This window comes from Streptomyces sp. CB02980, from assembly GCF_014451325.2.
Taxonomy (GTDB): Bacteria; Actinomycetota; Actinomycetes; order Streptomycetales; family Streptomycetaceae; genus Streptomyces.
The window spans coordinates 430,785-487,855 of the sequence record NZ_JACSCH020000004.1 but is presented as its reverse complement, the minus strand read 5'-3'; the positions used below and the strand labels follow the sequence as shown (position 1 = coordinate 487,855).

At 69.9% G+C, this 57,071-nt stretch carries 54 protein-coding genes, 1 tRNA gene and 1 pseudogene; 23 read left to right on the top strand and 33 right to left on the bottom strand.

Going from position 1 to position 57,071, the window contains the following annotated elements; all coding sequences use genetic code 11:
• From E0F75_RS12445 to E0F75_RS12420, 6 genes and pseudogenes are all read left to right on the top strand, one after another.
• Window positions 1-1,277, top strand: a pseudogene (locus E0F75_RS12445) (hypothetical protein); the annotation flags it as partial.
• Window positions 1,278-1,391: 114 nt separating this feature from the next.
• Window positions 1,392-2,327: a cellulose-binding protein gene (locus E0F75_RS12440; protein ID WP_187622557.1), complete on the top strand. Its 936-nt coding sequence runs from the start codon at window positions 1,392-1,394 to the stop codon at window positions 2,325-2,327.
• Between the two features lie 149 nt (window positions 2,328-2,476).
• On the top strand, window positions 2,477-3,445 hold the full coding sequence (locus tag E0F75_RS12435; RefSeq protein WP_187622556.1) for an ABC transporter ATP-binding protein: 969 nt from the start codon (window positions 2,477-2,479) through the stop codon (window positions 3,443-3,445).
• Between the two features lie 3 nt (window positions 3,446-3,448).
• On the top strand, window positions 3,449-4,228 hold the full coding sequence (locus tag E0F75_RS12430) for an ABC transporter permease (protein ID WP_187622555.1): 780 nt from the start codon (window positions 3,449-3,451) through the stop codon (window positions 4,226-4,228).
• Between the two features lie 254 nt (window positions 4,229-4,482).
• A complete protein-coding gene (locus E0F75_RS12425; protein ID WP_187622554.1) occupies window positions 4,483-5,637 on the top strand; it encodes an ABC transporter ATP-binding protein in 1,155 nt (384 codons plus the stop codon).
• Complete coding sequence (locus E0F75_RS12420) at window positions 5,634-6,473, top strand: ABC transporter permease (protein WP_187622553.1); 840 nt, start codon at window positions 5,634-5,636, stop codon at window positions 6,471-6,473. The genes E0F75_RS12425 and E0F75_RS12420 overlap by 4 nt, the downstream gene beginning before the upstream one ends.
• Before the next feature lie 34 nt (window positions 6,474-6,507).
• On the opposite strand, the gene E0F75_RS12415 is transcribed toward E0F75_RS12420, so the two are convergent.
• Window positions 6,508-6,837 carry an ATP/GTP-binding protein gene (locus tag E0F75_RS12415; protein ID WP_187622552.1) on the bottom strand — a complete coding sequence of 110 codons (330 nt, stop codon included), beginning with the start codon at window positions 6,835-6,837 and terminating at the stop codon, window positions 6,508-6,510.
• Between the two features lie 200 nt (window positions 6,838-7,037).
• Between E0F75_RS12415 and E0F75_RS12410 the strand changes: the two genes are divergently transcribed.
• On the top strand, window positions 7,038-8,072 hold the full coding sequence (locus tag E0F75_RS12410) for an LLM class flavin-dependent oxidoreductase (protein WP_187622551.1): 1,035 nt from the start codon (window positions 7,038-7,040) through the stop codon (window positions 8,070-8,072).
• Between the two features lie 155 nt (window positions 8,073-8,227).
• Here the strand turns inward: E0F75_RS12410 and E0F75_RS12405 are convergent, their stop codons facing one another.
• Window positions 8,228-8,620 carry an SCO5389 family protein gene (locus E0F75_RS12405; protein WP_015036224.1) on the bottom strand — a complete coding sequence of 131 codons (393 nt, stop codon included), beginning with the start codon at window positions 8,618-8,620 and terminating at the stop codon, window positions 8,228-8,230.
• Between the two features lie 250 nt (window positions 8,621-8,870).
• On the opposite strand from E0F75_RS12405, the gene nucS reads away from it, so the two are divergent.
• A complete protein-coding gene (nucS, locus tag E0F75_RS12400) occupies window positions 8,871-9,542 on the top strand; it encodes an endonuclease NucS (RefSeq protein ID WP_187622550.1) in 672 nt (223 codons plus the stop codon).
• A gap of 105 nt (window positions 9,543-9,647) precedes the next feature.
• On the opposite strand, the gene E0F75_RS12395 is transcribed toward nucS, so the two are convergent.
• The 4 genes from E0F75_RS12395 to E0F75_RS12380 all read right to left on the bottom strand — a co-directional run bounded on the left by E0F75_RS12395 (window position 9,648) and on the right by E0F75_RS12380 (window position 14,795).
• On the bottom strand, window positions 9,648-12,332 hold the full coding sequence (locus E0F75_RS12395; RefSeq protein WP_187622549.1) for an ATP-binding protein: 2,685 nt from the start codon (window positions 12,330-12,332) through the stop codon (window positions 9,648-9,650).
• 296 nt (window positions 12,333-12,628) lie between these two features.
• Complete coding sequence (locus E0F75_RS12390; protein ID WP_015036221.1) at window positions 12,629-12,952, bottom strand: STAS domain-containing protein; 324 nt, start codon at window positions 12,950-12,952, stop codon at window positions 12,629-12,631.
• A 126-nt stretch (window positions 12,953-13,078) separates the two neighbouring features.
• Window positions 13,079-13,927, bottom strand: coding sequence for a 3-hydroxyacyl-CoA dehydrogenase family protein (locus tag E0F75_RS12385; RefSeq protein ID WP_187622548.1), 849 nt, complete (start codon window positions 13,925-13,927; stop codon window positions 13,079-13,081).
• 229 nt (window positions 13,928-14,156) lie between these two features.
• Window positions 14,157-14,795: a TetR/AcrR family transcriptional regulator gene (locus E0F75_RS12380; protein WP_187622547.1), complete on the bottom strand. Its 639-nt coding sequence runs from the start codon at window positions 14,793-14,795 to the stop codon at window positions 14,157-14,159.
• 106 nt (window positions 14,796-14,901) lie between these two features.
• On the opposite strand from E0F75_RS12380, the gene E0F75_RS12375 reads away from it, so the two are divergent.
• Genes E0F75_RS12375 through E0F75_RS12365 form a run of 3 tightly spaced genes read left to right on the top strand, consistent with a single transcriptional unit; the run spans window position 14,902 to window position 17,046 of the window.
• Window positions 14,902-15,675: an ABC transporter ATP-binding protein gene (locus E0F75_RS12375; protein WP_187622546.1), complete on the top strand. Its 774-nt coding sequence runs from the start codon at window positions 14,902-14,904 to the stop codon at window positions 15,673-15,675.
• Window positions 15,676-15,710: 35 nt separating this feature from the next.
• Complete coding sequence (locus E0F75_RS12370) at window positions 15,711-16,460, top strand: ABC transporter permease (protein WP_187622545.1); 750 nt, start codon at window positions 15,711-15,713, stop codon at window positions 16,458-16,460.
• Between the two features lie 13 nt (window positions 16,461-16,473).
• Window positions 16,474-17,046: a cob(I)yrinic acid a,c-diamide adenosyltransferase gene (locus E0F75_RS12365; protein WP_187622544.1), complete on the top strand. Its 573-nt coding sequence runs from the start codon at window positions 16,474-16,476 to the stop codon at window positions 17,044-17,046.
• On the opposite strand, the gene E0F75_RS12360 is transcribed toward E0F75_RS12365, so the two are convergent.
• Entirely contained in the window at window positions 16,966-17,589 is a 624-nt protein-coding gene (locus E0F75_RS12360; RefSeq protein ID WP_187622543.1) for a hypothetical protein, read from the bottom strand. The genes E0F75_RS12365 and E0F75_RS12360 overlap by 81 nt on opposite strands.
• A 152-nt stretch (window positions 17,590-17,741) precedes the next feature.
• Here E0F75_RS12360 and E0F75_RS12355 point away from each other — a divergent pair, with 152 nt between their 5' ends.
• The 3 genes from E0F75_RS12355 (at window position 17,742) to E0F75_RS12345 (ending at window position 21,568) form a co-directional block, all read left to right on the top strand.
• On the top strand, window positions 17,742-18,938 hold the full coding sequence (locus E0F75_RS12355) for a histidine kinase (protein ID WP_229312651.1): 1,197 nt from the start codon (window positions 17,742-17,744) through the stop codon (window positions 18,936-18,938).
• Window positions 18,935-19,588 carry a response regulator transcription factor gene (locus tag E0F75_RS12350; protein ID WP_187622542.1) on the top strand — a complete coding sequence of 218 codons (654 nt, stop codon included), beginning with the start codon at window positions 18,935-18,937 and terminating at the stop codon, window positions 19,586-19,588. The genes E0F75_RS12355 and E0F75_RS12350 overlap by 4 nt, the downstream gene beginning before the upstream one ends.
• Window positions 19,589-19,720: 132 nt before the next feature.
• Window positions 19,721-21,568, top strand: coding sequence for a glycosyl hydrolase family 18 protein (locus tag E0F75_RS12345; RefSeq protein WP_374115394.1), 1,848 nt, complete (start codon window positions 19,721-19,723; stop codon window positions 21,566-21,568).
• Window positions 21,569-21,631: 63 nt separating this feature from the next.
• Here the strand turns inward: E0F75_RS12345 and E0F75_RS12340 are convergent, their stop codons facing one another.
• The 25 genes from E0F75_RS12340 to E0F75_RS12220 form a co-directional block, all read right to left on the bottom strand.
• On the bottom strand, window positions 21,632-22,078 hold the full coding sequence (locus tag E0F75_RS12340) for a DUF2550 domain-containing protein (protein ID WP_073913206.1): 447 nt from the start codon (window positions 22,076-22,078) through the stop codon (window positions 21,632-21,634).
• 142 nt (window positions 22,079-22,220) lie between these two features.
• Entirely contained in the window at window positions 22,221-22,595 is a 375-nt protein-coding gene (locus E0F75_RS12335; protein WP_024761909.1) for a F0F1 ATP synthase subunit epsilon, read from the bottom strand.
• 113 nt (window positions 22,596-22,708) lie between these two features.
• Window positions 22,709-24,151 (bottom strand): F0F1 ATP synthase subunit beta, encoded by a 1,443-nt coding sequence (atpD, locus tag E0F75_RS12330; RefSeq protein ID WP_187622541.1) that lies wholly within the window; start codon window positions 24,149-24,151, stop codon window positions 22,709-22,711.
• Window positions 24,151-25,068 (bottom strand): F0F1 ATP synthase subunit gamma, encoded by a 918-nt coding sequence (locus tag E0F75_RS12325; protein WP_187622540.1) that lies wholly within the window; start codon window positions 25,066-25,068, stop codon window positions 24,151-24,153. Before E0F75_RS12325 ends, atpD begins: the two co-directional genes overlap by 1 nt.
• 20 nt (window positions 25,069-25,088) lie before the next feature.
• A complete protein-coding gene (atpA, locus tag E0F75_RS12320; protein ID WP_187622539.1) occupies window positions 25,089-26,687 on the bottom strand; it encodes a F0F1 ATP synthase subunit alpha in 1,599 nt (532 codons plus the stop codon).
• A 149-nt stretch (window positions 26,688-26,836) separates the two neighbouring features.
• Entirely contained in the window at window positions 26,837-27,652 is an 816-nt protein-coding gene (locus tag E0F75_RS12315) for a F0F1 ATP synthase subunit delta (RefSeq protein ID WP_187622538.1), read from the bottom strand.
• On the bottom strand, window positions 27,649-28,194 hold the full coding sequence (locus E0F75_RS12310; RefSeq protein ID WP_187622537.1) for a F0F1 ATP synthase subunit B: 546 nt from the start codon (window positions 28,192-28,194) through the stop codon (window positions 27,649-27,651). Before E0F75_RS12310 ends, E0F75_RS12315 begins: the two co-directional genes overlap by 4 nt.
• 40 nt (window positions 28,195-28,234) lie before the next feature.
• On the bottom strand, window positions 28,235-28,501 hold the full coding sequence (atpE, locus tag E0F75_RS12305; protein WP_055599282.1) for an ATP synthase F0 subunit C: 267 nt from the start codon (window positions 28,499-28,501) through the stop codon (window positions 28,235-28,237).
• Between the two features lie 94 nt (window positions 28,502-28,595).
• The gene (gene atpB, locus E0F75_RS12300; RefSeq protein WP_055599283.1) at window positions 28,596-29,405 is read right to left on the bottom strand and encodes a F0F1 ATP synthase subunit A; all 810 of its coding nucleotides are present in this window, start codon (window positions 29,403-29,405) and stop codon (window positions 28,596-28,598) included.
• Window positions 29,406-29,627: 222 nt separating this feature from the next.
• Window positions 29,628-30,041 (bottom strand): hypothetical protein, encoded by a 414-nt coding sequence (locus E0F75_RS12295; protein ID WP_187622536.1) that lies wholly within the window; start codon window positions 30,039-30,041, stop codon window positions 29,628-29,630.
• A gap of 262 nt (window positions 30,042-30,303) precedes the next feature.
• Window positions 30,304-31,617 carry an MraY family glycosyltransferase gene (locus E0F75_RS12290; protein WP_187622535.1) on the bottom strand — a complete coding sequence of 438 codons (1,314 nt, stop codon included), beginning with the start codon at window positions 31,615-31,617 and terminating at the stop codon, window positions 30,304-30,306.
• 118 nt (window positions 31,618-31,735) lie between these two features.
• A complete protein-coding gene (glyA, locus tag E0F75_RS12285; protein ID WP_187622534.1) occupies window positions 31,736-32,983 on the bottom strand; it encodes a serine hydroxymethyltransferase in 1,248 nt (415 codons plus the stop codon).
• Between the two features lie 84 nt (window positions 32,984-33,067).
• Window positions 33,068-33,715, bottom strand: a complete 648-nt coding sequence (locus E0F75_RS12280) for a protein-tyrosine-phosphatase (RefSeq protein WP_187622533.1) — start codon at window positions 33,713-33,715, stop codon at window positions 33,068-33,070.
• A complete protein-coding gene (locus tag E0F75_RS12275; protein WP_030321077.1) occupies window positions 33,712-34,359 on the bottom strand; it encodes an L-threonylcarbamoyladenylate synthase in 648 nt (215 codons plus the stop codon). Before E0F75_RS12275 ends, E0F75_RS12280 begins: the two co-directional genes overlap by 4 nt.
• 49 nt (window positions 34,360-34,408) lie before the next feature.
• Window positions 34,409-35,254, bottom strand: a complete 846-nt coding sequence (gene prmC / locus E0F75_RS12270; RefSeq protein WP_015036198.1) for a peptide chain release factor N(5)-glutamine methyltransferase — start codon at window positions 35,252-35,254, stop codon at window positions 34,409-34,411.
• Window positions 35,255-35,300: 46 nt separating this feature from the next.
• Complete coding sequence (prfA, locus tag E0F75_RS12265) at window positions 35,301-36,377, bottom strand: peptide chain release factor 1 (RefSeq protein ID WP_187622532.1); 1,077 nt, start codon at window positions 36,375-36,377, stop codon at window positions 35,301-35,303.
• Window positions 36,378-36,473: 96 nt separating this feature from the next.
• A complete protein-coding gene (gene rpmE / locus E0F75_RS12260; protein WP_055599288.1) occupies window positions 36,474-36,692 on the bottom strand; it encodes a 50S ribosomal protein L31 in 219 nt (72 codons plus the stop codon).
• Between the two features lie 179 nt (window positions 36,693-36,871).
• Window positions 36,872-37,969, bottom strand: coding sequence for an LCP family protein (locus E0F75_RS12255; RefSeq protein ID WP_187622531.1), 1,098 nt, complete (start codon window positions 37,967-37,969; stop codon window positions 36,872-36,874).
• Window positions 37,970-38,184: 215 nt separating this feature from the next.
• Complete coding sequence (rho, locus tag E0F75_RS12250; RefSeq protein ID WP_308189573.1) at window positions 38,185-40,245, bottom strand: transcription termination factor Rho; 2,061 nt, start codon at window positions 40,243-40,245, stop codon at window positions 38,185-38,187.
• Window positions 40,246-40,664: 419 nt separating this feature from the next.
• On the bottom strand, window positions 40,665-41,582 hold the full coding sequence (gene thrB / locus E0F75_RS12245; RefSeq protein WP_030321061.1) for a homoserine kinase: 918 nt from the start codon (window positions 41,580-41,582) through the stop codon (window positions 40,665-40,667).
• A gap of 309 nt (window positions 41,583-41,891) precedes the next feature.
• Window positions 41,892-42,962: a threonine synthase gene (gene thrC, locus E0F75_RS12240; RefSeq protein WP_187622529.1), complete on the bottom strand. Its 1,071-nt coding sequence runs from the start codon at window positions 42,960-42,962 to the stop codon at window positions 41,892-41,894.
• Window positions 42,963-42,968: 6 nt separating this feature from the next.
• Window positions 42,969-44,267 (bottom strand): homoserine dehydrogenase, encoded by a 1,299-nt coding sequence (locus E0F75_RS12235; protein WP_187622586.1) that lies wholly within the window; start codon window positions 44,265-44,267, stop codon window positions 42,969-42,971.
• A gap of 146 nt (window positions 44,268-44,413) precedes the next feature.
• A complete protein-coding gene (gene lysA, locus E0F75_RS12230; RefSeq protein WP_187622528.1) occupies window positions 44,414-45,805 on the bottom strand; it encodes a diaminopimelate decarboxylase in 1,392 nt (463 codons plus the stop codon).
• Window positions 45,806-45,817: 12 nt separating this feature from the next.
• On the bottom strand, window positions 45,818-46,936 hold the full coding sequence (gene nrtL / locus E0F75_RS12225) for an ArgS-related anticodon-binding protein NrtL (RefSeq protein WP_187622527.1): 1,119 nt from the start codon (window positions 46,934-46,936) through the stop codon (window positions 45,818-45,820).
• Between the two features lie 101 nt (window positions 46,937-47,037).
• Complete coding sequence (locus E0F75_RS12220; RefSeq protein ID WP_187622526.1) at window positions 47,038-47,520, bottom strand: response regulator; 483 nt, start codon at window positions 47,518-47,520, stop codon at window positions 47,038-47,040.
• Window positions 47,521-47,680: 160 nt separating this feature from the next.
• Between E0F75_RS12220 and E0F75_RS12215 the strand changes: the two genes are divergently transcribed.
• The 8 genes from E0F75_RS12215 to E0F75_RS12180 all read left to right on the top strand — a co-directional run bounded on the left by E0F75_RS12215 (window position 47,681) and on the right by E0F75_RS12180 (window position 54,911).
• Window positions 47,681-47,752 (top strand) — tRNA-Arg (locus tag E0F75_RS12215).
• 232 nt (window positions 47,753-47,984) lie between these two features.
• Window positions 47,985-48,386, top strand: coding sequence for a hypothetical protein (locus E0F75_RS12210; protein WP_229312650.1), 402 nt, complete (start codon window positions 47,985-47,987; stop codon window positions 48,384-48,386).
• A gap of 171 nt (window positions 48,387-48,557) precedes the next feature.
• Entirely contained in the window at window positions 48,558-49,064 is a 507-nt protein-coding gene (locus E0F75_RS12205; RefSeq protein ID WP_374115398.1) for an HAD family hydrolase, read from the top strand.
• A 135-nt stretch (window positions 49,065-49,199) separates the two neighbouring features.
• Window positions 49,200-49,679 (top strand): hypothetical protein, encoded by a 480-nt coding sequence (locus tag E0F75_RS12200; RefSeq protein WP_194480577.1) that lies wholly within the window; start codon window positions 49,200-49,202, stop codon window positions 49,677-49,679.
• A gap of 677 nt (window positions 49,680-50,356) precedes the next feature.
• Entirely contained in the window at window positions 50,357-51,367 is a 1,011-nt protein-coding gene (locus E0F75_RS12195) for a hypothetical protein (RefSeq protein ID WP_187622524.1), read from the top strand.
• Window positions 51,348-51,869 (top strand): hypothetical protein, encoded by a 522-nt coding sequence (locus E0F75_RS12190; RefSeq protein ID WP_187622523.1) that lies wholly within the window; start codon window positions 51,348-51,350, stop codon window positions 51,867-51,869. The genes E0F75_RS12195 and E0F75_RS12190 overlap by 20 nt, the downstream gene beginning before the upstream one ends.
• 347 nt (window positions 51,870-52,216) lie before the next feature.
• Entirely contained in the window at window positions 52,217-53,056 is an 840-nt protein-coding gene (locus tag E0F75_RS12185; RefSeq protein ID WP_187622522.1) for a hypothetical protein, read from the top strand.
• A 163-nt stretch (window positions 53,057-53,219) separates the two neighbouring features.
• Window positions 53,220-54,911, top strand: a complete 1,692-nt coding sequence (locus E0F75_RS12180) for an AAA family ATPase (RefSeq protein WP_229312648.1) — start codon at window positions 53,220-53,222, stop codon at window positions 54,909-54,911.
• A gap of 57 nt (window positions 54,912-54,968) precedes the next feature.
• Here the strand turns inward: E0F75_RS12180 and E0F75_RS12175 are convergent, their stop codons facing one another.
• Window positions 54,969-56,075, bottom strand: a complete 1,107-nt coding sequence (locus tag E0F75_RS12175; RefSeq protein WP_187622521.1) for a Ku protein — start codon at window positions 56,073-56,075, stop codon at window positions 54,969-54,971.
• Between the two features lie 73 nt (window positions 56,076-56,148).
• On the opposite strand from E0F75_RS12175, the gene ligD reads away from it, so the two are divergent.
• Entirely contained in the window at window positions 56,149-57,045 is an 897-nt protein-coding gene (gene ligD / locus E0F75_RS12170; RefSeq protein WP_187622520.1) for a non-homologous end-joining DNA ligase, read from the top strand.
• Window positions 57,046-57,071 lie beyond the last annotated feature (26 nt).

Below are 57,071 nucleotides of genomic sequence, written 5' to 3'. Positions count from 1 at the left end.
CCGCCGAGGCGGTCGAGCTCATGGAGACCACCGAACAGGACGCCCGACGCCTCCGCACCGAGGCCGAACAGGTCAAGATCGACGGGGAGGCGCACGCGCAGGCCCTGCGGAACGCCGCCCTGGCCGACGGCGAGCAGCTCCTCGACGAGGCCCGCAAGGCCGCCGACAAGCGCCGCAGCGACGCCGCCGAACAGGCCGACGCACTCCTCGCGGAAGCGACCTCGGAGGCCGAGCGGCTCACCCGCGAGACGGCCGCCGAGGCCGAACGGCTCACCCGCGAGGCCGGCGAACTCGCCGATTCCGTCACGGCGGAGGCGCGCGCCGCGGCCGAGGCGACCGTGGGCTCCGCCCAGCAGGACGCCGAGCGGATCCGTACCGAGTCGGAGCGGCTCAAGGCCGACGCCGAGGCGGCGGCCGAGCAGATGCGCTCGGAGGCCCGCGAGGAGGCCGACCGGACGCTCGACGAGGCGCGGGAGGCCGGCGCCCGGAAGCGTTCGGACGCGGCCGAGCAGGCGGACCAGCTCATCGGCAAGGCCCAGGAGGAGGCGCTGCGCGCCACCACCGAGGCCGAGGCGCAGGCCGACCTGATGGTCGGCGCGGCCCGCAAGGAGGCCGAGCGGATCGTCGCCGAGGCGACCGTCGAGGGCAACTCGCTGGTGGAGAAGGCCCGTACGGACGCGGACGAACTCCTGGTCGGGGCACGCGGCGACGCGACGGCCATAAGGGAGCGGACCGATGAGCTGCGGGGCCGGATCGAGGGCGAGATCGAGGAACTGCACGAGCGGGCGCGCCGTGAGAGCGCCGAGCAGATGAAGACGGCGGGCGAGCGGGTCGACAACCTGATGAAGGCGGCGACGGAACAGCGGGCCGAGGCCGACGAGAAGGCCAAGGAGCTCATCTCCGAGGCGAGTTCGGAGGCGAGCAAGGTCCGTATCGCCGCGGTCCGCAAGGCCGAGGCTCTCCTCAAGGAGGCCGAGCAGAAGAAGGCCTCGCTCGCCGCGGAGGCCGAGGGCATCAAGGCCGAGGCCGAACGGACGCTGGCGGAGGCTCGGTCCGAGGCGGAGAAGACGATCGAGGAAGGTCAGCGCGAACTGGAGGTGCTCGTGCGGCGCCGCAAGGACATCAATGCCGAGATCTCCCGTGTCCAGGACGTGCTGGAGGCGTTGGAGTCTTTCGAGACTCCGTCCGCTGGTACGAAGTCCGCCGGGGCAGTGGGTGCCAAGGCGGGCGCTTCAGCAGGGTCCACTCGTTCGAGTGGCAAGTCCCAGGACAGCTAGCCACTCAAAAGGCTGGACATTCTCCAGATCAAACGGGCATACGCTCGATGACACGCCGCTTCGGCCCCTAGGATTCCCTCTAACACCTCACCGGTCTCATTCGACAGGAAACCCATGAGCGACACATCCTCCCCCTTCGGCTTCGAGCTCGTGCGGCGCGGTTACGACCGCGGTCAGGTGGACGACCGCATTACCAAGCTCGTGTCCGACCGCGACAGTGCGCTGTCCCGCATCACCTCCCTGGAGAAGCGCATCGAGGAGCTCCACCTCGAGACGCAGAACGCCCAGGCGCAGGTCACCGACGCCGAGCCGTCGTACGCGGGGCTCGGCGCCCGGGTCGAGAAGATCCTCCGGCTCGCCGAGGAGGAGGCGAAGGACCTGCGTGAGGAGGCCCGTCGCGCCGCCGAGCAGCACCGCGAGCTGGCCGAGTCGGCCGCCCAGCAGGTGCGCAACGACGCGGAGTCCTTCGCGGCCGAGCGCAAGTCGAAGGCCGAGGACGAGGGCGTCCGCATCGTCGAGAAGGCGCAGGGCGAGGCCAACACGATGCGCGCCGAGGCGCAGAAGGACGCGCAGTCGAAGCGCGAGGAGGCGGACGCCCTCTTCGAGGAGACCCGCGCCAAGGCCGCCCAGGCCGCCGCGGACTTCGAGACCAACCTGGCCAAGCGCCGCGAGCAGTCGGAGCGCGACCTGGCCTCGCGTCAGGCCAAGGCCGAGAAGCGTCTGGCCGAGATCGAGCACCGCGCCGAGCAGCTCCGCCTGGAGGCCGAGAAGCTGCGTACGGACGCGGAGCGCCGGGCCCGTCAGACGGTGGAGACCGCGCAGCGCCAGGCCGAGGACATCGTGGCCGACGCGAACGCCAAGGCCGACCGGATCCGCAGCGAATCGGAGCGCGAGCTCGCGGCGCTGACGAACCGCCGGGACTCGATCAACGCCCAGCTGACCAACGTCCGCGAGATGCTGGCGACGCTGACCGGTGCCGCGGTGGCGGCGGCCGGCTCGCCGATCGACGACGAGCGCCCGGCCGGTGTCCCGGCCCAGCAGTCCCGCTGACGCCCGTCCCGCGGACGGCCGCCCCCCGTACGGCCGTCCGGGTCGTGACCGTCGACCTGACGCACAGCCGGTAACGAGTTCGTAGCGTTCCCCAGAACCCCCTGTCATTCCGGTGGCGGGGGGTTTTGCGCACCCGTAGGTTGGGACGCATGATCGAGCTTGAGGGCCTGACCAAGCGATACGGGGCGAAGACCGCGGTCGACCATCTCTCCTTCCAGGTGCGTCCTGGGGTGATCACGGGCTTCCTCGGGCCCAACGGGGCGGGCAAGTCCACGACGATGCGGATGATGCTGGACCTGGACAACCCGACGAGCGGGACGGTCCGGATCGACGGCAAGCACTACCGGGAGCTCGAGGAGCCGCTGAAGTACATCGGCGCGCTGCTCGACGCCAAGGCCATGAACGGCGGCCGCTCCGCGTACAACAACCTGCTGTGTCTCGCGCAGTCGAACCGCATCCCGGAACGCCGGGTGAGCGAGGTGCTGGACCTGGTGGGTCTGACGCCGGTCGCGCGGAAGAAGTCGAAAGGTTTCTCCCTCGGTATGGGGCAGCGGCTCGGCATCGCGTCGGCGCTGCTCGGCGATCCCGAGATCCTGATGTTCGACGAACCCGTCAATGGTCTGGACCCCGAGGGAATTCACTGGATCCGCAATCTGATGAAGGCGTTGGCGGCCGAGGGTCGGACGATCTTCGTTTCCAGCCATCTGATGAGTGAAATGGCCCTGACAGCCGATCATCTGATCGTGATCGGACAGGGAAAGCTGCTGGCCGACACATCGATGGCGGATTTCATCCAGGAGAATTCCCGGAGTTATGCGCGGCTGCGCTCTCCGCAGCAGGAGCGGCTCCGGGACCTGTTGCACGCGCATGGGTTCATCGCGGTCGAGGCGGGCAACGGCACCCTCGAGGTGGACGGGGCGACGACCGAGAAGCTGGGTGAACTCGCGGCCGAGAACGGGCTCGTGCTGCACGAGCTGAGCTCCCAGCGCGCCTCGCTGGAAGAGGCCTTCATGCAGATGACGGCAGGTGCGGTGGAGTACCACGCGCACGGCACCGATGTACACGGTGGCGCCCCGGCGCCCGGCCCCCAGTGGGGCACGACCTCCCAGGGAGCCTGAACGATGGCAGCGGTATCCGCGGTCCTGCAGTCCGAGTGGACCAAGATCCGGACGGTGTCGTCGACCGTCTGGACGCTGGCGAGCGCCCTGATCGTCACGGTGGCGATCGGCGCGGCGCTGTCCGCCGTGTTCAACTCCACCTTCGACGACCTCAGCGAGGTCGAGCGGGCCACCTTCGACCCGACCCTGGTCAGCTTCTTCGGGATGACCCTGGGGCAGCTGGCGATGGTGGTCTTCGGTGTCCTCGTGGTGGGGACCGAGTACTCCTCGGGCATGATCCGCACCTCCCTGGCGGCCGTGCCGCAGCGCGCGACCTTCCTCTTCTCGAAGGTCGCGGTGGCGGGCGGGCTCGCGTTCGCCGTGGGTCTCGCGACGAGCTTCCTCTCCTTCTTCCTGGGGCAGGCACTGCTCGGCGAGCACCGGGCCTCGATCGGTGACGACAACGTGCTGCGGGCGGTGATCGGCGGCGGGCTCTACATGGGCCTGATCGCGCTGTTCTCCATGGGCGTGGCGGCGATGCTGCGCTCGTCGATGCTCTCGCTCGGCATCCTGATGCCGTTCTTCTTCCTGGTCTCGCAGATCCTCGCGGCCGTGCCGAAGGCCAAGGAGGTGGCCCGCTACTTCCCCGACCAGGCCGGATCGAAGATCATGCAGGTCGTCCCGGACGCCATGAACACGGAGGAGGCTCCGTACGGCCCGTGGGCCGGTCTGGGGATCATGGTGCTCTGGGTGGTGGCCGCGCTGGCCGGCGGCTATCTGGTGATGAAGAAGCGGGACGCCTGAGGGCTCGCCGGATCTCCCGGGGCCCCGACGCCCGATCCCGCCGGATCTCGTCGGAGCCCCGGCGCCCGACCCCGCGCGATCTCGCGGAGCCCCTAGGGAGAACCCTGACGTTCCCCCTGAGACTGGCCGGAGGCCGTCTCCACTTCGCCGGAACCGTCAATGGCTGGATAAGCTCCTAGCTCATACGGGGGGCTCCGGCCGACGGCCGCCACGCCCCGACCATGGTGCGACCGACCTGTCGATGGGGCTGGAGAATGATCGAGGCAGTCGGCCTGACGAAGCGCTACGGCGCCAAGACGGCCGTGTACAACCTTTCCTTCCAGGTGAGGCCCGGTGTCGTCACCGGGTTCCTGGGGCCCAACGGGTCCGGCAAGTCGACCACGATGCGCATGATCCTGGGCCTCGACCAGCCGTCCGCGGGCCATGTCACGATCGGCGGCCACCCGTTCCGGCAGCTGCCGAACGCGCCCCGTCAGGTCGGCGCGCTCCTCGACGCGAAGGCCGTGCACGGCGGGCGGAGCGCGCGCAGCCATCTGCTGTCGCTCGCGCAGCTCGCCGGCATCCCGGCGCAGCGCGTCGACGAGGTCCTCGGGGTCGTCGGCCTGCAGGACGTGGCCAAGCGGCGTTCCAACGGCTTCTCGCTCGGCATGGGCCAGCGGCTGGGCATCGCGGCGGCGCTCCTGGGCGACCCTCAGGTGCTGCTCTTCGACGAGCCGGTCAACGGCCTGGACCCGGAGGGCATCCTCTGGGTCCGCAACCTGATGAAGAAGCTGGCCTCCGAGGGCCGGACGGTCTTCGTCTCCAGCCACCTCATGAGCGAGATGGCCCTCACCGCCGACCATCTGATCGTGATCGGCCGCGGGCAGCTGCTCGCGGACATGAGCGTCACGGACTTCATCTCGGCGAACTCCGCCGACTTCGCCCGGGTAAGGACCCCGGGGACCGATCCGGGTCAGCGGGAGAAGCTGACGGCGGCCCTCATGGAGTCCGGCGGCCAGGTGATGTCGGAGCCGGACGGGGCGCTGCGGGTGACGGGCCTGCCGCTGCCCCGGATCAGCGACCTCGCGCACGACGCGGACGTACGGCTCTGGGAGCTGTCCCCGCACCAGGCCTCCCTCGAGGAGGCGTACATGCGTCTGACGCAGGGCGCCGTGGACTACCGCTCCACCGACGACCGGCTCGCGCACCTCCAGCCGCCGCAGCAGCCCGGCCACCCGGGGTACGGCATGCCGCCGCAGCCGGTGGTGCAGGACGTGCCGCAGCAGGGCTGGTACGCCCCGCCGCCGCCCGGACAGAACCCGTACGCGGGGGCTCCCGGCCAGCCGCCCGTGCCGGGGCCGTACGCCCCTCCGGCCGCTCCGCAGCAGGCCGCCCCCCAGCCGAGCGACACCACCAAGGACGCCCGATGACCGCCCCCGCCCAGCACCACGCTCCGGCGCCGCACTCCTACGTCTCCCCCATTCCGGTCCGCAGGGCGCACCTCGGTGACGCGCTGGCCTCCGAGTGGACGAAGATCCGCTCGGTGCGTTCGACGCTGTGGACGCTCGGGGTCATGGTCCTGCTGATGGTGGCCATCGGCCTGGGGGTGGCGGCGATCGCCGCCAACGCCGGCGAGCAGGGGATGGGCGACGAGTCGGCGCTCGGCTTCGGTTTCTTCGGGATGCTGCCGGCCTCGATCTGCGTGATCACGCTCGGCGTGCTGACGATCGCCTCCGAGTACGGCACCGGGATGATCCGTACGACCCTGACGGCCTGCCCGAGCCGGGCCCGGGTGCTGACGGCGAAGGCGATCGTGTTCTTCCTGCTCGTCTTCACGGTGACCACCGTGGTCGCGGCGCTCGTGGGCGCGGTGCAGGTCGCCATCGTGGACGTGGCGGACACGCCGACGACGAGCGAGTGGCTGCGGGCGACGGTCGGCGCGGGCGCCTACCTGGCCATGCTGGGGCTGCTGTCGCTGGCGCTCGGCACGCTGATCCGGCACTCGGCCGGTGCGATCACGGTGATGATCGGTCTGCTGCTGCTGCCGCTGGTGGCGGCGCTGTTCATGTTCTCCGAGGCGCTGAAGTCCGTGCAGGAGTGGCTCCTGACGTACGCGATCCCCTCGCAGATGATCTCGCTGTACGCGGCGCAGCCGCCCTTCGGGGACAAGGGCCCGGCGGGCTGGGAGCCGCTGCTGATCATGACCGGGGTCGCCGGGGTCGCGCTCGCCGGCGCGTTCGCGCTGCTGAACAACCGGGACGTGTGACCGCCCCCTCAGTACCGCGGCTCAGTACTTCGGCTCAGTACTTCGGCGCGTTCCGGGACCGCTGCACCCTGCTGGTGCGGCGGTCCTTCGCGTTCCAGCAGGCCTTGTGCCAGTGCCGCCGGTCGTCCACTCCCCCGTACTCCGGCCAGGCGACCACGTGCGGGGCGCCGGGCGGGATCTCCTGGTCGCAGCCCGGGCAGCGGTAGCGCTTGCCGGGCGCGCTCGACCCGGCGACGAGGCGGACGTACCACTCCTCGCCCTGCCAGGTCTCGGTGCGCTGCACGCCGCCGTACCGGTCGCCGTGGTCGCCCTCCTGCTGCTCGGGCTTCTCGCCGCCTCGGGAACGGTTGTGGCGCGGGGACACGGGCACACCTCACGGGGGTCTGGGAACACGGACCGTTCCCTCAAGCCTACGGGCCGCGATGCGGTGCCCCGGGCCCCGTCCGCGACGGCTTAGCCGAAAATCGCAAGAACTTCATGAACGGCCGTTGCCTTTGGCACGTGTCACACGTTGGTGCCGGTGCGAGGGGAGTTACGCGTCGGCCGCAGAGGAGGCACAAGGCGATGCGCGTGGGTACGTTCGTTCTGGCAGCGCAGTTCCCGGGCCAGGGACAGGGTGAGGCCCTGCACCGGGCGGTGCGGACCGCCGAGGTCGCCGAGGAGGCGGGCCTCGACTCGGTCTGGCTGGCCGAGCACCACTTCGTGCCGTACGGGGTCTGCCCCTCGGCCGTGACACTGGCCGCGCTGCTGCTGGGCCGCACACGGCGGCTGCGGGTGGGCACGGCGGTGAGCGTGCTGCCCAACGTCCACCCGGTCGCCCTGGGCGAGCAGGCGGCGCTGCTGCACCTCACCTCGGGCGGGAGGTTCACCCTCGGGGTGGGCCGGGGCGGGCCCTGGGTCGATCTGGAGGTCTTCGGCGCCGGTCTCGACGCGTACGAGAACGGCTTCCCCGAATCGCTCGACCTGCTGCTGCGCTGGCTCTCCGAGCCCCGTGTGGGCGCCGGGGGAGAACGATTCGCCTTCCGCGAGGTACCGGTGGTGCCCCGCGCCGACGAGCTGATCGGCGGCGACCCGGCTCCGGAGGTCGTGGTGGCCTGCACGTCGCCGAGGAGTGTGCGGCTGGCCGCCGAGCGCGGACTGCCGATGCTCCTCGGGATGCACTGCGGGGACGAGGAGAAGGCCGAGATGGTCACGGCCTGGGCGCGCTGCGCGCGGGAGGCCGGGCGGGACCCGGACGAGATCGCGCGGATCGGGTCCCACCATGTCTCGGCGGGCGTGGCCCAGCTCGCGGACCGGGGCGCGGACGCGGCCGAGGCGCTGGTGAAGGCCATGCCGGGCTGGCTGAAGCAGGGCCTCGACGCGCATGTGACCGTCGACGGCCGGCACCGGGCGATGCGGGACCCCGTGGCGTACACGGAGCTGCTGTGCGGGCTGCACCCGGTGGGCACGCCCCGGCACGCGGCGGACCGGCTGGCGGCGACGGCGGAGCGCACGGGCATCACCCGCTTCGCCCTGCTCGCCGAGGGCACGGGCGACCTGGCGTCGACCGAGGAGAACGTGCGGCGGCTCGGCACCGAGGTCCTGCCGCTGCTCGTCTGACCGCACGGCTGCTGCTCGTCCGACCGTACGGACGGACGTGCGAACCGTACGGACTCAGGGCGGGGCTGTGCTGCCGCTCCGGCATCTCCGCGCGGCGATGCGCGTCGACACGCATCGATCGCGTCTCCCGCGATGCGGAGCGGCAGCACCATGTCTCAGCAGTCGCGCAGTTCCGGCGACTGGTTCAGCAGCTGCCCCCGTACGGACGTGAAGCGGGCGAGCCGCTCGTCCACCGACGGGTCCAGCGGGAAGACCGCCACCCGGTGGCAGTTCTGGAAGGCGAGACGCACCCCGAAATGCCGCTGCAGCGCACCACGAATGGCATCGCTCGCGAGCGCGCGCAGCAGCTGACCACGTGCCTGCTCATTCGGCGGCGGCGTCTGGTTGTCGGCGAACTCTCCGCCGTCGACCTTCAGCTGAGCCACCAGAGAACTGATCATCTCCCATGCGTAGGGCAGGGAGGTCCGGACGCAGTCGACGAAGTCGGCTTCGTCGACCTCGCCTCGCTCGGCCTGTTCCAACAGTGCCGGTGAGACGTCGAGCGACATGGGTTCTCCTCTCGCGACCCCGCGGACGGGGTCTTGCGGGCAGGGGCGAAGGCCGGGCCGCCCGCCACGCAGCGTGCACGGACGACGACCTCCAGCTTCCACGGTAAGCGCGCAGTCCTGCACGCACCAGGAGATGGGGAACACAACCGGCTGATAACCGACGGGTGTTCGGCTCAGGATCATGCCCGGAGGGGGTCCGGGTGATGCCCGAATCGCGCGGAAGAGCGCCCGTCTTGTAGCGTTGGCGACCATGCGTCTCGTCATTGCCCGTTGCTCCGTGGACTACGCGGGCCGGCTCACGGCCCACCTGCCCTCCGCGCCCCGTCTGATCCTCATCAAGGCAGACGGCAGTGTCTCCATCCACGCGGACGACCGGGCGTACAAACCGCTCAACTGGATGTCCCCGCCCTGCACCCTCAAGGAGGGTGCCGACGGTGAGGCGGGCGTCTGGACCGTGATCAACAAAGCGGGCGAGAAACTGATCATCACGATGGAGGAGATCCTCCACGACTCCTCGCACGAACTGGGCGTGGACCCGGGTCTCATCAAGGACGGCGTCGAGGCGCACCTCCAGGAGCTGCTCGCCGACCGCATCGAGACCCTCGGCGAGGGCTACACCCTGATCCGACGCGAGTACCCGACCGCGATCGGCCCGGTGGACATCCTCTGCCGGGACTCGGACGGCGCGACGGTCGCGGTCGAGATCAAGCGGCGCGGCGAGATCGACGGCGTCGAGCAGCTGACCCGCTACCTGGAGCTGCTCAACCGCGATCCGCACCTCGCCCCGGTACGCGGCGTCTTCGCGGCGCAGGAGATCAAGCCGCAGGCCCGGGTCCTCGCGACGGACCGCGGGATCGGCTGCGTGGTCCTGGACTACAACGCGATGCGGGGCATCGAGGACGACAAGCTGCGGCTGTTCTAGCGGACGGCGGTGGCGGTACGGGGACGGCCCCGGGTGCGGTGAACGCGCCCGGGGCCGTCCCCGTCTCCGCACGTACGTACGTGCTCTCCGGCTCCGTTACGTCCGTCAGGCGGGCGTCCGGGAGCCGGTGGCGTCGCCGGGGGCGGGCGGGCCGCCGAGGGAGGAGGACGCGGAGATGCTGGGGCTGTCCGCCCCGTCGGTCGCCGGGGAGGTGGTCGGCGGCTCCGTGCTCGGCTCCGGCGGGGTCGTCGTCACCGGCGGCGGGCTCGTCGTCGTCGTCGGCGGCTTCGGTGTCGTCGTCGACGGCTTCGGAGGCGTCGTGGTGGGCCGCGGCGGCCGCGTGGTCGGCCTCGTCGGCGGGACCGTCGTCGTCGTGGGCGGTGTGGTCGTCGACGGGCTGTCCGAGGACGACGGGGTGCCCGAGGTGTCCGGGGTGCCCGAGCTCGACGGGTCCGCCGGGTCCGCCGGGGAGGTGCTCCCGGAGACGGAGGGGCTCGGGGAGCCGGAGCGGGTGGCCTCGCCGGTCTTGCCGGGCTCCCCCGTCTCTCCCTCGGCCGGCTGCTCCTCGCCGTCGATGCCGTCGTCGGTGGTGTCGTCGGTGGCCGTGCTGTCGGAGGTGACGCGGTTGGTGGCCGGGTCCTCGCCGTTGCCCGAGGTGGCGCCGAGGGTCACGACGGTGCCGAGGACGGCGACGAGGAGCGCGCCCGCGCCGACGGCGGCGAGGTTGCGGCGCGCGCCGTTGATGATGCCGCCCTTGAGGCTCGGGCGGCCCGCGCCCTTGGTGGTGTCGGGGCGGGTGATGAGCGTCGGGCCCTCGTCGGCGAAGTCGGGGAACGCCGGCATCGAGGACTGCGCCGGGCCTCGCCCGGGTCCGCCGGACAGCGGGGTCCTGCCCACGGCTCCCGCTGCTCCGCCCGGCGGCGTCGGGACCGGCTCTGGGGCCGGTCTGCGTGCGGGGCCGCGCAGGGAGGGAATGCCGCGGGGCGGCGAGACGGGCTCCTCGGCGCGGGTCGCGGCGGGGGCGGCGTGCTCCCCGGAGAGGTCGGCGACCAGGGCGAGCGCCCGGCGTCCCGCGACGGTGCCGCGCTTGTCGGCGAGCACGCCGCGCATGCCGATGGAGGCCTCAAGCTCGGCGCGGGCCCGCTCCAGGTTTCCTGCGCACAGGGCGAGGACACCGAGCTCGTGGTGGAAGTAGGCCTCCTCGGCGACCTCCCCGGTGAGCCGGGCGGCCTCCTGTCCGGCGCGCAGGGCCCGCTCCCAGGCACCCCAGTGCAGTCCGGCGGCGAAGGCGGGGGCGGCGGCGCGGGCCAGCAGGACGGCGGTGGCGCGGTGCTCGGCCTCCGTGTCGGGGTCGCCGCCGGTGCCGGCGACGAGGACGGACAGGGCGGCGAGGAGGGCGTCGGACTCGGCGGCGGCCCGCTCGGGGGTGACGGAGGGGTGGGCGGCCCACCAGGCGTAGTGCTGGGCGACGGTGTGGGCGCGGTCGGCGGCCGCGCGGTCGGGCCCGTACCCCTGGGCGAGGAGCTGGGTGAGGACCCCGGCGGCCAGCCGGTAGCGGGGTCCGACCGGGGAGAGCAGGCCGCAGGCCCGCAGTTCGCCGAGGGCGGCGTCGGCGTGGGTGTCGCCGACCAGGGCCGGCAGGTGGGCCTGGTGCGGGACCTCGCCGCCGAGGGCGACGGCGAAGCGCAGCGCGGTCTGGGCGGAGCGGCTGAGGCGGGAGGCGAGCAGGGCGGCGGGGGCGGCGCCCTCGCCGAGGCTGGGCAGGGGTATCTCGCGCAGTTCGACGTCGGGGTCGTCGACTCCGTCGAAGGCCGCCGCGGCGGCCACCGCGGCCGCTTCGGGGTCGGTCGGCCCGAAGGCATCCTCGAGGGCGCCGAAGGCGTCGAACTCGGCGGGGGTGACGCGGAGCCGGTCGCGCTGGCGGAGCAGGGCGCCGGCCTGGACGAAGCGGAGCGGCAGGCCCTCGGACTCGAACCACAGGTCGCCGGCCCAGTTGGCCTCGTCGTCGGTGAGGGTGCGGCCGACGGCGCTCTCCAGGAGCTTGAGCGCGGCGCCGCGGCCGAGGCCGGCGAGGTGGATGTCCTCGACGTGGGCGTCGGCCGAGGGGGCGGGGGTGTCGGGTCCGGCGGCGAGCAGGAAGGCGCATTCGGGGGCGGCGGCGAGGAACTCGTCGAGGGCGGCGCCGCCGAACTCCAGGTCGTCGACGACCACGACGGCGCCGATCTCGCGGAGCCGGTCGTGGAGCACGGTTCGGCCGGGCCGGTGGTCCGGGGCGTACCGGACGGCCGCGAACAGCTCGTGGAGGAGTTCGGCCGGGGTGCGGTGGTGGCCGGAGAGCCGGACGACTCCGTCGGGCGCGAGGTCGGCGCAGTCGGCGCCGACGGCGTCGAGGAGGGCGGTGCGGCCGGATCCGGCGGGGCCGCTCAGGCGGGCGGAGCGGCCGCGGCCGAGGATGCCGACGAGGCGCTCGCGCTCCTCCTGGCGTTCGAGGAGGGGCAGCGTGGGTGCGACCGGGCCCGGGGGTACGGGCGGGGCGGCGGCACGGGCGGCCTCGGCGCGCTCCTCGGCGGTGAGGGGGCGGGGGGCCGCGGGTTCGTGGCCGGGCGGGCAGGGTTCGATCTCGCTGCCGTCGACCGGGTTGACGGTGACGAGCAGGTCGCCGGAGACGAGCCGGACGACGCGGGCACGCGCGGGTGCGGGGGCCGGGGCGGGGGTGCCGCGTCCCTGGCGGGCGTCGTCGCCCTCGCCGTCGTGTCCGTACTCCTCCGGCCCCCGGTTGATCGGGTCCATGGTCCAAGCCCCCAAGAAGCGGTGTCCGGTGCCCGCCGGGTGGGTCCGTCAATGTGCAGGCGACCGAACCCTAGACCGTGGTCAGGCGCTCGGGAACAGCTGGGGTGCCCCGGAGACCCAGTCGTCACGGTCTTGTGAGGATTGAGCGTGACGCCTGGTTCACACAGCTGCTTCACACGCGCGCCACCGAGGGTTGTCCCGCTCCGGGTCGTCCCTGCCCGCGGCCCCCGCTCCCGCTCCGGGTCGTCCCTGCTCGCGGTCGGCGTCCCGGTCCGGGTCGGCCCCGCTCCGGGTGGTCACACCCGGGGCAGGGACTCCAGCGCGAGGCCGCCCTCGATGGCGAGGATGCGGTGCAGCTTGGTGGCGACGAGCAGCCGCTGCATCTGGGGCGGCACACCGCGCAGGACGAGCCGCCGGCCGCAGCGGCCCGCACGCCGGTGGGCGCCCATGATGACGCCGAGTCCGGTCGCGTCCCAGGAGTCGAGGCCGGTCAGGTCGAGCACCAGGTCGCCGACGCCGTCGTCGACGGCCGAGTGCAGGACCGTACGGGCGTCCGCCGCGCTCCGGACGTCGAGGCGGCCCCCGACGACCAGCTCGACATGGTCGCCCCTGATGTGCATATGCGCTCCCCGAGAGTGCTCCGTCTTCGCAACAACTGACTGCCGCACCGGCAGATACGTTGCGCCTTGTCAGCGAACCGATACCGAAATTCACCCCACGGGGTGAGGCGGGGTGGCGGGTCCGGCTCAGTACTTGTAGAAGCCCTGCCCGCTCTTGCGGCCGATGTCACCCGCGTCCACCATCCGGCGCATCAGTTCCGGCACCGCGAACTTCTCGTCCTGGGACTCGGTGTAGATGTTGTTGGCCGCGTTCACCAGGATGTCGATGCCGGTGAGGTCGGCGGTGGCGAGCGGGCCCATGGCGTGGCCGAAGCCGAGCTTGCAGGCGATGTCGATGTCCTCGGCGGTGGCGACGCCGGACTCCTGGAGCTTGGCCGCCTCGACGACCAGGGCCGAGATGAGGCGGGTGGTGACGAAGCCGGCCACGTCGCGGTTGACGACGATGCAGGTCTTGCCGACGGACTCGGCGAACTCCCGGGCGGTGGCGAGGGTCTCGTCGCTGGTCTTGTAGCCGCGGACGAGCTCGACGAGCTGCATCATCGGGACCGGCGAGAAGAAGTGGACGCCGACGACGGACTCGGGGCGCTCGGTCACCGCGGCGATCTTGGTGATCGGGATCGCGGAGGTGTTGGAGGCGAGGACCGCGCCGTCCTTGGCGATCTTGTCGAGCGAGCGGAAGATCTCGTGCTTGACGTCGAGGTTCTCGAAGACGGCCTCGACGACGATGTCGGCGTCGGCGACGGCCTCCAGCTCGGTGGTGGCGGTGATGCGGCCGAGCGCGGCCTCGGCGTCGGCGGCGTCCAGCCTGCCCTTCGCGACGAACCGGTCGTACGACGCCTTGATGCCGTCGGTGCCCCGGGTGAGGGCGGCGTCGGTGACGTCACGCAGGACGACGTCCCAGCCCGCCTGTGCCGAGACCTGTGCGATGCCGGATCCCATGAGTCCGGCCCCGATGACGGCGAGCTTCCTGGCCACGATGTTCCACCCCTTAACGCCTGTTCACTTCTGGCTCTCCGGCGGAGATTAGCGGTCGGGAGCCGTCATGTGACCGTGAAGTAATGCGCGTCACGCCCTGTTTGACGGACGTCACACTCGCAGCACCCCGTTCGGGCGCCTCCGCGGTCGAGACATACCCTCGGGGGGTAGGACCCGTGGGGCGGCGCGGGGCAGGTCCCGCGGGGCGGCGATCGGCCGGTGCGCCCCGTCAGCCCTCCCGTACCGCGTAGTTCAGCACCTTCTCGCTCAGCAGCTCCTCGATCTCGTCGAGGAGCACGAGCGCCTCGCGGGAGACGGCGGTCGCCCTGCCCCCGGTGGTCATCGCGCGGGTGATGTAGCCGACGACGGTGTTCTCGATCCAGGCGAGCTGGCCGCCGACGAGCAGCGGCAGCGGGTCCTCGGCGGTGGCACCGGTCTCCTCGCGGAGGGTGGTGACGACGGCGTCGTGGACCTGCTGCTGGACGTGGAAGAGCCGGGCCTTGAGGGTGGGGGCGTGCTCGATGACGTTCATGAAGGCGTCGAAGCCGTCCATGAGTCCGTACGCGGGTGACACGGCCCCGATGTCCTGGCGGAGTTCGCGCAGGACGGCCCGCGCGGCGGACTCCCCGCGGTCGCGGCCGCGGATCGCGCGGGCGAGGCGCTGGGTGACGCCGTCCATCCGGTCGAGGAAGAGGTCCTCCTTGGCCGGGAAGTAGTTGTACACCGTGTTGACGGAGACGTCCGCCGCCTCGGCGACGTCCGCGATGGTCACATGGACGAAGCCGCGCTCCAGGAAGAGCCCGGTCGCGATGTCCGAGATCCGCTGCTTCGTCTCGCGCTTCTTGCGTTCCCTGAGTCCCTCGGCCATGCCCCTCATCCTAGGCTCCCTGAAATTTTACTCCCTCCACAACTTTGCTGACCATGGAATTTTGGAGGCGTTGCAAAATTTCAGTGACTCTGTTTTTGTAGTCGCCATGCCCATCATCAGCACGGCCGGGCTCGCCCGGACCTTCACGACCAGGAGCGGCCCCGTGGAGGCCGTCCGCGGAATCGACCTCACCGTCCGGCCCGGCGAGATCCTCGGACTGCTCGGCCCCAACGGCGCCGGCAAGACCACCACGCTCCGGATGCTCACCACGCTCCTGCCGCCCACCGGCGGCGCCGCCACCGTCGCCGGCCACGACCTCGTACGGGATCCCGCCGCCGTCCGGCGCCGCATCGGGTACGTCGCCCAGTCCGGCGGCCTCGACCCCCAGGAGACCGTCCGCTCCGAGCTCGTCACCCAGGGCCGGCTCTACGGCATGGACCGGGCCCGCGCGGCGGCCCGCGCCGAGGAACTCGCGGACGACCTCGGGCTCACCGAGCTCCTCGACCGCAGGACCCCGGAGCTCTCCGGCGGCCAGCGCCGCCGGCTCGACCTCGCCATGGGGCTCACCCACCGGCCGGAGATCCTCTTCCTCGACGAGCCGACGACCGGCCTCGACCCCGGCAGCCGCGCCGACCTGTGGGCACTGGTGCGGCGACTGCGCGACGAGCACGGCACCACCGTCGTCCTCACCACCCACTACCTGGACGAGGCCGACAGCCTCGCCGACCGGCTGGTCGTCGTCGACAAGGGAACGGTCGTCGCCGAGGACTCCCCCGCCGGCCTCAAGGCCGCCCACGGCGCCGCCACCCTCCAGGACGCGTTCCTCGCCGTCACCGGGCGCGGCCCGACCCCCGCCGACACGACCCCCGTAGCCGTCTAGGACCTCCCGGTCCCCTCACGTCCCCAGGACATCCGATGCTTCTCCACGACACCGCGCTCCTCTTCGGGCGATACGCCCGCCAGACCCTGCGCTCCCCGTTCCAGATCTTCTTCGGCGCCCTGATGCCGCTGCTCTATCTGCTGCTCTTCGGGCCGCTGCTCACCGGGCTGCCGCTCGGCAGCGAGGGCGACTCCTGGCAGATCCTCGTCCCCGGGCTCCTGCTCCAACTGGGGCTCTTCGGCGCCTCGTTCGCCGGCTTCTCGATCATCATGGAGAAGAACTGGGGCGTCTTCGACCGGATGCGGGTCACCCCGGTGAGCCGGCTCGCCCTGCTGCTCGGCCGGGTCCTGCGGGACGCCGCCCTGTTCGTCTTCCAGGCGGTCCTGCTCGTCCTGGTCGCCCTGCCGATGGGTCTCAGGGCGCCGCTCGCCGGCATCCTGATCGGCTTCGGCTTCGTGGCGCTGCTCTCGGTGGCGCTGGCCTCCCTCTCGTACGCGCTCGCCCTGAAGCTGCGCACCCCGCAGGAGTTCGGACCCGCGATCAACACGCTCGCGATGCCCGCGATGCTGCTGTCGGGCCTGATGCTGCCGATGACCCTCGCCCCCGGCTGGCTGGACGTGCTCTCGCGCCTGATGCCGTTCCGCCATCTGGTGGACGCGGTCCGGGAGGCGTACATCGGGCACTACACGACACCGACGCTGCTGTACGGGGTGCTCGTCGCCCTCGGGATCGCGGCGCTCGCCGTGACGGTCGGCACACGGACGTTCCAGAAGGCCATCGCCTAACTAGGCTGGTCCCATGGTCAATCTGACGCGCATCTACACCCGTACCGGCGACCAGGGCACCACGGCGCTCGGCGACATGAGCAGGACCGCCAAGACGGATCTGCGGATCTCGGCCTACGCCGACGCCAACGAGGCCAACGCCGCCATCGGCACGGCGATCGCCCTCGGGCAGCTCGACGCGGAGGTCGTGAAGGTCCTCGTCCGGGTGCAGAACGACCTGTTCGACGTGGGCGCGGACCTCTGCACCCCGGTGGTCGAGGACCCGAAGTACCCGCCGCTGCGGGTCGAGCAGTCGTACGTCGACAAGCTGGAGGCCGACTGCGACCTCTTCCTTGAGCAGCTCGACAAGCTGCGCTCCTTCATCCTGCCGGGCGGCACGCCCGGGGCAGCACTGCTGCACCAGGCGTGCACGGTGGTCCGGCGGGCGGAGCGCTCCACCTGGGCGGCCCTCGAGGTGCACGGCGAGACGATGAACGCCCTGACCGCCACGTACCTCAACCGCCTCTCAGACCTGCTCTTCATCCTTGCTCGGACGGCGAACAAGGAGGTCGGGGACGTGCTCTGGGTCCCGGGCGGGGACCGCTGAGGCCTCTCCCGCCGGGGCCTTCCGCGGCCAGATCGCATAGCTGAGCGCGATCAGGCCGTGGATGCCCGCCGTCCGCCAGGCGACGAGGATCCAGCCGTAGAGGCTGTCGGTGTTCCCGTCGTCGCCGACGTACAGCGCGGCCAGGAGCAGCAGCCCCGAGGCGACGGCCGCCGCCGTCACCGAGCCCAGCCAGACCTTGCCCTCGTGGCGGGCGCGGGCCATACCGTACTGCGGAGGCTTCGGGGGCCGGGGCGCGCCGCCGAAGCGGTGGGCGGCGTGGCCGTCGAGCCACTTCACGGTGCGGTGGCCGTGGCCGACGGTGTAGCCGATGTAGAGGGCGGCGAGGCCGTGCTTCCAGCTGGGATCGGCGCCGTTCTTGAGATCGATCGCGGTGACGACGAGGAGGAGAACCTCCAGGAGCGGCTCGCAGAGCAGCAGCGCGATACCCGTCCGGGGCATCTTCAGGAGGTAGCGGGCGGCGAGGCCGGCGGCCAGCAGGACCCAGAAGCCCACCTCGCAGATGACGATCAGCGTGACGATCACGACGGTTCCCCTTTCGGTACCCCCTCAGCGTCTCCCGGCGGACCGCCCGGATCGTCGTCGCCGATGACGAAGTGCGCCTACATCCTTCGACGGAGGAGCGGATCGGCCCGGACGGCGAGGCCCGGGGTCCGCGGGCCGTGTTGGATGGGAAAGTGACACTCCCCCGACCGCACCGCGTCGACCTGCTCATGGCCGCCGGCGGCCTCTCCATCGGTGTGCTGATGTGGTCCTTCGGGCTGCACACCCAGACCGACCGGCTGATCACCGCGCGCTGGGCGACCCTGATCCCGCTCTTCGTCATGGCCTCGATGGTGGCCCTGCGCCGCACGAGGCCGCTGACCGCCCTGAACATCGGCACGGTCGCCCTCGTCGCGGACCAGTTCACCTACGGCACGCTCGTGACCGCGCTGCTGTTCACGGACCTCGTCTACGCGGCCGTGGTCTACGGGACGTCCGCCGCCGCCCGGCGCATCCCGTACCTGACCGGACTCATCACGATCGGCGTGACGATCGGCTTCCTCGTCTGGTGGCAGAACGCGATCGCCCTGGTGGTCGGCCTGATCACCGGCATGGTGTCGTTCCTGCCCGCGCTGACCGGAGCGGTCGTACGCAATCACCGTCAGGCCGCCGACGCCGCCCTCCTCCGCGCGGAGCAGACCGCGCTGCTCGCCGAGATGGACCGCACCCAGGCCGTCGTCGCCGAGCGGGCCCGGATGGCGCGCGAGCTGCACGACATGGTCGCCAACCACCTCTCGGCCATCGCGATCCACTCCACCGCGGCGATGTCGATCGACGAACCGGCCACCACCCGGCAGGCGCTGACCGTGATCCGGGAGAACAGCGTGGCCGGCCTCTCGGAGATGCGGCGGCTCATCGGCCTCCTCCGGGACAGCAGCGGGGACTCGGAGCCGGCCGCCGCGCCCACGCTCGCCGGTCTGGACGCCCTGGTCGACCAGGCGCGGGCCAACGCCCGGCCGAGCGGTCTCGTCCTCGTCCTCGAGGACGGCCGGGAGTCGACGGAGGGCCTCCCGGCGCCGGTGGAGCTGGCCGCGTACAGGATCGTGCAGGAGTCCCTGACGAACGCGCTCAAGCACGCGGCTCCGGGCGAGGTCCGGGTGGTGCTCACCGGAGGGCGGGCAGCCCTTACCGTCGAGGTGACGAGTCCGCGCGGGGAGCGCCCCGGCCCGACCGCACCCGGTTCGGGCGCCGGTCTGGTGGGGATGCGGGAGCGGGTGGATCTGCTCGGCGGTGCCTTCGAGGCGGGGCCGGTGACGGACCGCGACGGACGCAGGCAGTGGCAGGTCAGGGCGGAACTGCCCATGGACGTGAAAGACGAGGAGCGGGCATGACAGTGCGGGTGGTGGTCGCCGAGGACCAGTCCGCGGTACGGGCGGGGCTTGTGCTCATCCTGGGCAGCGCACCGGACATCGAGGTCGTCGGCGAGGCGGCGGACGGCGAGCGGGCGGTGGAGCTCGCCCGTGAACTGCGCCCCGATCTGGTCCTGATGGATGTGCAGATGCCCCGGATGGACGGGGTGACGGCGACCGGGATCGTCGTGTCGGAGGGGCTCGCCGACGTGCTGGTCCTGACGACCTTCGATCTCGACACGTATGTCTTCGGGGCGCTGCGGGCGGGAGCTTCGGGCTTCCTGCTGAAGAACGCGGAGGCGCGGGAGCTGATCGAGGCGGTCCGGACGGTGGCGCGCGGCGAGGGGCTGATCGCCCCCGCGGTGACCCGGCGGCTGATCGCGGAGTTCGCGGCGACGGGCGCTCCGCTGCGGCCGACGCCGAAGACGGACCCCTCCGTGCTCGACGTCCTGACGCCCCGGGAGCGGCAGGTCCTGTCGACGCTCGGCCAGGGCCTGTCGAACGCGGAGATCGCGGTACGGCTCGACATGGCGGAGGCGACGGTGAAGACCCACGTCAGCAAGGTGCTCGGGAAGCTGGCGCTGCGGAGCAGGGTCCAAGCGGCTGTCCTGGCACAGGAGTTGGGAGTCTGAGGGAACATCGGCGACGTTGGTCTGGACCTCTTGACGATTGGTCCAGACCTTCCTACGCTCGCGGGGCGCGCGCATCTTCACGGACCACCGGACCACCCCCACCCATGTCCGTCCGCAACTTGAGGAGCACCGTTGAGCACTCAAGCACCGACGCGCAGAACAGGGTTCAGACACCGGGCCGCCGCCGGTCTCACCGCCCTGATCCTGCCCCTCGCCGCCATGGTCGGCCTCGCCACCCCCGCCGAAGCGGCCACTTCGGCCACCGCCACGTACACCAAGACCCAGGACTGGGGCACCGGATTCGGTGCCAGCTGGACCGTCAAGAACACCGGCACCACCACCATCAACTCCTGGACCGTCGAGTGGGACTACCCCGCCGGCACCTCCGTGACCTCCGCCTGGGACGCCACCGTCACCAGCGCCGGCACCCACTGGACCGCCAAGAACGTCGGCTGGAACGGGACCCTCGCCCCCGGCGCCTCCGTCTCCTTCGGCTACAACGGCGCCGGCCCCGGCGCCCCCAGCGGCTGTAAGATCAACGGCGCCGCCTGCGACGGCACCAGCCAGCCCGGCGACAACGCCCCCTCGGCCCCCGGCACCCCCGTCGCCTCCGACATCACCGACACCTCGGTGAAGCTCACCTGGACCGCGGCCACCGACGACAAGGGCATCAAGAACTACGACGTCAAGCGCGACGGCACCACCGTCGCCACCGTCACCGGCCTCACGTACACCAACACGGGCCTGACCGCCGGCACCGACTACAGCTACACGGTCGTCGCCCGCGACACCATCGACCAGACCGGCCCGGCCTCCGGCGCGACTCCCGTCCACACCACCGGCGGCGGTGGCGGCCAGCCGCTCCCCAACGCCGTGAAGATGGGCTACTTCACCAACTGGGGCGTCTACGGGCGCAACTACCACGTGAAGAACATCGTGACCTCGGGCTCCGCGTCCAAGATCACCCACATCAACTACGCCTTCGGCAACGTCACGGGCGGCAAGTGCACCATCGGTGACGCCTACGCCGACTACGACAAGGCCTACACCGCCGACCAGTCCGTCGACGGCGTCGCCGACACCTGGGACCAGCCGCTGCGCGGCAACTTCAACCAGCTGCGCAAGCTGAAGAAGGCCTACCCGAACATCAAGATCCTCTGGTCCTTCGGCGGCTGGACCTGGTCCGGCGGCTTCGGCCAGGCCGTGCAGAACCCGGCCGCCTTCGCGCAGTCCTGCTACGACCTGATCGAGGACCCGCGCTGGGCCGACGTCTTCGACGGCATCGACCTGGACTGGGAGTACCCCAACGCCTGCGGCCTGTCCTGCGACACCAGCGGCGCCGCCTCCTTCAAGAACATGATGCAGGCCATGCGCGCCAAGTTCGGCCCGACCTACCTGGTCACCGCGGCCGTCACGGCCGACGCCTCCGCCGGCGGCAAGATCGACGCCGCCGACTACGCGGGCGCAGCCCCGTACATGAACTGGTTCAACGTCATGACGTACGACTTCTTCGGCGCCTGGGCGGCGCAGGGCCCGACGGCCCCGCACTCCCCGCTCACCTCGTACGCCGGCATCCCGCAGGCGGGCTTCAACTCCGCCGAGGCGATCGCCAAGTTCAAGGCGAAGGGCGTCCCCGCCAACAAGCTGCTGCTCGGCATCGGCTTCTACGGACGCGGCTGGACCGGCGTCACCCAGGCCGCCCCGGGCGGCACGGCGACCGGCCCGGCCGCCGGCACCTACGAGCAGGGCATCGAGGACTACAAGGTCCTCAAGACCTCCTGCCCGGCCACCGGCACGATCGCGGGCACGGCGTACGCCAAGTGCGGCAGCAACTGGTGGAGCTACGACACCCCGGCCACCGTGAACTCGAAGATGAGCTGGGCCAAGAACCAGGGCCTCGGCGGAGCGTTCTTCTGGGAGTTCAGCGGTGACACCGGCAACGGCGAGCTCGTCGGCGCCATCAACACCGGTCTGAACTAACCCCCCACGGGGCACGACGAAGCGGGGGCCGGCGCAGCACGCCGACCCCCGCTTCCTCATGTCCTACGCGACATTCACCCTCTGCCCGGGAGGCGCCGCCTCCAGCCAGGCCATGAAACCCGTCCGGGCGTCCTCGCTCATCGCGAGCTCCAGGCGGACGCCCTCGTACATACAGGGCTGGATCACCATGTCGGAGAGCAGCGCGAGCTCCTCCTCGCCCTCCGGCATCCGGCGCTCCAGGGCCACGATGGACGAACGCTCCAGGGTCCGGCGCGGGCGGGGCGCGTACGAGAAGACCCGGAACCAGGCGATCTCGTCACCGCTGTAGCGGGCGACGCCGTACACCCAGCCCTTGCCGCTCGGATCCGGCTCGTCCGGGACGTTCCAGTGCAGCGAGCAGTCGAAGGTGCCGCCGGCGCGCTGGATCAGCCTCCGGCGCAAGCCGAAGACGAAGAGCCCGATCACCACCAGTGCGACGACCAGGCCGCACACGAGCAGAGCGAGGAACATCTTCACCGACCTCCTCGCTGCGTCCCGTAGCCGGCACCGCCGGCAGAACCGAATACAACCTGCATCTGCATCGCCTCAGCCGCGGCACGGTCTGGAAAATTCCAGCCGTGCCGCGGCTGAGGGCACTACTCTGCGCGGACCGTCAGCGGACCGCTACCGCGCGCAGCCGAACATCGGCGCGCCGCTCGGCGGCCGCGTCGGAATCCGACTTCGCACGCTCCAGCGCGCGCTCGGCGCGCTGGGCGTCGATCTCGTCCGCCAGCTCGCAGATCTCCGCGAGCAGAGACAGCTTGTCGTCGGCGAACGAGATGAATCCACCGTGGACGGCGGCGACGACAGTCGCGCCCTCACTGGTACGGATGGTCACCGGGCCCGACTCCAGCACACCGAGCAGCGGCTGGTGGCCGGGCATGACGCCGATGTCGCCGGAGGTGGTACGCGCGATGACCAGGGTGGCCTCGCCGGACCAGACACTCCGGTCCGCGGCGACCAGCTCGACGTGCAGCTCAGCAGCCAAGGGTGGCTCCTCGGGTCACCACCCGGCGGTCGTGCCGGGTGTTGGGGTCAATTCTAGTGGGCGTGGTGAGGGGGGCGGGACCGAATCCCGCCCCCCTCGGGAGAGCACGGGGCTCAGGAGACGCCGAGCTCCTTGGCGTTGGCCTTGAGGTCCTCAATGCCACCGCACATGAAGAACGCCTGCTCGGGGAAGTGGTCGTACTCACCGTCGCAGATCGCGTTGAACGCGGCGATCGACTCGTCGAGCGGAACGTCCGAACCGTCCACACCGGTGAACTGCTTCGCCGCGTGGGTGTTCTGGGACAGGAAGCGCTCGACACGGCGGGCGCGGTGGACAACGAGCTTGTCCTCCTCGCTCAGCTCGTCGATACCGAGGATCGCGATGATGTCCTGGAGGTCCTTGTACTTCTGCAGGATTCCCTTGACGCGCGTGGCGGCGTCGTAGTGGTCCTGCGCGATGTAGCGCGGGTCCAGGATCCGGGACGTGGAGTCCAGCGGGTCCACGGCCGGGTAGATGCCCTTCTCGGAGATCGGACGGGAGAGAACCGTCGTCGCGTCGAGGTGGGCGAAGGTGGTGGCCGGAGCCGGGTCGGTCAGGTCGTCCGCGGGGACGTAGATCGCCTGCATCGAGGTGATCGAGTGACCACGGGTCGAGGTGATGCGCTCCTGGAGGAGACCCATCTCGTCGGCCAGGTTCGGCTGGTAACCCACCGCGGAGGGCATACGGCCGAGCAGGGTCGACACCTCGGAACCGGCCTGGGTGAAGCGGAAGATGTTGTCGATGAAGAACAGCACGTCCTGCTTCTGCACATCGCGGAAGTACTCCGCCATGGTCAGACCGGCCAGGGCCACGCGGAGACGGGTGCCCGGGGGCTCGTCCATCTGGCCGAAGACCAGCGCGGTCTTGTCCAGAACGCCGGCCTCCTCCATCTCCACCATGAGGTCGTTGCCCTCACGGGTGCGCTCGCCGACGCCCGCGAAGACCGACACACCGTCGTGCAGCTTGGCCACACGGACGATCATTTCCTGGATCAGAACGGTCTTGCCGACACCGGCACCACCGAACAGACCGATCTTTCCACCCTTGACGTACGGGGTGAGAAGGTCGACGACCTTCAGGCCGGTCTCGAACATCTCGGTCTTGGACTCGAGCTGGTCGAAGTCCGGGGCCTTGCGGTGGATCGTCCAGCGCGGCGCGTCGGCCACGGTGGAGGCATCGTCGTTCAGCACCTCACCCAGCGTGTTGAACACACGGCCCTTGGTGACGTCACCGACGGGCACCGTGATGCCCGTGCCGGTGTCGGTCACCGGGGCCTGGCGGACCAGGCCGTCGGTGGGCTGCATGGAGATGGCGCGGACGACGCCGTCACCGAGGTGCTGGGCGACCTCGAGGGTCAGCGTCTTGGTCGCGCCCTCCTCGGTCGGGTCCATGACCTCGACGTGCAGCGCGTTGTAGATCGCCGGCATCGCGTCGACGGGGAACTCCACGTCGACGACCGGGCCGATGACCCGGGCGACGCGGCCCGTGGCGGCGGCCGTCTCAACAGTGGTCGTCATTACTTGTCACTCCCCGCGGTCGCGTCGGCCAGGGCTGCGGTGCCACCGACGATCTCGCTGATTTCCTGGGTGATTTCGGCCTGGCGGGCCGCGTTGGCAAGTCGGGAGAGATTGTTGATCAAGTCTCCCGCGTTGTCGGTCGCCGACTTCATCGCGCGGCGTGTGGCGGCGTGCTTGGAAGCAGCCGACTGGAGCAGCGCGTTGTAGATCCGGCTTTCGACGTACCGGGGCAGCAGGGCGTCGAGGACGTCCTCCGCCGACGGCTCGAAGTCGTACAGCGGGCGGAGCGTGTCCGGCTCGCCCGCCTCCTTCGCCACCTCGTCGAGGCTGAGGGGCAGCAGCCGGGCCTCGACCGCCGTCTGCGTCATCATCGAGACGAACTCGGTGTAGACGATGTGGAGCTCGTCCACACCACCCTCCGCCGTGTCCTTCTCGATCGCCTCGATCAGCGGAGCCGCGATCGTCTTGGCGTCGCCGTACGACGGCTGGTCCGTGAACCCGGTCCACGTACCGGCCAGCTTCCGCTCGCGGAAGTTGTAGTGGGCGATGCCACGACGGCCGACGACGTAGACGGTGACCTCACGGCCCTCGCCCTCAAGCTTCGCCGTCAGCTTCTCCGCGGCCTTGATGGCGTTGGAGTTGAAGGCGCCGGCCAGACCGCGGTCGCTCGAGAGGAGCAGGACCGCGGCACGGATCGGGTTCTCCGCCTCGGTGGTCAGCGGGTGCTTGTCGTTCGCACCCGTGGCCACCGCCGTGACCGCGCGCGTCAGCTCGGTCGCGTACGGAGTCGACGCCTGCACCTTGCGCTGCGCCTTGACGACACGCGAGGCGGCGATCATCTCCATCGCCTTGGTGATCTTCTTCGTCGCGGTGACGGATTTGATGCGACGCTTGTAGACCCGGAGCTGCGCTCCCATGAGTCAGGTCCCTTCCGTCGTCACTTCGAGACGTTGACGGCGGCAGGAGCGTCCTCGCCCAGCAGCTTGCCGTCAGAGGTCTCGAACTGCTTCTTGAACTCCGCGATGGCGTCGCCCACGGCCTGCAGGGTGTCGTCGGACATCTTGCCGCCCTCACGGATGGAGGTCATGAGGCCCGAGTGGTTCTGGCGGAGGTACGCCAGGAGCTCGGCCTCGAAGCGGCGGATGTCGACGACCGGGACGTCGTCCATCTTGCCGGTGGTACCGGCCCAGACGGAGACGACCTGGTTCTCGGTGGGCATCGGCTGGTACTGAGCCTGCTTGAGCAGCTCGACCATGCGCTGTCCACGCTCCAGCTGCGCCTTGGAGGCGGCGTCCAGGTCGGAACCGAAGGCGGCGAACGCCTCCAGCTCACGGAACTGGGCCAGGTCCACGCGGAGGCGGCCGGAGATCTGCTTCATCGCCTTGTGCTGGGCGGAGCCACCGACACGCGAGACCGAGATACCGACGTTCAGGGCCGGACGCTGGCCGGCGTTGAACAGGTCGGACTCCAGGAAGCACTGGCCGTCGGTGATGGAGATGACGTTGGTCGGGATGAACGCCGACACGTCGTTCGCCTTGGTCTCGACGATCGGAAGACCGGTCATCGAACCGGCACCCAGCTCGTCCGAGAGCTTCGCGCAGCGCTCGAGCAGACGCGAGTGCAGGTAGAAGACGTCACCCGGGTAGGCCTCACGGCCCGGCGGGCGGCGCAGCAGCAGCGACACGGCGCGGTAGGCGTCGGCCTGCTTCGACAGGTCGTCGAAGACGATCAGGACGTGCTTGCCCTGGTACATCCAGTGCTGGCCGATGGCGGAGCCGGTGTACGGCGCCAGGTACTTGAAGCCGGCCGGGTCGGACGCCGGGGCGGCGACGATCGTCGTGTACTCGAGCGCACCGGCCTCTTCCAGGGCGCCGCGCACGGACGCGATGGTCGAGCCCTTCTGGCCGACGGCGACGTAGATGCAGCGAACCTGCTTGTTCACGTCGCCCGAGCGCCAGTTGTCGCGCTGGTTGATGATCGTGTCGACACACAGAGCGGTCTTGCCGGTCTGACGGTCACCGATGATCAGCTGACGCTGACCACGGCCGACCGGCGTCATGGCGTCGACGGCCTTGTAGCCGGTCTCCATCGGCTCGTGCACCGACTTACGGGCCATAACGCCCGGGGCCTGCAGCTCGAGGGCGCGGCGGCCCTCGGTCGCGATCTCGCCGAGACCGTCGATCGGGTTGCCCAGCGGGTCGACGACGCGACCCAGGTAACCCTCACCGACACCGACGGAGAGGACCTCGCCGGTGCGCTGCACCGACTGACCCTCCTCGATGCCGCTGAACTCGCCGAGGACGATCGCACCGATCTCGCGCTCTTCGAGGTTCAGCGCGAGACCAAGGGTCCCGTCCTCGAACTTCAGCAGCTCGTTCGCCATGGCCGAGGGAAGACCCTCGACCTTCGCGATACCGTCACCGGCCAGGCTGACCGTGCCGACCTCCTCGCGCGAGGCCGCGTCCGGCTGGTACGACTGGACGAAGTTCTCCAGTGCGTCCCGGATCTCCTCCGGCCGGATCGTGAGCTCCGCCATCTGGGTTCCCTGCTCTCCTTGTTGGGCCCGAAGTTTCTTAAGGGGTCTGGGGGCCGACCCCCAGGAATCTTCTGCAATCTCTGCACGGCCCAACCGGGCCGCTGGTGATGCTGTGTAGCTGTGATGCCTTGTGCTGCTGGTGACGGTCGTCAGCCGGCCAGTCGACGGGTCGCCTCGTCGAGGCGCTCCGCGATCGAGCCGTTGATGACCTCGTCGCCGACCTGCACCGTGATCCCGCCGAGGACCGAGGGGTCCACGTCCAGGTTCAGGTGCATCTCGCGGCCGTACAGCTTGGCGAGTACGGCTCCGAGGCGCTGCTTCTGCTGGTCCGACAGCGGCACCGCCGAGCTGACGACGGCGACCATCCGGTCCCGGCGCGCCGCGGCGAGCTTGGAGAGGGACTCGAGTCCCGCTTCCAGGCTACGTCCCCGGGGCTGGGTCACCAGACGGACGACCAGACGCTCGGTGGCGACGTTGGCCTTGCCGCCGAGCAGGCTGCGGAGCAGCTCGCCCTTGGCGGTGGCCGTGGCGGCCTTGTCCGTCAGCGCCGAGCGGAGCTCGGGGCTGGAGGACACGATCCGGCCGAACCGGAACAGCTCGTCCTCGACACCGTCGAGGGCGCCCGCCTTCTGCGCCGCGGTGAGGTCGGCGGTGTTCGCCAGCTCCTCGGTCGCGTCGACCAGGTCACGCGAACGCGACCAGCGGGAACGCACCATGCCGGACACCAGGTCGACGGTCTCGCCGCCCACCTGACCGCTCAGGAGTCGCTGCGCGAGCTCGGCCTTGGCCTCACCCGACTGCGCGGGGTCGGTCAGGACCCGACGCAGCGACACCTCGCGGTCGAGCAGCGTGGTGACTGCGGCCAGCTCGTCCGCGAGCTTCGTCGCGTCGGCCGACGTGTTGTCGGTCAGCGCGTCGAGGGACTCGCGTCCGGCGACCAGTGCCTCACGGCTCGCTCCGTTCATCGGACGGCCTCCGCCTTCTCCTCGAGCTCGTCGAGGAAGCGGTCGATCGTCCGGCTCTGGCGGGCGGAGTCCTCGAGGGACTCGCCGACCAGCTTGCCGGCCAGGTCGGTGGCGAGCTTGCCCACGTCCTGACGCAGCGAAGCAGAAGCGGCCTTGCGGTCGGCCTGGATCTGGGTGTGGCCGGCCGCGATGATCTCCTCGCGCTGGCGCTGGCCTTCCGCCTTCATCTCCTGGATGATCGCGGTGCCCTGCTCCGTCGCCTCCTGGCGAAGACGCGCGGCCTCGTGGCGGGCCTCGGCGAGCTGGGCCTTGTACTGCTCCAGCACACTCTGAGCCTCGATCTGGGCCGACTCGGCCTTCTCGATGCCACCCTCGATGGCCTCGCGACGCTGCTCCAGAACCTTGTTGATGTTCGGGAGAAGCTTCTTGGCGAGGAAGCCGAAGACGATGACGAAGGCGATCAGGCCGATGACGAGCTCGTCAAGATGCGGGATCAGAGGAGGCTGGGGCTCCTCCGCCTGCGCAAGAAGAAGCGCGTTCACATCAGTGCCTTCCGTAAAAGAATCGGGCAGTCGGTCCGGCTTACTGGTAGACGAAGCCCATGACGATGCCGATGAGGGCGAGCGCCTCACAGAACGCGAAGCCCATGATCTGGTTGGTGCGGATCAGGCCGGCAGCTTCGGGCTGACGGGCGAGCGCCTGCGTACCGTTACCGAAGATGATGCCGACGCCGACGCCGGGGCCGATCGCGGCGAGGCCGTAGCCGATGGACGCGACGTTGCCGACGAGGGTGGTCTTGGCGGAGTCGCCGGGGGCGGCGAGGTTGACCAGTTCGAGAGCAGCGGACATGCCGTTACTTCCTTCTCTTTCAATGACCCGGTGGGGGTTGGCCACCGGACGACTGTTGGATTGGGGGTGAAGCCACGATCCGGGACGGATCGGCTCAGTGGTGCTCGGAGAGCGCGCCCTGGATGTAGCTGCAGGCCAGGAGGACGAAGACGTACGCCTGGACGGCCTGGATGAAGAGCTCGAAGGCGGTCATCACGAGGACCATCACGAACGAGGCGCCGGCGTAGACGAAGCCGAGGCCGTTCATGAGGTACCAGGTGGCCAGCGAGAACATCACGATCAGCAGGTGACCGGCGAACATGTTCGCGAACAGTCGCACCGCGTGCGTGAAGGGCCGGATCAGCAGGTTCGAGAAGAACTCGAGGACGACGACCATCGGAAGGATCGCGCCGAGCGACTTGTCGTAGCCGACGATGTTCTTCCAGCCGCCGACGAATCCGTGCTTCTTGAACGTCAGCGAGATCCACATGACGTAGACGATCAGCGCGAGACCGGCCGGGAAGGCGATCAGCGAGGTGACCGGGAACTGGGCGAGCGGAATGATCGACCAGAGATTCATGATCCAGACGAAGAAGAACAACGACACCATGAAGGGGACGTACTTCTCGCCGTCCTTCTTGCCGATGATCTCGTAGACGATGCCGCGGCGCACGAAGTCGTAACCGGCCTCGCCGACCATCTGCATCTTGCCGGGGATCAGCTTGGGCTTGTTGAAGGCGGCCCAGAAGAACCCGACGACCACGATGGAGCCGAGGATGGCGAGCAGCATCGGCTTGGTGAACTCGATGCCCCCCACCGTGGCGATGGGCTCGTACATGAACGTGTGCAGGCCCGGCGCCGGGAAGCCACATCCACTGAAGATGTGGCAATCCGGGTCGAAGGCAAGCGTCTGGTCAGCACTCACCGCGGGCTCCTTCAGCGTGGCGCATAGGTACGGCAACCTCGTTGTGTCGGCGCGGCACGCAGCCGCGGGTCGGCACTGGACTGGTCTTACGGATAAGGGGGCGGCGGTTCGGCATCGAGCCTCGCGCTGGGACAGGCGTCTCGGATGCCCGCGCCCGCAGTGCCGCAGTTGGCACCGGACGATAGCAGGAAGCCGAACGCGGCTTTATCCCGGCCCTACCCTTCACGACTTCGACCCCGTGTTTCCGGGGTCGATGTACGTGATCTTGGCCTTCATGTAGGCACGGGCCTGTGCGGCGACCCACACCACGGTCGCCGCGAGCAGCGTGAAAGCGAAGGCCTTGAAGTTGAACAGCGTGGTGTCCTTGAGCAAAGCCAGGAAGATGAAGAGCAGCAGCAACTGGGCCGTGTAGAGCATGAGCCCCATGGCCTGGAACAGATGCGGAAGCGACTTCGCCGTCCGCTGCAGGACGACCTGCCCGATTCCCATGAAGAGGAGCACGACCAGGGTGCCGACGACGGCGCCGAGCGCGCCCTTGCCACCGGCGACCACAGCGCTGATGACCGTGGCGATCGCGCCGACGGCAGCGGTGGGGATGACGGTGTGCAGAAGGATGCGTGCGTCGTTGGACGGCATGGCGGTGTCTCCGCTTGCTGAAGGGGGCGATGGTGTCGTCAAGGACGAGCGTAAGCCCGGTCCGAGGTGGGTCTCGGGGCCAACAGACCGTCGCACTACGGTCTTTCGGCACTGTCGCCGGGTCTCGTGAACCGTATCACAAACTATTTGAATAGGTCTTTACCCATAAGGTGTGCCAACTGTCACACATGAGAGTTACCCCGCGCGTGTGTGCGCGACAGTACGACGCCTTGTCTGGTAATGGCCGCGTCTGCGGCTTTCGTCAACTTGGCGTTCCGGCCTTCCGCCTGTCGGTGAAGCGCCCCCGGTTGCCGATGGCGGTGGCGCCGTTGATCCCCGCGGGCACCGGAATCCGCTCCTCCTCGACCGCGACCGGCGCCGGAGCGGCCGCCACGACGGGGGCGGGCTTGCGGCGCCGGTAGCGAGGCGGTACGACCGACTCGGCCCAGCGGGGTGCGCGCGGGGTGAAGCGCGGCATCAGGAGCAGCACCAGGCCGATCGCGCTGAGCGCGACGACGCAGAGGACGATCCACATCGACGCCGAGTGGACCGAGTACGCCAGCGTCCCGAAGGCGATGAGCGCCGACCAGAAGTACATGATCAGGACCGCGCGGCTGTGCGAGTGCCCGATCTCCAGGAGCCGGTGGTGCAGGTGGCCGCGGTCGGCCGCGAACGGCGACTGGCCCTTCCACGTACGGCGCACGATCGCGAGGATCAGGTCCGCCATGGGGATCGCGATGATCGTCAGCGGCAGCACCAGCGGGATGAAGACCGGCAGGGCGGCGTGCGTGGCCTGACGGGTCGAGCCCTCGAAGATCTTCAGCGCGTCCGGGTCGACCTGGCCGGTGATCGAGATGGCCGAGGCCGCCAGGATCAGACCGATCAGCATCGAGCCGGAGTCGCCCATGAAGATCCGCGCCGGATGCATGTTGTGCGGCAGGAAGCCCAGGCACATGCCCATGAGGATGACGGTGAAGAGCGTCGCGGGGGCGGCGGCCTCGATCGTGTAGCCGTACCAGAGGCGGTAGGCGTACAGGAAGAAGGCGGCGGCGGCGATGCAGACCATGCCGGCCGCGAGACCGTCGAGGCCGTCGACGAAGTTGACCGCGTTGATGGTGAGGACGACCAGGGCGACGGTCAGGAGCGTGCCCTGCCACGGGGTCAGCGAGACGACGCCGACACCCGGGATCGGCAGCCACAGGATCGTCAGACCCTGCGCCACCATGACGCCCGCCGAGATCATCTGCGCGCCCAGCTTGATCAGGGCGTCCAGCTCGAACTTGTCGTCCAGGACGCCGATCAGCCAGATCAGGGCGGCACCGGAGAGCAGCGCGCGCGGCTCGTTGGAGAGCTCGAAGACGCTGTTCAGGTTCTGCAGGTGGTCGGCGACGAGGAGTCCCGCGCACAGCCCGAAGAACATGGCGATGCCACCGAGCCGCGGAGTCGGTTCTCGGTGTACGTCTCGGGCACGGATCTCCGGCATCGCCCCGGTCGCGATGGCGAACTTCCGCACCGGACCGGTGAGCAGATAGGTCACCGCGGCCGTGACACAGAGCGTCAGCAGGTAATCACGCACGGGCTGCCCCACAGGTTTCGCTGGCCATCTCAGCCCCACACCCTAGCCGTGCCGTCCATGTGCTTGGAGACACCTGTACCCCCCGAACGGTTGCACAGCGACTTTCCGTGACCTCTTCTCAGCCCCCATACGGGGGAAATCGGCCGGTCAGCCCCCGTACCTCCGCCCGAAGCCGGGCCGTCTCCGCGGGATCGTCACGCAGAGCCGCGGTGAACAACACGGCGATCCGAGCCATCTCCGGGGCGCCCATGCCCTGGGTGGTGACGGCGGCGGTGCCGAGCCGGATGCCGCGCCCCTCCCCGTACGGCAGCGCACAGGTGTCGAGGACCATGCCGGCGGCGGCGAGCCGGGCGCGTGCGGTGCGGCCGTCGACGCCGAGGGGGGAGGGGTCGGCGGTGATGAGGTGGGTGTCGGTGCCGCCGGTCGTCAGCGCGAAGCCCTCGGCGGCGAGAGCGGCCGCGAGCACGCGCGCGTGCTCGACCACCTGATGGGCGTACGCGGTGAACGCCGGGGTGGACGCCTCGCCGAAGGCCACCGCCTTCGCCGCGATGGTGTGCATCTGGGCGCCGCCCTGGGTGAACGGGAAGACGGCCCGGTCGATCCGCCCCGCGAGCTCCTCCCCGCAGAGGACCATCCCGCCGCGCGGCCCGCGCAGCACCTTGTGGGTGGTCGCACAGACGACATCGGCGTACGGGACGGGGCTGGGGGCCGCTCCCCCGGCGACCAGGCCGATGGGATGGGCGGCGTCGGCGATGAGATAGGCGCCGACCTCGTCGGCGATCTCGCGGAAGAGCGCGTAGTCGAGGTGGCGGGGGTACGAGATGGAGCCGCACACGATCGCCTTCGGGCGGTGGTGGCGGGCGAGCGCGGCGACCTGCTCGTAGTCGACGAGCCCGGTCTCGGCGTCGACGCCGTACGGGACGAAGTCGAACCAGCGCCCGGAGAAGTTGGCGGGCGAACCGTGGGTGAGGTGCCCGCCGTGGTCCAGGCCCATGGCGAGCACCGTGTCACCGGGCCTCAGAAGGGCCGCGTACGCCGCCAGGACGGCCGAGGAGCCCGAGTGCGCCTGGACGTTCGCGTGGTCGGCGCCGAACAGCGCGGTGGCCCGTTCCACGGCGATCCGCTCGGCGGCGTCGGCGTACTCGCAGCCACCGTGGTGACGTGCGCCGGGATACCCCTCGGCGTACTTGTTGGCGAGCGGGGAACCGAGGGCGGCGAGAACGGCGGGCGAGGTGAAGTTCTCGGCGGCGATCAACTGCAGGCTGTCGGCCTGCCGCCGCGACTCACCGAGCAGCACGTCGGCGATCTCCGGGTCCTGCCGGCGCAGGACGTCGAGAGCCTCATCGGGGGGAGCGGTGACCGACATGTCACCAATGTAGGCACGCAACCCCTCGCGCGCCCGGTGAACGGCGGGCAGACACCGCGCGAATGCCGCGCGTCGCGACGCCTGTCAGTCGCGCGCCCGCACACCCGTCAGCGCCGTCACCACGGGATCCAGCGCCTGGTTGATCTCGTCGCCGATCGAGCGGAAGAAGGTGATGGGCGCTCCGTACGGGTCGTTGACCTCGTCCGCGTCCACCGAGGGGGCGAGGAGCCACCCGCGTAGAGCCGCTGCCGCGCGGACCAGGGCACGCGCGCGTTCCACCATGCCCTCGTCGTGCGCGTCCGGGAGCGTCGCCGGGTCGATCGCGCGGACCAGGCGGGTGAACTCCTTCAGGGTGAAGGTGCGCAGGCCCGCCGAGTGGCCCATCGAGATGACCTGGGCGCGGTGGTCGCGGGTCGCCGTCAGGACCAGGTCCGCGCGGATGACGTGCTCGTCGAGGAGCTCGCGCCCCACGAAGCCGCTGTAGTCCGCGCCGAAGTCGGCGAGGACCAGTTCCGCGTTGGCCTCCATCGGGGCGCCCTCGTGGCCCCAGGTACCCGCGCTCTCCACGATCAGGCCGCCGCCGAGAGGGTCGCCGAGGCGGTCGCTCAGGGCATGGCGGGTCAGCCGCTCGGTGATCGGCGAGCGGCAGACGTTGCCGGTGCTGACGTGGAGGATGCGGAAGGTGGTGCTGTCGTCGAACCCCGCTATGCCACGCCCCTCAGGGGCGGTCAATTCGCCACCTCGAGGTCGGGTACGACCTTCCGGAGCTCCTCCGGCGAGAGCGCGCCCTCGCGCAGCAGCACCGGCACCTTGCCCGTGACGTCGACGATGGAGGACGGCACGATGCCGGGCGTCGGGCCGCCGTCCAGGTAGACGGAGACGGAGTCGCCGAGCATCTGCTGGGCCGCGTCGCAGTCCTCCGGGGACGGGTGTCCCGTGAGGTTCGCCGACGAGACGGCCATCGGGCCGACCTCGGTGAGCAGCTCGATGGCGACCGGGTGCAGCGGCATGCGGATGGCGACGGTGCCCCGGGTGTCGCCCAGGTCCCACTGCAGGGACGGCTGGTGCTTGGCGACGAGGGTGAGGGCGCCGGGCCAGAAGGCGTCGACGAGCTCCCACGCCTGCTCGGAGAAGTCCGTGACCAGGCCGTGGAGGGTGTTCGGGGAGCCGATGAGCACGGGCGTGGGCATGTTGCGGCCCCGGCCCTTGGCGGCGAGCAGGTCCGCCACGGCCTCGCTGCTGAAGGCGTCCGCCCCGATCCCGTACACGGTGTCGGTGGGCAGCACGACCAGCTCGCCCCGGCGGACGGCGGACGCGGCCTCGCGCAGACCGGTCACACGGTCGGTCGCCTCGTTGCAGTCGTATCGCCGTGCCATCAGTTCCCGGCCTCCTCGTACGCGTGGTTCGTCATGGCGTTCATGCCGGTCATGGCATGGCCTTGCGGGCGGTCGCGAAGCGCGGCCGGTTGTTCAGGTCCGGGTGGTCGGCGGCGTCGGCCCAGCCGGCCTCTTCGTTGAAGATCCACGGCACCTGCCCGCCCTGGGTGTCCGCGTGCTCGATGACGACGAGGCCGCCGGGACGCAGCAGCCGGTGGGCGGTGCGCTCGATGCCGCGGATGGTGTCGAGTCCGTCCTCGCCGGAGAAGAGGGCCATCTCCGGGTCGTGGTCACGGGCCTCGGGTGCCACGTACTCCCACTCGGTGAGCGGGATGTACGGCGGGTTGGAGATGACCAGGTCGACCTGGCCGTCCAGCTCGGGGAGCGCGCTGAGCGCGTCGCCCTGGTGGACGGTGACGCGGGAGCCCTCGGCGTTCTTGCGCGTCCACACGAGCGCGTCGTCGGAGAGCTCGACCGCGTGCACGCGCGAGCGCGGCACCTCCTGGGCCATCGCGAGGGCGATGGCGCCGGAGCCGGTGCAGAGGTCGACGATGAGCGGCTCGACGACGTCCATCGCGCGGACGGCGTCTATGGCCCAGCCGACGACCGACTCGGTCTCCGGGCGCGGCACGAAGACCCCGGGCCCGACCTGGAGCTCCAGGTACCGGAAGAACGCCCGCCCGGTGATGTGCTGGAGCGGTTCGCGGGCCTCGCGGCGGGCGACCGTCTCCCAGTAGCGGGCGTCGAAGTCCGCGTCCTTGACGTTGTGCAGCTCCCCCCGCTTGACGCCGTGCACGAACGCGGCGAGCTCCTCCGCGTCGAAACGCGGTGAGGGAACGCCGGCGTCGGCCAGCCGCTGGGTGGCCTGGGCCACCTCGGCAAGCAGCAGGTTCACGCTGGTCCTCCGTGGTGCGGGGTGGGGCTTACGGAACTGACGCCACTTACGCCGCGGCGAGCTTGGCAGCCGAGTCGGCGTCGACGCACGCCTGGATCATCGCGTCCAGGTCGCCGTCGAGCACCTGGTCGAGGTTGTACGCCTTGAAGCCGACGCGGTGGTCCGAGATCCGGTTCTCCGGGAAGTTGTACGTACGGATCTTCTCGGACCGGTCGACGGTGCGCACCTGGCTGCGACGGGCGTCGGCGGCCTTGGACTCGGCCTCCTCCTGCGCGGCGGCGAGCAGCCGGGAGCGCAGGATACGCATGGCCTGCTCCTTGTTCTGGAGCTGGCTCTTCTCGTTCTGGCAGGAGGCGACGATGCCGGTCGGCAGGTGGGTGATGCGGACGGCGGAGTCGGTGGTGTTGACCGACTGGCCGCCGGGGCCCGACGAGCGGTAGACGTCGATGCGCAGGTCGTTGGCGTGCACCTCGACCTCGACCTCCTCGGCCTCGGGCGTGACGAGGACGCCGGCGGCGGAGGTGTGGATACGGCCGGCGGACTCGGTCGCGGGCACGCGCTGCACGCGGTGCACCCCGCCCTCGTACTTCAGGCGCGCCCAGACGCCCTGGCCGGGCTCGGTGGCGCCGTTGCCGCCCTTGGTCTTCACGGCGACCTGGACGTCCTTGTAGCCGCCCAGCTCGGACTCGGTGGCGTCGATGATCTCGGTCTTCCAGCCGACGCGCTCGGCGTACCGCAGGTACATGCGGAGCAGGTCGCCGGCGAACAGGGCGGACTCGTCGCCGCCCGCGCCCGCCTTGATCTCCAGGATGACGTCCTTGTCGTCGCTCGGGTCGCGCGGGACGAGGAGCAGACGGAGCTTCTCGGTGAGCCCCTCCCGGTCCTTCTCCAGCTGCTTGACCTCGGCGGCGAAGTCGGGATCGTCGTGTGCCAGCTCGCGGGCGGTCTCGATGTCGTCACCGGTCTGCTTCCAGGCCCGGTAGGTGGCGACGATGGGGGTCAGCTCGGCGTAGCGCTTGTTCAGCTTGCGCGCGTTCGCCTGGTCGGCGTGGACCGAAGGGTCTGCGAGCTTCGTCTCAAGGCCGGCATGCTCGCCGACCAGTTCCTCGACCGCCTCGAACATCGGGGGCTCCTGGGTTTTTCGTCAGTTGCTACGGGACGGCAAAGCGCCGGTCCCGGCCACCCGCGCGGGGCGACCGTGGACCGGCGCAGGGGCTCGCTACTTGGCGGAGCCGGCCTTGCCGAAGCGGGCCTCGAAGCGGGCGACGCGGCCGCCGGTGTCGAGGATCTTCTGCTTGCCCGTGTAGAACGGGTGGCACTCGGAGCAGACCTCGGCACGGATGGTGCCGTCGGTCAGGGTGCTCCGGGTGGTGAACGACGCGCCACAGGTGCAGCTGACCTGGGTCTCGACGTACTCGGGGTGAATCTCGCGCTTCAAGGTGTCTCCTAGTTTCGGGAGGGCTCCGGGTCGCTTCCGCGGGTCGCGGCAAACGTGAACCGGGGCCGACGTACCAGTCTGCCAGGACTGGCCGCATCTCCCCAAACCGGGGTGGCGGCGAAAGTATTCCTGAGCTGCCTCGGACGGCGGGGCGCCGTGCTCCCCACGGCCCCCGGGCGCTACTTCACGATGCCGTCGGCCTGGCCGGTGGCCGCGTCCTTCGTCGCCGACGCGGGGATCGGCAGGTCCTTCTTCAGGGCCGTCCAGACCTGCCGCGACTGGGCCTCCAGGGGCACGACGCGGTTGGGGTCCCGGGGGTCGTACTCGACGGGCAGGGTGACCATGTGGACGTTCTGCGCGCCGATGCCGGAGAGGCTCTTGGCGAAGCCCATCAGCTCCTGGACCGAGTCGAGTTCGGAGTCGGGGGTGATGGCCTTGGTGGCGGCGTCGGCGAGGTCGAGGAGCTTCTTCGGGTTCGTGAGGACGCCGACGTCCTTGACCTGGTTCATGAAGGCCTTCATGAAGGCCTGCTGGAGCTGGATGCGGCCGAGGTCGCTGCCGTCGCCGACGCTCTTGCGGGTCCGGACGAGGCCGAGGGACTGCTCGCCGTCGAGGGTGTGGGTGCCCGGTTCGAGGTCGAGGTGGCTCTTGCTGTCCTTGATGGCGGTGGTGGTGGTGATCTCCACCCCGCCGAGCTTGTCGATGAGCTTCTTGAAGCCGGTGAAGTCGACCTCGACGTAGTGGTCCATGCGGATGCCGGACATCGACTCGACGGTCTTGACGGCGCAGGCGGGGCCGCCGACCTCGTACGCCGTGTTGAACATGGCCCGCCGCTCGGCGGCGACGGCGGCGCCCTGCGCGTCGGCGCACTTCGGCCGGTCGATGAGGGTGTCGCGGGGGATGGAGACCACGCCGGCCTTCTTGTGGCCCTCGTAGACGTGGACGACCATCGCGGTGTCGGAGCGGGCGCCGCCCTCGTCCTTGCCGTACGCGCCGTTGTCGCCGGAACGGGAGTCCGAGCCGAGGACGAGGATGTCCATGGAGCCGTTGTCGACGTCGTCGGGGCGGTCGGTGCCGAGCTGGGCGTTGATGTCGACGGTCTCGAGGTTGCCGTCGAGCTTGAAGTAGACGTATCCGAGGCCCGTGCCGCCGAGGACGAGGACGGCGAGGGCGCCCGAGACCAGCACGGCCGCCTTGCGGCTGCGCCTGGCGGGCTGCTTGCGGCGGCGGCCGCTTCCCGCGCCGCCTATTCGGCCGCTCTTGCTCTGCTCGGTCATCGCCATCCCTCGGGCCCTAGATTCACCATATGTGACGGTGAAGCACCCGAAAGGGTTGCATACGGGCCTGTGAGGTTTCGGTGAGCACGGGCCCGTACAGCACTGCGCCCACCGTGCGGGGCACGGTGGGCGCAGTGGTTTACGCAGGTCACGACAGGGTTACGAGACCGAGGTCGCGTCCTTGTCGCTCGACTGGAGCATGACGCAGGTCACACTCAGTCGTCGTTCTTGCCGCCAGGCGTCGTCTTCTGGATCTGGAGCAGGAACTCGCCGTTCGACTTCGTCTGCTTCATCTTGTCGAGCAGCAGCTCGATCGCCTGCTGCTGGTCGAGCGCGTGCAGCACGCGACGCAGCTTCCAGGTGACGGCGAGCTCGTCGCTGCCGAGCAGGATCTCTTCCTTACGCGTACCCGAGGCGTCGACGTCGACGGCCGGGAAGATGCGCTTGTCGGCGAGCTTCCGGTCGAGCTTGAGCTCCATGTTGCCGGTGCCCTTGAACTCCTCGAAGATCACCTCGTCCATGCGCGAGCCGGTGTCGACCAGCGCGGTGGCCAGGATGGTCAGCGAGCCGCCGTCCTCGATGTTGCGCGCCGCACCGAAGAAGCGCTTCGGCGGGTAGAGCGCGGTCGAGTCGACACCACCGGACAGGATGCGGCCGGAGGCCGGCGCCGCGAGGTTGTACGCGCGGCCCAGGCGGGTGATCGAGTCGAGCAGGACGACCACGTCGTGACCCAGCTCCACGAGACGCTTGGCGCGCTCGATGGCCAGCTCGGCGACGGTGGTGTGGTCCTCGGCCGGACGGTCGAAGGTCGAGGAGATGACCTCGCCCTTGACCGACCGCTGCATGTCGGTGACCTCTTCCGGACGCTCGTCGACCAGGACGACCATCAGGTGGCACTCGGGGTTGTTGTGCGTGATCGCGTTGGCGATCGCCTGCATGATCATGGTCTTACCGGTCTTCGGCGGGGCCACGATCAGACCGCGCTGGCCCTTGCCGATCGGCGACACGAGGTCGATGATCCGCGTGGTCAGCACACCCGGGTCGGTCTCCAGACGGAGCCGGTCCTGCGGGTAGAGCGGGGTCAGCTTGTTGAACTCGGGGCGGCCGCGGCCGGAGTCGGCGGCCATGCCGTTCGCCGAGTCCAGGCGGACCAGCGCGTTGAACTTCTCGCGGCGCTCGCCCTCCTTCGGCTGGCGCACGGCACCGGTGACGTGGTCACCCTTGCGCAGGCCGTTCTTGCGGACCTGGGCGAGGGAGACGTACACGTCGTTCGGACCGGGCAGGTAGCCGGAGGTCCGGATGAACGCGTAGTTGTCGAGGATGTCGAGGATGCCCGCGACGGGGATCAGGACGTCGTCGTCGGCGACCTGCGGCTCGCCGGCCTGGAAGTCGTCACGGCCACGACGCCCACGACGGTCGCGGTAGCGGCCGCGACGCCCGCGACGGCCACCATCGGCGTCGTCGTAGTCGTCCTGCGGGCCGGCCTGCTGGCCACCCTGCTGACCCTGGCCCTGGACCTGCTGGCCCTGACCCTGGCCCTGACCCTGGCCCTGGCCGCCCTGGCGCTGACGCTGGCCGCCCTGGCCACCGCCCTGCTGCTCGTCGCCCTTGCCGCGGTCGCGCTGACGGTCACGGCGGTCGCGGCGCTCGCCACGCTCCCCGCGCTCGCCGCGGTCACGGCGGCCACGGCCCTCGGCGCCGTCGACGGCGGCCTCGGCCTTGGTGTCGGTGCCCGCGTCGGCCTTGGCCTCGGTACGGGTCTCGGTCTTGACGACCTGCGCGGCCTCGGCCTTGGCCTCGCCCTCCGGCGAACCGGCGGGGGCGGTGGCACGGCGACGACGACGCTCGCCCGCGGGCTGGTCGTCGGAGGCCGGCTGGCCCGGGATGTCGATCTGCTGCTGGGCGACGGCCTTCTCGGCCTTCTCCGCCTTCGGCTCGGCGGCCTCGGCAGCGGTCTCACCCGTACGGGTCTTGGCGGTGGTGCGGCGCTTCGGCTTGGTCTCGGCGGCGTCGGCGGCCTTGGCGGGGGCGGCGGAGCCCCCTCCGGCCTGCGCCTCCTTGATGACCTCGATCAGCTGGCTCTTGCGCATCCGCGCGGTGCCCCTGATGCCGAGGCCGGACGCGACCTGCTGCAGCTCGGCCAGGACCATGCCCTCAAGGCCGGTGCCGGAGCGGCGGCGCCGTGCGGTGCCGCCGGTGGCAGCACCTGCGGCGGGCGCGGCGGCGTCGACACTGCTGTCGGCAGTCACGCCCATCAGATCGGTGGTGTCGCTCACGAAGGGTCCTTCCCTGGAGCGGACGTCGGCCATCTGGCTCGGCGACCGGTTGTGCTGTCCGGCAGCGGTCCCGTGTTGGGTGGACCGTGTCCGGGGCGGTGGTCCCGCCGGGTACGGCGGAGAGAAAACGTGCTGGGGTCCGGCCCGAGCGCCCCCTGCTCGGCCCTCGCGATAAAAGAAGAGCGAGGGGTGTCGTGCCGGTTCCGGAGCGTGCTCGAAACTGCTCAGGCAGGCTGCTCAGGCAGTTGGGGAGGCTCCCGGAAGAATCGGTGGTCCCTGATGGGGACACTCAGCACCGCGCCACAAAGGCGCCGGGTGCTGACTTGAGGTTAACACTACCGGCTCCAACAAACATTCCCCCTCTCCCTCACCGGCAATCTCCTGTCCCGGACGCTGCCCGGCGTCCGGCCGCCGTGCGCCTAGGGCGCCAGCGGAAGGACGCTCGCTCCGGACGCGTCGAGGTCGAGCCGGTTCGCGGCCCAGCCCTCGCCCGCGAGGCGGGCGACCTTGTCGGCCGTCCCGTGTTCGGCCAGCGCGAGGACCGTGGGGCCCGCGCCGGAGATGACCGCGGGGACGCCGTCCGCCCGCAGCCGGTTCACCAGGGCGATGCTGTCGGGCATCGCCGGAGCCCGGTACTCCTGGTGCAGCCGGTCCTCGGTGGCCGCGAGCAGCAGCTCGGGGCGGCGGGTCAGGGCCTCGACGAGGAGGGCGGCGCGCCCGGCGTTGGCCGCGGCGTCCACGTGCGGGACGGTGCGCGGCAGGAGTCCGCGGGCGGTCTCGGTCAGCACCGGCTTCCCGGGGACGAAAACCACCGGAACGATGGAATCCGAGGGATCCATCCTGATCGCCCGCGCGGCACCGGACTCGGTCCAGGCGAGCGTGAATCCGCCGAGCAGACAGGCGGCGACGTTGTCGGGGTGGCCCTCGATCTCGGTGGCCAGCTCCAGGAGGGCGGCCTCGTCGAGCTTGGCGTCCCCGCCTATGGTCACGGCGCGGGCGGCGACGATGCCGGCGCAGATGGCGGCGGAGGACGAGCCGAGGCCGCGGCCGTGCGGGATGCGGTTGGCGCAGACGACCTCGAGGCCGCGCGGCTGTCCGCCGAGCAGGTCGAAGGCGGTGCGCAGGGAGCGTACGAGCAGGTGGCTCTCGTCGCGCGGGAGCGTCTCGGCGCCCTCGCCGGCGATGTCGACGTGCAGCCCGGAGTCGGCGACACGGACGACGACGTCGTCGTAGAGGCCCAGCGACAGGCCGAAGGCGTCGAAGCCCGGACCGAGATTGGCGCTGGTGGCGGGGACGCGCACCCGTACGGCGGCGGCGCGGAACGCTGGACCGGCCATCGCTCGATGATCTCCTTGATTGCGACAACGGGTTGTTCTGGAACAGCGGGTGTTTCAGAGGGTGTTTCGGCTGGTGTTTCAAGAGAAGTACGGGGAACCCGGGGGCCGTTTCAGCCACGGAGGCGACAACGGCAACAACACCGCGCATATGCGTCGGGGCGGGTTCGGTACAGCCTATCGAAGGAAGGTTCTGCCGCGACATAGGGCGCACAGGAGGCGCACGATGCGTGTCGCGAGCCAACCTGTGCGCCTATGTACGTTCCTGATCGGGTTTCGATCAGCACGTTTCCCCGGGCGGAGGGGTGAGGATCAGGCCAGACCGAGGCGTTCGGCGGCGGCGACCGCGTCGACCGGAACGGTGACCGGCTGCGGCGCGCCGGCGACGGCCCAGTCGGGGTCCTTGAGCCCGTTGCCGGTGACCGTGCAGACGATCCGCTGACCCGGGTCGACCTTGCCCTGGGCGGCGGCCTTCAGCAGACCGGCGACCGAGGCGGCCGAGGCGGGCTCGACGAAGACACCCTCCTGCGCGGCCAACAGGCGGTAGGCCTGCAGGATCTCACGGTCCGTCACCTCGTCGATGAAGCCGCCCGACTCGTCGCGCGCGGCGATCGCGTAGTCCCACGAGGCCGGATTGCCGATGCGGATCGCGGTGGCGATCGTCGACGGGTCCTTGACGACCTCGCCGCGGACCAGCGGGGCCGAACCGGAGGCCTGGAAGCCCCACATGCGCGGGCGGTGCGTCGCGAGACCGTCCGCGGCGTACTCGCGGTACCCCTTCCAGTACGCCGTGATGTTGCCGGCGTTGCCCACGGGCAGGACGTGGATGTCGGGCGCGTCGCCCAGCATGTCCACGATCTCGAAGGCGGCGGTCTTCTGGCCCTCGATGCGGACCGGGTTGACCGAATTGACCAGCGCCACCGGGTAGTTCTCGGAGAGGCTGCGGGCCAGCGTCAGGCAGTCGTCGAAGTTGCCGTCGACCTGGAGGATCTTCGCGCCGTGCACGAGGGCCTGGCCCATCTTGCCGAGCGCGATCTTGCCCTGCGGCACGAGGACGGCCGACACCATGCCGGCGCGTACCGCGTAGGCCGCGGCCGAGGCGGAGGTGTTGCCGGTGGAGGCGCAGATGACGGCCTGCGCCCCCTCCTCCTTGGCCTTGCTGATGGCCATGGTCATGCCCCGGTCCTTGAAGGAGCCGGTGGGGTTGGCGCCCTCGACCTTGAGGTGCACCTCGCAGCCCGTGCGCTCGGAGAGGACCTGAGCGGGTACGAGCGGCGTGCCGCCCTCACGGAGCGTGACGACCGGCGTCTTTTCCGTGACCGGAAGGCGGTCCCGGTACTCCTCGATGATGCCGCGCCACTGGTGGGTGCCCTTGTGGGTCATGGGTCCTTACTCCCCTTCAACACGCATGATGCTGGCGACACCGCGCACGGTGTCGAGCTTGCGCAGCGCCTCGACGGTCCCCGAAAGGGCGGCGTCGGGCGCGCGGTGGGTGACGACGACGAGGGAGGCCTCGCCGTCTCCGTCCTGACGACCGTGCTGGCGCACCGTGTCGATGGATACGCCGTGCTCGGCGAAGACCGTCGCGACCTGGGCGAGGACGCCCGGCTTGTCGGCCACGTCGAGGCTGATGTGGTACCGCGTCACCACGTCGCCCATGGGGCTCACGGGCAGCTGGGTGTACGCGGACTCGCCGGGGCCGTTGGCCCCGTTGAGCTTGTTGCGGCACACGGCGACGAGGTCGCCGAGGACGGCCGAGGCGGTCGGAGCGCCGCCGGCGCCGGGGCCGTAGAACATGAGCTGCCCGGCGGCGTCGGCCTCGACGAAGACCGCGTTGTACGCCTCGCGGACGGAGGCCAGCGGGTGGCTGAGCGGGATCATCGCCGGGTGCACGCGCGCGGTGACGGACTCGCCGTCGGCGGCGCGCTCGCAGATGGCGAGCAGCTTGATGGTGCAGCCCATCTGCTTGGCGGAGGCGAAGTCGGCGGCGGTGACCTCGGTCATGCCCTCGCGGTAGACGTCGTCGAGGCGCACGCGCGTGTGGAAGGCGATCCCGGCGAGGATGGCGGCCTTGGCGGCGGCGTCGAAGCCCTCGACGTCGGCGGTCGGGTCGGCCTCGGCGTACCCGAGGGCGGTGGCCTCGTCGAGCGCCTCGGAGTAGCCGGCCCCGGAGGTGTCCATCTTGTCGAGGATGAAGTTGGTCGTGCCGTTGACGATGCCCATCACGCGGTTGATCTTGTCGCCGGCGAGGGACTCGCGCAGCGGGCGGATGAGCGGGATGGCGCCGGCGACGGCGGCCTCGTAGTAGAGGTCCTGGCCGTGCTCCTGGGCGGCGGCGTAGAGGTTCGCGCCGTCCTGGGCGAGCAGCGCCTTGTTCGCCGAGACGACGGAGGCCCCGTGCTCGAAGGCGGTGGTGATGAGGGTGCGGGCCGGCTCGACCCCGCCGATGACCTCGACGATCACGTCGATGTCCCCCCGTTTCACGAGGGCGGTGGCATCGGTGGTGATCAGCTCCGCGGGGATGCCCTCGCGGACCTTGTCCGGGCGGCGGACCGCCACGCCGGCGAGCTCGACCGGGGCGCCGATGCGCGCGGCGAGGTCGTCGGCGTGCGTCGTCATGATGCGCGCCACCTCTGAGCCGACCACTCCACAGCCCAGCAGCGCCACCTTCAGCGGACGCGTACGCATCATCCGACCTCTTTCTCGTCCTACTTCGTATCTCTACGTTCGAGTCTCTGCGGTTCTCAACGGTGGAACCAGTCTCACTCACCGGACGGGGGTTTCAGCCCCTCGTCCGGATCCTGAGACATCTATTTCATCACTCGACTATTTCATCATCCGACGTCGAGACGCAGGAGATCTTCCTCCGTCTCGCGCCGCACGATGACCCGCGCCTCGCCGTCACGGACGGCGACGACGGGGGGCCGGAGTGCGTGGTTGTAGTTGCTGGCCATGGAGCGGCAGTACGCACCGGTGGCCGGCACGGCGATGAGGTCGCCGGGCGCCAGGTCCGAGGGCAGGAAGGCGTCCCGTACGACGATGTCGCCGCTCTCGCAGTGCTTGCCGACGACCCGGGAGAGCATGGGCGCGGCGTCGCTGGTCCGCGAGACGAGGTTGACGCTGTACTCGGCGTCGTACAGCGCGGTGCGGATGTTGTCCGACATGCCGCCGTCGACGCTCACGTACGTCCGCAGCCCTTCGAGCGGCTTGACGGTGCCGACCTCGTACAGCGTGAAGGCGGTGGGCCCGACGATGGCACGGCCGGGCTCGACGGAGATACGGGGGGTGGCAAGGCCCGCGGACTCGCACTCGCGCGTCACGATCTCGCTCAGCGCCTTGGCGATCTCGTGCGGCTCGCGCGGGTCGTCCTCGGAGGTGTACGCGATGCCGAGGCCGCCGCCGAGGTCGATCTCGGGCAGCTCGACACCGTGCTCGTCCCGCACCTGGGCGAGCAGCTGGACGACCCGCCGCGCGGAGACCTCGAAGCCGGCCATGTCGAAGATCTGCGAGCCGATGTGCGAGTGGATGCCGATGAGCTCGAGCCCGTCCAGCTTCAGCGCGCGGCGCACGGCCTCGGCGGCCTGTCCGCCGGCGAGCGCGATGCCGAACTTCTGGTCCTCGTGCGCGGTGGCGATGAACTCGTGCGTGTGGGCCTCGACGCCGACGGTCACGCGGATCTGCACGCGCTGGCGCTTGCCGAGGGACTGCGCGATGTGCGCGACGCGCACGATCTCCTGGAAGGAGTCGAGAACGATCCGCCCCACACCGGCCTCGACGGCCGTACGGATCTCGTTCTCGCTCTTGTTGTTGCCGTGGAAGGCGATGCGCTCGGCGGGCATCCCGGCGGAGAGGGCGGTGGTGAGCTCCCCACCGGAACACACGTCGAGGTTCAGCCCCTCTTCCTTGAGCCACCGCACGATGGCCCGGGAGAGGAAGGCCTTCCCGGCGTAGAAGACGTCGGCGTCCTTGCCGAAGGCCTCGGCCCAGGCGCGGCAGCGAGCGCGGAAGTCGCTCTCGTCGAGGAAGTAGGCGGGGGTCCCGAACTCCTCGGCGAGGTCGGTCACGCTCAGCCCCCCGACGGTGGCGACACCGCGCTCGTCCCGCTCGACGGTCCGGGACCACACCTTGGGGTCGAGGACGTTGAGGTCTGCGGGGGGCGCGGTGTAGTGACCCTCGGGAAGGACGTCGGCGTGGCGAGGGCCTGCGGGATGGGCGGAACGACTCATGTCTGAACTCTTTCAAATCCGTTCGGGTGCGCTGATGCCGAGCACGGAGAGGCCACCGGCGAGCACCGTCCCGGCGGCTTCGGCGAGCGCGAGCCGGGAACGATGGGCGGCCGAGGGTTTCTCGTCGCCGAGCGGCAGAACGGTGTGCTGGAACGCGAGCAGCGCGTCGGCGGTGGCTTCCAGGTGCCGGGCGACCCGGTCGGGGGCGCGGTGGCGGGCGGCGGTGAGGAGGGCGACGGGGTGGTCGCCGAGAACGCCGAGAAGTTCGGGTGCGTGGACGGGAGTCTCGTACGCGGGCTCGAATCCGAGCTGAGCGGCGTTGGCGAGCAGCCGCCGGACCCGGGAGTGGGCGTACCGCACGCGGAAGAGGGGGTTGCGCTCATGCTGGACAAGGAGGGGCGGCCCGTCGAGGGGCCGGTCCTGGGGGGCGGGCCGGAGCAGGGCCCAGCGGGCGGCGTCGACACCGAGGCTGTCGGGGTCGTACACCCCCGGGTACACGTGAATCCGCTCGTCGCCGCGCGCGTGGACGAGCTCGTCGACACGCTCATCAACCCGCTGGTCAACCCGCCCGACAACCCGCCCGACAACCCGACCGGCAACCCGACCGGCAACGGGCTCATCCATCCGCTCGGCAACCCGCTGGTCTGCCGGCTCATCCATCCACTCGTCCCCGCGGAACCCGGCGTCGGCGCCCTGGCTCCGGAGGAGCCGGACGACGGTCTCGGTGACGAGCAGCGCGCGCGACTCTGTCAGGTCGGCGAAGCGGACGGTGACCCCGGCGAGGGCGGTACCGCTCCCGTACGCGTCCCCGGCCTCGCGGACGGCCCGTACGAGTTCGCCGCCGGCGTCGGGCCGAAGGGTGAAGTTCAGGAAGCCGGGCCCGGTGACGGAGACCTCTTGGAGCCCGGGGGCGTCACGGAGACGCTCTTCCAGGATCCCGGCGACGTCGAGGGCGGCGCGTCCGGCGGACCGGGCGAGGGTGAGAGCGACGTTGCTGGCGTACTCGCCGACGCCACCGGGCCGAGACCGCTCGACCTTGACCAGCGGGGGTACGTCGACCCGCAGCGCACCGTCGTCGACCGCACGGCGCACGGCGTGCAGCACGGTGAGGGAGAGGTCCGCGGGGGTCACGGGACAAGCGTAGGGGAGGAGGGGGGGCGGAACGCGAACCGGTTTCGCCATGCGGTCACCCGAGGCGGGGACGGGCCCGGTGGCCGGACGACCGACCGCGCTCAGTGCGGACGGTTGGTGCTCCCGGCGCGTCGGGACTCCTGGCAGCCGTCGACTGCGGCCGGGTCCTCTCCCCCGTCGGGCCCGGCCCCCTCGGGCCGCTCGCGCCGCTCGCGGTGCAGCAGCTGACGGACGACGCGGACGAGCTCGGCGGGCTCGAAGGGTTTGGCGAGAAAGGCGTCGACGCCGGATGCGACCCCACCGGACACCTCGTGCTCACCACAGGCGCTGATGATCGCGACGGGGAGGTGGCTGGTCCGAGGATCGGCCCGCAGCCGCTCGGCCGTCTTGATCCCGTCCAAGCGGGGCATGACGACGTCCAGGGTGACGACATCAGGACAGACCTGATGTACGACATCCAGACACTCGGCACCATCGGCCGCGGTCACGACCTCGAACCCCTCGAGTTCGAGATTGACCCTGATCAACTGCCGGATCACCTTGTTGTCGTCGACAACGAGCACCCGACCGGACACGCCTGACACACGAACGAGAGTAGGCCGCCCCGAACGGCCGCGTCCGGGTTTTGCCCACTTCTGACCCGTGCGGGGGACCCAGCCCCTGGTGACACCCCGGAAATACCTGTTCACAGCCACTCCCGCAGAGCTGGTAGGGTTCTACCCGTCGCCGCCGAACGCGGCGGACGCCCCCGTAGCTCAGGGGATAGAGCAACGGCCTCCGGAGCCGTGTGCGCAGGTTCGAATCCTGCCGGGGGCACTTCGCAAGGAGTGCCACACAGACCCCGTGATCAGCGGAAACGCTGAGAGCGGGGTCTTGTTGTATGTGCAGGCGTGAGCAGGGCTGAGCGGCCGTATGTCGAGGTCTGTGGACGAGGCGTGGACGGGATCTTGGGGCGTCGCCGCAGGTGAGGACCGCAGGGTGTGGAGCCTGCCTGCGGTACGCCGGAGGGGACCAACGCCCCACTGAAGCAGGGCTCAAGCCTTGCTCCATGCCTGGCGATGGCGAGCGACGCTGTAGACCTGCTCGATCTGCTCGGGTCGGCTACACCCGCAGCATCAGGGACGCCATCACGGAGCTTGGGCACCTCGGCCTGGTCGCCGAGACCAGGATCAGCATCCGCGTCCATAGCGGCACGCAGTTCTTCAAGCTCTACGTGGTCAACAACGAGGACGCGTTCTTCGGGTACTACCCGATCCGCCCCAACAAGGTCGTCGCCCAGGGCGAGACGATCGAGATCTACGACCTCGTGGGCAAGGACACCGTCCTCTTCCATCACTCGATCAACGACGGCGAGTCCTCGGGCGGAGCCCAACAGGTCCAACAGGCCCGGATGTGGTTCGACAGCGTCTGGGAGACCATCGGAAGGGACTTCGACCTTGACGCACGCTGACCCGCTCACCGAGACCCTGGCGAACGCCCGCGTCATCCTCTTCGACTTCGACGGACCCGTGTGCGACGTGTTCGCGGGACTGCTGGCGCCCGAGGTGGCGCGGGAGCTGACCGCCCTCCTCTCCGCTCAGGATGAAGCCGCGGCACGAAGGCCTCCCAGACAGACGACCCCATCGAGGTCCTGCGCATCGCGCACGAGGCCGACACCGAACTCGGCCAGAAGATCGAGCAGGCCCTCACGGCCGCTGAGGTCCGAGCCGTTGCGGTGGCAGGCCAGCCGACTCCAGGAGCAGCCGAAGCACTCCAGGCAGCACGTTCGGCCGGTCGAGGCGTAGCGGTGGTGAGCAACAACTCCACTGAGTGCGTACGGGTCTTCCTCGAGCTTCACGGCCTGGAGGAGTACGTCACGAAGATCGTGGGTCGACCCTCCGAGCAACCGCACCTGATGAAGCCGAACCCGTTCCCGCTCATCACTGCAGCCGAGCAGATGCACATCGACGTCACGAGCTGCACCCTGATCGGCGACTCACTCACGGACATCCAGGCGGCCCACGCAGCGGGCGCAACGGTGATCGGCTACGCCAACAAGCCCCACAAGGTGGACCAGTTCGCCGAGGCGCAGGCCGGCGTCATCACCGAGGACATGCAGGCCATCGCCGACGCACTCACCACGGCATAGCCGAAGTGTCGGCGTACTCGGCGAAGTGCTCAACCCGGTCCAGAGGAACGTGCTCAGCTTTCTGGCTGTGGGGGCTTTCCACATGAGTGCGGGGAAGGGCCCGTCGTGCGAGCCGTAGCCAGGGATGATCGACTCATGCGAGGTAGCTTCGACGACGTCCCCTGGAACACGCTCTTTCCTCTCCTGCCGCCGGCTGATGTGGATTCTCTGAATCAGGCGGCACGCACGGTCGACGCGGTCTGTGTTGGCAGAGACACGGCGGACTGGGAGTGGTTCCCGGAGCACGCCACCTTCCCAGGGTCGCGGGTAGGGACACCGGTCATCCTCGGCCTGGATGTCATCGAGCACGCCGACGGGGTCGATCAGCTGGAGTTCCTGCTTCAGGTGGTGTGGACAGAAGCGGGACGGCTCGCGGTCGACTCGGCAGTGAACGTGGCCTGCTGGTGCGACACCGATCACGCCACCCATGATGTTGACGCCATCAGGCTCGAGATCGGCGAGTACACCTCGTTGCCCGAGGCCTTCCGTGCCAGCGTTGAACGTCTGACCGGCTGGCTGGCTGATCCTCACAACGCGGACCACTGGCGCGCCCGAGTGGGGTTGCCTCCCCGGTAACCCGCTGAGGGGGCCGGGCACGTTCATCCATACGCGGCTGGACACGTTCACGTGCACGCCGACACGAGGAACGACAGGGGAGCTGTTACAGGTTTCTCTACCTCATCAAGGCACCCGCCGCGCACGGCGCGGCGCGCGCGGCCCGTCGCCCGGGCCTGCGCTCCTGTCTCCGCCCCGCTCCAGCCCGGCCGCCGTCCGCACGCCTGACAGCTCGGGTTGATGGGGGCGAACTCACCAGGTGGCCGAGGCGGTACGCGAGTGCCGCTCAAGCTGATGCCTCCGGCGGGGGCACTCAGGCTCCGGGATGGACGGGGCTCCGTGGGCGGGTGCCGGCCGTGGGTTGTTGAGGTGGGGACTCCCATCCCGTCTGCCGTCGACCCAGGCAGAGCCGAGCAGACACGGCACCGGGCGTCCAGGTCGTTCGTACAGTGGCGCGCTCCACCTGGACGCCCGGCACCGCGCCTGCTCCACGGTGTGTGGGTCGACGGCAGACGGGATGGGAGTTGGGGTGGACGGTAGCTCCGGAAGCTGACCTTTGCGGTGTTCATTCGCTTACAGGACGATCCGGCCTACATCATAAGAAATGTTTGAATCACACCCCTTTCCTCAATGTCGGCCCGATCGCGATCACAAGCCATACGATGATCCTTCAACGACCACGGCAAGGGAGGCACTTCATGGCCGAACACTCAATCGCGGCTTACAAGATCGTCGTACATAGGCGACAGAAGAAGGAGCCTCTCAAGTTCGACAATTTCGACGGAAACGGAAACGACCTCCTAAAGGTATTGCACGGCTACCTGCAGTCTCTCCAAGAGGATGGATTCGACAACCCTGACAACAAGCAAATACTCAAAGCCCCTGAAGTCAATCACAGCAACCGACACATACACGCAACGCTAGGCCTTGGCGAGTACGGGGTTACATCCAAGTTCGAAGACAGAGGCAGTGGGACCCCTCGCTTCAATCGAGAGCAGTCCGACGTAGAGGTCCTTCAGTATCGGAACCTACTCATCCTCCCAAAGGAGAGGGAGGTTGGCCTATTCCTGACTGAGCGCATTCACAACCGTGGCGTATTTAGCATGTTTTCCACTGGGCTGCGGAGGGCCTTCCGGAAACGCTTCGGAGAGTACGTGGTCGAAGTCAGTAACTTGTCCCCCGAGGCCGCCGTTTCTCGCGTCCTGGAAAGCGGGCAGGTGAAAAAAATACGCCTGGTCCGAAACAGCGTTCCCCGAGATATCGCCGACCGTTACGAGCTCAACCAGCACGAAACCGAGCTCGGAACCATGGAAACGGTAATTTCGTCGCCTCGACGCGGCAGCCTCGGCAAGAAAGTGATCGAAAAGGTAGTGCGAGGGGAGAGGGAGGTATCCAGCCTCCTTGAGTGGCAGGGGGTGGACTACAGCGACCTGCGCGTGGAGGTCCGCGTAGGCCGCACCACCCGTACGGTGTCAGTGGCGTCTGGTAAGACTCCTGTTGTCACCTTCGAGATCGACGATGACCTCCTTAATGACGACGGGGTCCTCTCGGATTCAGCCTTCTATCAGGAGGCCATGAAGGTGGCACTAGACCTAGCCGAGGACATCAGCCTGACCCGCCAGTCAGTGGCGGAACAACAGTTCACATGGCCAGACAGCTGGAATGAATACCGCCTGGAGGTGCCGCCCAGTGAGGATGCTGAACCTTAAGCCGATATTTGTCGACCATTTCCAAACATTGCGCACGGGGGGCGATGAACAGGAGAGTGTATCCAAATCGGATATTTTCACCCTCTATGGACTCCCTGCAGTGCTGCCGGCGATCGTCGTCACGACTCAATGGCGAATCGGGGGAATTGGCGATCTACTGACAGCACTCTCACTTATGTCAGGATTGCTGTTCAACCTCCTAGTACTGTCGTTCGATGTCGCCCTTCGCGCTGCGGCTCAGGTCCGAAACTCTCAGGTGGAAAGTCTCGCCACGAGCGTAAAGATCCGCCTTATTCGGCAACTGCAGGCGAACGCGACGTACGGTCTAGTGGTGGCGTTGGCAGCTACGGTCATGCTCGCAGTAGGAGCATCGCTCGACCTCGAAGAGTTTAACCCCGGAGTGACAGGCGTACTAACCTACCTTCTAGCCCATTTCGTGCTCGTACTGATGGTTATCCTGAAAAGGATTAGGTCCATCTTCAGGAATGAACTCATCCCGTAACTAGCCAACCTCAAAGGGCTTACCGAAGGGGCTCGGTGGTCGACGGCTACCCAGCCCCCGCCGGGGGCCTACATCAGCGCCGCGAGACGCAGAGCCGCTGTCCCCCAGCGAGGGTGACATCCGCCCACGGCCCATTCGTGGACCTGTAGGTCAGATCAGGTCACTCATCGCGCGCTGACCTGCAGAAATGATTGAGACTCACGCGGCCTCCGGAGCCGTGTGCGCAGGTTCGAATCCTGCCGGGGGCACTTCGCAAGGAGTGCCACACAGACCCCGTGATCAGTGGAAACGCTGAGAACGGGGTCTTGTTGTATGCGTAGCTCGGGGGTTTCCTCGGGTGCGGCACCATGATCCGTATGGACCTTGAGGGGATAGGCGCGCTGGCTGCGGCCGGTGTGGCGGTGGTCGGGGTTCTCGCCAGCGTTCTGGTCGGTCGGTGGCAGATGCGGGCCGCGTTGCGTTCGGCCGAGGCGACCAGTGTGGCGGGGCTGGCTCAGGCCGAGGCTGCGTATCGTGCGGCGTTGGATGCCGTTCGCGCGCAGGCGAACGCCGGTCATCTGCAGTGGCGTCGGGGCATCCAGCGCGAGGCGTACGCCGCTTTCCTCCTTGCCGCGCACCGCGTGCAGGACGTGGGCGAGCGGTTCGTCGTGGAGAGTGAGCAGGAGCTTTCGGCGGAGGGCGTCAGGGCCGGGAGGGCCGCTCTGGACGAGGCCCTCGCGGCCCTCAAGGCGGCTCAGACGATCATCGAGCTGGAAGGGCCCGACGAAGTGGCGGCCCCTGCCGCGGCCATGACCGATGCCGCTCAGATGACGGGTTATCACCTTGGTGCGCAAGCGATCTACGAGCGGGCTTGGGGGAAGCTCGGGCGCCTTGTGGCTGACCAGGCCGCAGTCGTCGGCGGCAGCCGTGTCGCTTCGGGGCTCATGGAGGCGCTGGGTCGCCTCCGCCCTGCCGGTGCTTCGGAGGAGGCTCGTCGGGCGGCCGAGCGGTCCTGTCGTGATGCCTGGAGCGCGCTGCCTCCCGGCGCCCTGGACGACGACGAGTTCAGAGCGCTGCTGGAAGGCTGGTCGTCTCGTCCTCCGACCTCCAGCCGCTCCTACCTCGACACCGTGACCCGGTTCGGTGAGGCGGAAGCGCGCTTCGTCCTTGCCGCCAAGGTCGAGCTGCACAGTGGGAACCATCCGTAGCGCCGCTCCTTGCCTTCGGCTTGCCGTGGTGAGCAGGTCAGGGCGGTATTACCCTTTGGCTGAGTCGCTTTCGGGGTTTGGCGGCTTCGGTGGTTCCAGGTCGGCCGGGGGTGGTCGGGTGGGCCTAGGTCGGGGGGTGGGGGGAACTGTGGCGGGAGAGTCCGTGTCCAGGCGTACCGCCAAGAAGTGTGAGCGGGTGTGGCGTGAGGGGGTCGAGCTGCTTCGGCTGGGGCAGTTCGATGCCGCCGCCGTTCGGTTCACCGAGGTGCTGGAGTACGACCCCACGGCCGCCGACGCCTGGTTGGGGCTGCACGCCACGGGGCGGTCGCAGGCCGAGGCCGTCGAAGCCATGGGGCGGTACCGGCATTCCTTCGGCGCGCTGCGGAACAAGTGCGCGCTGACCGTCCGTTCCCGGTTCGACCTCGGCGTCTACGTCACCTTCCGGCTGGAGACCTCACGCGACCTCTGGCTCGCCGGCATGGCGCAGCAGCTCTCCGCGGGGCGCGTCGACGAGGCCGAGCCCGCGCTCCTCACCGCCGTCCTCGACTGTGACGAGACGCGGTTCCTCTGTACCCGTTACGCCTACCTCAAGCAGAACTGGCCGCTGGTCCTGGAGTACTCGCGGGGCATCGAGGCTCCCTTCCTGCGCGACGAGGCCCAGCTGTACGTCGGGTACGCGCTCGCCCGCCAGCGCGTCTTCCACGAGGTCCTCAACACCATGGCGCCCCTCCCCCGCGTTCTGGGCCGGGGCGGGAGGTTCGACGGCGAGGTCGCCTACCTGCGCGGGCTCGCCCACGAGGGCGTCGGTGACGGTCGGGAGGCGCTGCGCCAATTCCAGTACGCCTTCCGCTGCTTCCCCGGCCTCGCCGACGTCGCCCAGCGCGCGCAGGTCCACGTTCCCGTCCAGGTCCCCGCCCCCGCCCCGGAGGGGCCGGCGGCCGCCTCCGCCGCGCCTTCCGGGGCGAGTACCGCCGCCGCGGACCGGCGGCTCGACGAGGCGCTCGCGCGGCTCGACCGGATGATCGGGCTCGAACCGGTCAAACGGCAGGTGCGGACCCTCGTGGCCCAGCTGCGGATGGCCACCGTCCGCAGGGAGCAGGGCCTGCCGACGACCGCCGGACCGCAGCACTTCGTCTTCGCCGGTCCCCCGGGCACCGGCAAGACGACCGTGGCCCGCGTCATCGGCGACGTCTTCGCCGGGCTCGGCATGCTGGAGTCCGGGACTCTCGTCGAGACCTCCCGGGTCGACCTCGTGGGCGAACACCTCGGGTCCTCGGCCATGAAGACGAAAGCCGTCATCGACTCCGCCCTCGGCGGTGTCCTCTTCGTCGACGAGGCCTACGCGCTCTACAACACCGGCTACTCCGGCGGCGACGCGTTCGGCAAGGAAGCCCTTCAGGTGCTGCTCAAGCGGGCCGAGGACGACCGCGACCGGCTCGTCGTCATCCTGGCCGGATACCCGGACGAGATGGCCGAACTCCTCTCCACGAACCCCGGCCTCACCTCCCGTTTCAGTACGCGGATCGACTTCCCCTCGTACTCCGCGGCGGAACTCCTCCGGATCGCCCACGGCGTTCTGGAGGCCCAGGGCGACGTCGTGGACGAGGACGCCGCCGCCGTCCTCCACTCCCACTTCCGGAGCGTCGTACAGGACGGGCTCGTCGACCAGCTGGGCAACGGGCGGCTCGCCCGTGAGCTCTGCCGCAAGGCCGCCTCCTCCCGCGACCTGCGCCTCTACGACACCCACGGCGGGAACGCCACCCCCAGCCGGGACGACCTCACCACCGTGCGCGTCGCCGACATCAACACCGCGTACGAGGAGTTGCGTTCCGCCGGCGGTCCTCCTTCCCGGTGAGACCGGCCCCGCCCATCCGGTGGGCGGGTGGGGGCTGCGGACAGCCCGTGGGCCGCCTTACGCCGTGCGCTTGCGCGGCGTCGCCTTCTTCGCCGTGGTCTTCTTCGCCGTCGTCTTGTCCGCCGTGGTCTTCTTCGCCGTCGCCTTGTTCGCCGCCGTCTTCTTCGTCGCCGTGCTCTTCGCCGTCGTCTTCGTCGCCGCCGTGCTCTTCGCCGTCGTCTTCGTCGTTGCCGTCTTCGCCGTCGACTTGCGCGCCGGCGCCGCCGTCTTCTTCGCCGCCGTCTTCGACGTGGACTTCTTCGCGTCCGTCGCCTTCGGCGTATGCGACCGCGGCTTCAGCCGGGTGACCTCCGCCTCCCCCTTCCCCTCCTCCTGCTCGCCCCTGGCCTCCTTCGCCGCCCGCACACTGTTCTCCAGGGCCGCCATCAGGTCGATGACCTGGCCGCCGCCGGGCTCCTCGCCCGTGGCCGGGGGTGCGACGCCCTCGCCGCCCTCCGCCTTCGCCGCGATCATCTCCTCGACCGCCGTGCGGTAGTCGTCGTGCAGGGTGCTCATGTCGACCTCGCCCAGGGTGGCCATCAGGGCGTCCGCCAGGTCGAGTTCGGCATCCCGTACGCTCACCGGGTTCTCCGGCGCCACGCCCTCCGGCGCGCGGATCTCGTCCGGCCAGAGCAGGCCGTGCATGGCGATCACGTCGTCCACGACCCGGAGCATCCCCAGACGCTCGCGTCCCCTGAGGGCGTACTTGGCCACCGCCACCTTCTCGCTGCGCTTCAGCGCCTCGCGGAGCAGGGTGTACGGCTTGGCCGCCGGGACGCCGTTCGCCGAGAGGTAGTACGCGGCGTCCATCTGCAGCGGGTCGATGTCACCGGCCGGTACGAAGGCGACGATCTCGATCGTCTTCGCCGTGGGGAGCGGCAGCGCGGCCAGGTCCTCCTCGGTGATCGGGATCATGGTCCCGTCGGCGTCCTCGTACGCCTTGCCGATCTCCGCCTGCGCGACCTCCTCGCCGTCGAGCTCGCACACCTTCTTGTAGCGGACGCGGCCGCCGTCCTCGATGTGGATCTGCCGGAAGGAGACGGACCGGCTCTCGGTGGCGTTCACCAGCTTGATCGGGATGCTGACGAGGCCGAAGGATATGGCGCCGTTCCAGATGGATCGCACAGGCGTTCCCTTCGGGTCGGATCAGGACGTTTCGCCGTCCCCGATTTGTCCGCAATCGTGGGATTCTCATCGTATGACGCCTCTCACAGAGGTGGAGGGGCGGCGCCTGGCGCTCAGCAACCTGGACAAGGTGCTCCACCCGGTCACCGGCACCACCAAGGGCGAGCTGCTCCACTACTACGCGACCGTCGGGGCCGCGATCCTGCCGCATCTGCGCGATCGCCCGGTGTCCTTCCTGCGCTATCCGGACGGTCCCGAGGGGCAGCTCTTCTTCACGAAGAATCCGCCGCCCGGCACACCCTCCTGGGTGAGGACCACCCCCGTTCCCCGCTCCGAGGACCCCCGGGCCCGGCAGGTGGTCGTCGAGGACCTCGCCTCGCTGATGTGGGCCGCGAACCTCGTCGTGGAGTTCCACACGCCCCAGTGGCGGGCCTCCTCCCCCGCCGTCGCCGACCGGCTCGTGTTCGACCTCGACCCCGGGCCGCCCGCGACGGTCGTCGAGTGCTGCCGCGTCGCCCTCCACCTGCGCGAACGGCTCGCCGCCGACGGTCTCGACGCCTTCGCCAAGACCTCCGGCTCCAAGGGGCTGCACCTGCTCGTCCCGGTGGTGCCCACGCCGTCCCCGCTCGTCTCGGCGTACGCGCGCAAGCTCGCCGTCGAGGCGGAGGCCGCGCTGCCGCGGCTCGTCGTGCACCGGATGGCCCGGGCGCTGCGGCCCGGGAAGGTCTTCGTCGACCACAGCCAGAACGCCGCCGCGAAGACCACCGCCACCCCCTACACCCTGCGGGCGCGGCCCCTCCCCATGGTCTCCGCGCCCGTCACGTGGGAGGAGGTCGAGGAGAGCGCCGGGGCCGCCGCGGACCCCGAGTCCCTCGTCCTCCTCATGGATGACATCGCGCCACGTCTTGAGCGGTACGGGGATCTCCTTGCGCCACTTTTCGCGCCCGAGCGGGCGGGGGACGTGCCGTGAACCGGGCCTGGGACGCGTCGTGAACC

Coding starts and splice junctions, on each gene's coding strand:
- E0F75_RS12395 (WP_187622549.1), bottom strand. CDS start 12,332: ATGGACCCGATCAACCGGGGGCCGGAGGAGTACGGACACGACGGCGAG.
- E0F75_RS12325 (WP_187622540.1), bottom strand. CDS start 25,068: ATGGGAGCGCAGCTCCGGGTCTACAAGCGTCGCATCAAATCCGTCACC.
- prfA (WP_187622532.1), bottom strand. CDS start 36,377: ATGTTCGAGGCGGTCGAGGAACTGGTCGGCGAGCATGCCGGCCTTGAG.
- E0F75_RS12375 (WP_187622546.1), top strand. CDS start 14,902: ATGCCCATCATCAGCACGGCCGGGCTCGCCCGGACCTTCACGACCAGG.
- atpE (WP_055599282.1), bottom strand. CDS start 28,501: ATGTCCGCTGCTCTCGAACTGGTCAACCTCGCCGCCCCCGGCGACTCC.
- thrC (WP_187622529.1), bottom strand. CDS start 42,962: ATGACCCACAAGGGCACCCACCAGTGGCGCGGCATCATCGAGGAGTAC.
- E0F75_RS12340 (WP_073913206.1), bottom strand. CDS start 22,078: ATGTTCCTCGCTCTGCTCGTGTGCGGCCTGGTCGTCGCACTGGTGGTG.
- E0F75_RS12370 (WP_187622545.1), top strand. CDS start 15,711: ATGCTTCTCCACGACACCGCGCTCCTCTTCGGGCGATACGCCCGCCAG.
- E0F75_RS12365 (WP_187622544.1), top strand. CDS start 16,474: ATGGTCAATCTGACGCGCATCTACACCCGTACCGGCGACCAGGGCACC.
- E0F75_RS12185 (WP_187622522.1), top strand. CDS start 52,217: ATGATCCGTATGGACCTTGAGGGGATAGGCGCGCTGGCTGCGGCCGGT.
- nucS (WP_187622550.1), top strand. CDS start 8,871: ATGCGTCTCGTCATTGCCCGTTGCTCCGTGGACTACGCGGGCCGGCTC.
- E0F75_RS12275 (WP_030321077.1), bottom strand. CDS start 34,359: ATGGCACGGCGATACGACTGCAACGAGGCGACCGACCGTGTGACCGGT.
- atpA (WP_187622539.1), bottom strand. CDS start 26,687: ATGGCGGAGCTCACGATCCGGCCGGAGGAGATCCGGGACGCACTGGAG.
- E0F75_RS12350 (WP_187622542.1), top strand. CDS start 18,935: ATGACAGTGCGGGTGGTGGTCGCCGAGGACCAGTCCGCGGTACGGGCG.
- ligD (WP_187622520.1), top strand. CDS start 56,149: ATGACGCCTCTCACAGAGGTGGAGGGGCGGCGCCTGGCGCTCAGCAAC.
- E0F75_RS12255 (WP_187622531.1), bottom strand. CDS start 37,969: ATGACCGAGCAGAGCAAGAGCGGCCGAATAGGCGGCGCGGGAAGCGGC.
- E0F75_RS12440 (WP_187622557.1), top strand. CDS start 1,392: ATGAGCGACACATCCTCCCCCTTCGGCTTCGAGCTCGTGCGGCGCGGT.
- E0F75_RS12435 (WP_187622556.1), top strand. CDS start 2,477: ATGATCGAGCTTGAGGGCCTGACCAAGCGATACGGGGCGAAGACCGCG.
- E0F75_RS12420 (WP_187622553.1), top strand. CDS start 5,634: ATGACCGCCCCCGCCCAGCACCACGCTCCGGCGCCGCACTCCTACGTC.
- E0F75_RS12380 (WP_187622547.1), bottom strand. CDS start 14,795: ATGGCCGAGGGACTCAGGGAACGCAAGAAGCGCGAGACGAAGCAGCGG.
- E0F75_RS12425 (WP_187622554.1), top strand. CDS start 4,483: ATGATCGAGGCAGTCGGCCTGACGAAGCGCTACGGCGCCAAGACGGCC.
- thrB (WP_030321061.1), bottom strand. CDS start 41,582: ATGGCCGGTCCAGCGTTCCGCGCCGCCGCCGTACGGGTGCGCGTCCCC.
- E0F75_RS12295 (WP_187622536.1), bottom strand. CDS start 30,041: ATGCCGTCCAACGACGCACGCATCCTTCTGCACACCGTCATCCCCACC.
- E0F75_RS12405 (WP_015036224.1), bottom strand. CDS start 8,620: ATGTCGCTCGACGTCTCACCGGCACTGTTGGAACAGGCCGAGCGAGGC.
- E0F75_RS12430 (WP_187622555.1), top strand. CDS start 3,449: ATGGCAGCGGTATCCGCGGTCCTGCAGTCCGAGTGGACCAAGATCCGG.
- lysA (WP_187622528.1), bottom strand. CDS start 45,805: ATGAGTCGTTCCGCCCATCCCGCAGGCCCTCGCCACGCCGACGTCCTT.
- E0F75_RS12390 (WP_015036221.1), bottom strand. CDS start 12,952: ATGCACATCAGGGGCGACCATGTCGAGCTGGTCGTCGGGGGCCGCCTC.
- glyA (WP_187622534.1), bottom strand. CDS start 32,983: ATGTCGGTCACCGCTCCCCCCGATGAGGCTCTCGACGTCCTGCGCCGG.
- E0F75_RS12200 (WP_194480577.1), top strand. CDS start 49,200: ATGCGAGGTAGCTTCGACGACGTCCCCTGGAACACGCTCTTTCCTCTC.
- atpD (WP_187622541.1), bottom strand. CDS start 24,151: ATGACGACCACTGTTGAGACGGCCGCCGCCACGGGCCGCGTCGCCCGG.
- E0F75_RS12410 (WP_187622551.1), top strand. CDS start 7,038: ATGCGCGTGGGTACGTTCGTTCTGGCAGCGCAGTTCCCGGGCCAGGGA.
- E0F75_RS12235 (WP_187622586.1), bottom strand. CDS start 44,267: ATGCGTACGCGTCCGCTGAAGGTGGCGCTGCTGGGCTGTGGAGTGGTC.
- E0F75_RS12195 (WP_187622524.1), top strand. CDS start 50,357: ATGGCCGAACACTCAATCGCGGCTTACAAGATCGTCGTACATAGGCGA.
- E0F75_RS12210 (WP_229312650.1), top strand. CDS start 47,985: ATGCCTGGCGATGGCGAGCGACGCTGTAGACCTGCTCGATCTGCTCGG.
- E0F75_RS12315 (WP_187622538.1), bottom strand. CDS start 27,652: ATGAACGGAGCGAGCCGTGAGGCACTGGTCGCCGGACGCGAGTCCCTC.